The 55,617-nt window shown below is 39.3% G+C and carries 46 protein-coding genes, 4 pseudogenes and 1 other annotated feature (1 of these 51 cut by a window edge); of the genes and pseudogenes, 20 read left to right on the top strand and 30 right to left on the bottom strand.

The features are described from left to right. The 6 genes from QM374_RS01630 to QM374_RS01655 all read right to left on the bottom strand — a co-directional run. Positions 1-4,061: the 5' portion of an SIALI-17 repeat-containing surface protein gene (locus tag QM374_RS01630; protein ID WP_060955823.1), read on the bottom strand. Its footprint begins 1,954 nt before the window's first position; only the first 4,061 of its 6,015 coding nucleotides appear in the window; the start codon lies at positions 4,059-4,061; its stop codon lies off the left edge, out of view. A gap of 41 nt (positions 4,062-4,102) precedes the next feature. Further along, positions 4,103-9,910: a ZmpA/ZmpB/ZmpC family metallo-endopeptidase gene (locus QM374_RS01635; protein WP_060955824.1), complete on the bottom strand. Its 5,808-nt coding sequence runs from the start codon at positions 9,908-9,910 to the stop codon at positions 4,103-4,105. A 256-nt stretch (positions 9,911-10,166) separates the two neighbouring features. Further along, positions 10,167-10,460 carry a 50S ribosomal protein L27 gene (gene rpmA, locus QM374_RS01640; protein WP_000916509.1) on the bottom strand — a complete coding sequence of 98 codons (294 nt, stop codon included), beginning with the start codon at positions 10,458-10,460 and terminating at the stop codon, positions 10,167-10,169. 16 nt (positions 10,461-10,476) lie between these two features. Then, positions 10,477-10,821, bottom strand: coding sequence for a ribosomal-processing cysteine protease Prp (locus QM374_RS01645; protein WP_000613695.1), 345 nt, complete (start codon positions 10,819-10,821; stop codon positions 10,477-10,479). Between the two features lie 15 nt (positions 10,822-10,836). Continuing rightward, the gene (gene rplU, locus QM374_RS01650) at positions 10,837-11,151 is read right to left on the bottom strand and encodes a 50S ribosomal protein L21 (RefSeq protein WP_000109137.1); all 315 of its coding nucleotides are present in this window, start codon (positions 11,149-11,151) and stop codon (positions 10,837-10,839) included. A 36-nt stretch (positions 11,152-11,187) separates the two neighbouring features. Continuing rightward, positions 11,188-11,367 (bottom strand) — a sequence feature (ribosomal protein L21 leader region). 64 nt (positions 11,368-11,431) lie between these two features. After that, positions 11,432-12,118, bottom strand: a complete 687-nt coding sequence (locus tag QM374_RS01655) for a YoaK family protein (protein WP_045763442.1) — start codon at positions 12,116-12,118, stop codon at positions 11,432-11,434. A gap of 145 nt (positions 12,119-12,263) precedes the next feature. Here QM374_RS01655 and QM374_RS01660 point away from each other — a divergent pair, with 145 nt between their 5' ends. Together QM374_RS01660 and QM374_RS01665 are read left to right on the top strand one after the other, a co-directional pair. Further along, positions 12,264-13,241, top strand: a complete 978-nt coding sequence (locus QM374_RS01660) for a Gfo/Idh/MocA family protein (protein ID WP_045763443.1) — start codon at positions 12,264-12,266, stop codon at positions 13,239-13,241. Further along, entirely contained in the window at positions 13,238-14,320 is a 1,083-nt protein-coding gene (locus QM374_RS01665; protein WP_060955825.1) for a DEAD/DEAH box helicase, read from the top strand. The genes QM374_RS01660 and QM374_RS01665 overlap by 4 nt, the downstream gene beginning before the upstream one ends. Positions 14,321-14,431: 111 nt before the next feature. Here the strand turns inward: QM374_RS01665 and QM374_RS01670 are convergent, their stop codons facing one another. After that, positions 14,432-14,809 (bottom strand): DUF1934 domain-containing protein, encoded by a 378-nt coding sequence (locus QM374_RS01670; RefSeq protein ID WP_148130305.1) that lies wholly within the window; start codon positions 14,807-14,809, stop codon positions 14,432-14,434. A gap of 71 nt (positions 14,810-14,880) precedes the next feature. On the opposite strand from QM374_RS01670, the gene QM374_RS01675 reads away from it, so the two are divergent. The 3 genes from QM374_RS01675 (at position 14,881) to QM374_RS01685 (ending at position 18,451) form a co-directional block, all read left to right on the top strand. Next, positions 14,881-16,185 carry an HD domain-containing protein gene (locus QM374_RS01675; RefSeq protein ID WP_060955826.1) on the top strand — a complete coding sequence of 435 codons (1,305 nt, stop codon included), beginning with the start codon at positions 14,881-14,883 and terminating at the stop codon, positions 16,183-16,185. A gap of 12 nt (positions 16,186-16,197) precedes the next feature. Beyond that, positions 16,198-17,004, top strand: a complete 807-nt coding sequence (yidA, locus tag QM374_RS01680; RefSeq protein ID WP_060955827.1) for a sugar-phosphatase — start codon at positions 16,198-16,200, stop codon at positions 17,002-17,004. A 128-nt stretch (positions 17,005-17,132) separates the two neighbouring features. After that, positions 17,133-18,451, top strand: a protein-coding gene (locus tag QM374_RS01685; protein WP_414310690.1) for an IS3 family transposase whose coding sequence is annotated in 2 segments (ribosomal slippage) — positions 17,133-17,544 and positions 17,544-18,451 — 1,320 coding nt in all. Because the reading frame shifts where the segments join, the coding sequence is not laid out codon by codon here. A gap of 46 nt (positions 18,452-18,497) precedes the next feature. Here the strand turns inward: QM374_RS01685 and QM374_RS01690 are convergent. The 5 genes from QM374_RS01690 to QM374_RS01710 all read right to left on the bottom strand — a co-directional run bounded on the left by QM374_RS01690 (position 18,498) and on the right by QM374_RS01710 (position 23,120). After that, the gene (locus QM374_RS01690) at positions 18,498-19,334 is read right to left on the bottom strand and encodes an NAD(P)H-hydrate dehydratase (RefSeq protein ID WP_414310669.1); all 837 of its coding nucleotides are present in this window, start codon (positions 19,332-19,334) and stop codon (positions 18,498-18,500) included. A 3-nt stretch (positions 19,335-19,337) separates the two neighbouring features. Beyond that, the gene (locus QM374_RS01695; protein WP_414310670.1) at positions 19,338-20,162 is read right to left on the bottom strand and encodes a phosphate ABC transporter ATPase; all 825 of its coding nucleotides are present in this window, start codon (positions 20,160-20,162) and stop codon (positions 19,338-19,340) included. Between the two features lie 155 nt (positions 20,163-20,317). Further along, positions 20,318-21,175 (bottom strand): bifunctional methylenetetrahydrofolate dehydrogenase/methenyltetrahydrofolate cyclohydrolase, encoded by an 858-nt coding sequence (locus tag QM374_RS01700; protein ID WP_414310671.1) that lies wholly within the window; start codon positions 21,173-21,175, stop codon positions 20,318-20,320. 527 nt (positions 21,176-21,702) lie between these two features. Continuing rightward, a complete protein-coding gene (locus QM374_RS01705) occupies positions 21,703-22,437 on the bottom strand; it encodes an amino acid ABC transporter ATP-binding protein (RefSeq protein ID WP_414289323.1) in 735 nt (244 codons plus the stop codon). Next, positions 22,437-23,120: an amino acid ABC transporter permease gene (locus QM374_RS01710; RefSeq protein ID WP_001011628.1), complete on the bottom strand. Its 684-nt coding sequence runs from the start codon at positions 23,118-23,120 to the stop codon at positions 22,437-22,439. Before QM374_RS01710 ends, QM374_RS01705 begins: the two co-directional genes overlap by 1 nt. 196 nt (positions 23,121-23,316) lie before the next feature. Here QM374_RS01710 and QM374_RS01715 point away from each other — a divergent pair, with 196 nt between their 5' ends. Together QM374_RS01715 and QM374_RS01720 are read left to right on the top strand one after the other, a co-directional pair. Next, complete coding sequence (locus tag QM374_RS01715) at positions 23,317-23,547, top strand: DUF1797 family protein (RefSeq protein WP_000443576.1); 231 nt, start codon at positions 23,317-23,319, stop codon at positions 23,545-23,547. Between the two features lie 396 nt (positions 23,548-23,943). Further along, the gene (locus tag QM374_RS01720; RefSeq protein WP_414310672.1) at positions 23,944-26,202 is read left to right on the top strand and encodes an AAA family ATPase; all 2,259 of its coding nucleotides are present in this window, start codon (positions 23,944-23,946) and stop codon (positions 26,200-26,202) included. 41 nt (positions 26,203-26,243) lie between these two features. On the opposite strand, the gene QM374_RS01725 is transcribed toward QM374_RS01720, so the two are convergent. Then, on the bottom strand, positions 26,244-26,858 hold the full coding sequence (locus QM374_RS01725; protein WP_414310673.1) for a GyrI-like domain-containing protein: 615 nt from the start codon (positions 26,856-26,858) through the stop codon (positions 26,244-26,246). 54 nt (positions 26,859-26,912) lie between these two features. Next, on the bottom strand, positions 26,913-27,815 hold the full coding sequence (locus QM374_RS01730) for a helix-turn-helix transcriptional regulator (RefSeq protein ID WP_414310674.1): 903 nt from the start codon (positions 27,813-27,815) through the stop codon (positions 26,913-26,915). Between the two features lie 112 nt (positions 27,816-27,927). Here QM374_RS01730 and QM374_RS01735 point away from each other — a divergent pair. From QM374_RS01735 to QM374_RS01750, 4 genes and pseudogenes are all read left to right on the top strand, one after another. Then, positions 27,928-28,092: pseudogene (locus QM374_RS01735) on the top strand (hypothetical protein); the annotation flags it as partial. Positions 28,093-28,180: 88 nt separating this feature from the next. After that, the gene (locus tag QM374_RS01740) at positions 28,181-28,630 is read left to right on the top strand and encodes an NUDIX hydrolase (protein WP_045762885.1); all 450 of its coding nucleotides are present in this window, start codon (positions 28,181-28,183) and stop codon (positions 28,628-28,630) included. A gap of 63 nt (positions 28,631-28,693) precedes the next feature. Next, the gene (locus QM374_RS01745; protein WP_049549688.1) at positions 28,694-28,993 is read left to right on the top strand and encodes a DUF1827 family protein; all 300 of its coding nucleotides are present in this window, start codon (positions 28,694-28,696) and stop codon (positions 28,991-28,993) included. A 198-nt stretch (positions 28,994-29,191) separates the two neighbouring features. Continuing rightward, complete coding sequence (locus QM374_RS01750) at positions 29,192-29,824, top strand: GNAT family N-acetyltransferase (protein WP_414310675.1); 633 nt, start codon at positions 29,192-29,194, stop codon at positions 29,822-29,824. Between the two features lie 34 nt (positions 29,825-29,858). Here the strand turns inward: QM374_RS01750 and metK are convergent, their stop codons facing one another. Next, on the bottom strand, positions 29,859-31,049 hold the full coding sequence (gene metK, locus QM374_RS01755) for a methionine adenosyltransferase (RefSeq protein ID WP_414310676.1): 1,191 nt from the start codon (positions 31,047-31,049) through the stop codon (positions 29,859-29,861). Positions 31,050-31,287: 238 nt separating this feature from the next. Beyond that, complete coding sequence (locus tag QM374_RS01760) at positions 31,288-31,986, bottom strand: GntR family transcriptional regulator (protein ID WP_414274079.1); 699 nt, start codon at positions 31,984-31,986, stop codon at positions 31,288-31,290. Positions 31,987-32,126: 140 nt separating this feature from the next. Here QM374_RS01760 and guaA point away from each other — a divergent pair, with 140 nt between their 5' ends. The 5 genes from guaA to QM374_RS01785 all read left to right on the top strand — a co-directional run bounded on the left by guaA (position 32,127) and on the right by QM374_RS01785 (position 38,459). After that, positions 32,127-33,689, top strand: a complete 1,563-nt coding sequence (guaA, locus tag QM374_RS01765; RefSeq protein ID WP_004253965.1) for a glutamine-hydrolyzing GMP synthase — start codon at positions 32,127-32,129, stop codon at positions 33,687-33,689. 245 nt (positions 33,690-33,934) lie between these two features. After that, positions 33,935-34,708, top strand: a complete 774-nt coding sequence (locus QM374_RS01770; protein WP_004251193.1) for an ABC transporter ATP-binding protein — start codon at positions 33,935-33,937, stop codon at positions 34,706-34,708. Then, on the top strand, positions 34,698-36,752 hold the full coding sequence (locus QM374_RS01775) for an FtsX-like permease family protein (protein WP_414310677.1): 2,055 nt from the start codon (positions 34,698-34,700) through the stop codon (positions 36,750-36,752). The genes QM374_RS01770 and QM374_RS01775 overlap by 11 nt, the downstream gene beginning before the upstream one ends. A gap of 32 nt (positions 36,753-36,784) precedes the next feature. Continuing rightward, the gene (locus tag QM374_RS01780) at positions 36,785-37,468 is read left to right on the top strand and encodes a response regulator transcription factor (RefSeq protein ID WP_414310678.1); all 684 of its coding nucleotides are present in this window, start codon (positions 36,785-36,787) and stop codon (positions 37,466-37,468) included. Continuing rightward, on the top strand, positions 37,458-38,459 hold the full coding sequence (locus tag QM374_RS01785) for a sensor histidine kinase (protein WP_414310679.1): 1,002 nt from the start codon (positions 37,458-37,460) through the stop codon (positions 38,457-38,459). The genes QM374_RS01780 and QM374_RS01785 overlap by 11 nt, the downstream gene beginning before the upstream one ends. A 92-nt stretch (positions 38,460-38,551) precedes the next feature. On the opposite strand, the pseudogene QM374_RS01790 reads toward QM374_RS01785, so the two are convergent. The 9 genes and pseudogenes from QM374_RS01790 to rpsO form a co-directional block, all read right to left on the bottom strand. Then, positions 38,552-38,620: pseudogene (locus QM374_RS01790) on the bottom strand (IS3 family transposase); the annotation flags it as partial. A 22-nt stretch (positions 38,621-38,642) separates the two neighbouring features. Next, positions 38,643-38,810: pseudogene (locus tag QM374_RS01795) on the bottom strand (helix-turn-helix domain-containing protein); the annotation flags it as partial. Further along, on the bottom strand, positions 38,788-38,970 hold the full coding sequence (locus QM374_RS01800) for a hypothetical protein (RefSeq protein WP_414310680.1): 183 nt from the start codon (positions 38,968-38,970) through the stop codon (positions 38,788-38,790). The pseudogene QM374_RS01795 and the gene QM374_RS01800, both read right to left, overlap by 23 nt. Positions 38,971-39,144: 174 nt before the next feature. Beyond that, positions 39,145-40,488 carry a DEAD/DEAH box helicase gene (locus QM374_RS01805; RefSeq protein ID WP_414310681.1) on the bottom strand — a complete coding sequence of 448 codons (1,344 nt, stop codon included), beginning with the start codon at positions 40,486-40,488 and terminating at the stop codon, positions 39,145-39,147. Positions 40,489-40,644: 156 nt separating this feature from the next. Continuing rightward, positions 40,645-41,340: an alpha/beta hydrolase-fold protein gene (locus QM374_RS01810; RefSeq protein WP_414310682.1), complete on the bottom strand. Its 696-nt coding sequence runs from the start codon at positions 41,338-41,340 to the stop codon at positions 40,645-40,647. Beyond that, the gene (locus tag QM374_RS01815) at positions 41,321-42,331 is read right to left on the bottom strand and encodes an ABC transporter substrate-binding protein (RefSeq protein ID WP_414310683.1); all 1,011 of its coding nucleotides are present in this window, start codon (positions 42,329-42,331) and stop codon (positions 41,321-41,323) included. Before QM374_RS01815 ends, QM374_RS01810 begins: the two co-directional genes overlap by 20 nt. 22 nt (positions 42,332-42,353) lie before the next feature. Next, positions 42,354-43,109 carry an ABC transporter ATP-binding protein gene (locus tag QM374_RS01820; RefSeq protein ID WP_414310684.1) on the bottom strand — a complete coding sequence of 252 codons (756 nt, stop codon included), beginning with the start codon at positions 43,107-43,109 and terminating at the stop codon, positions 42,354-42,356. Position 43,110: 1 nt separating this feature from the next. Then, positions 43,111-44,157 (bottom strand): FecCD family ABC transporter permease, encoded by a 1,047-nt coding sequence (locus QM374_RS01825; RefSeq protein ID WP_414310685.1) that lies wholly within the window; start codon positions 44,155-44,157, stop codon positions 43,111-43,113. A 593-nt stretch (positions 44,158-44,750) separates the two neighbouring features. Further along, the gene (rpsO, locus tag QM374_RS01830) at positions 44,751-45,020 is read right to left on the bottom strand and encodes a 30S ribosomal protein S15 (protein ID WP_001018251.1); all 270 of its coding nucleotides are present in this window, start codon (positions 45,018-45,020) and stop codon (positions 44,751-44,753) included. A 205-nt stretch (positions 45,021-45,225) separates the two neighbouring features. On the opposite strand from rpsO, the gene QM374_RS01835 reads away from it, so the two are divergent. The 3 genes and pseudogenes from QM374_RS01835 (at position 45,226) to thrS (ending at position 47,866) form a co-directional block, all read left to right on the top strand. Further along, positions 45,226-45,600 (top strand): hypothetical protein, encoded by a 375-nt coding sequence (locus tag QM374_RS01835; protein WP_315639390.1) that lies wholly within the window; start codon positions 45,226-45,228, stop codon positions 45,598-45,600. 121 nt (positions 45,601-45,721) lie between these two features. Then, positions 45,722-45,849: pseudogene (locus tag QM374_RS01840) on the top strand (AAA family ATPase); the annotation flags it as partial. A gap of 73 nt (positions 45,850-45,922) precedes the next feature. Further along, positions 45,923-47,866 (top strand): threonine--tRNA ligase, encoded by a 1,944-nt coding sequence (thrS, locus tag QM374_RS01845; protein WP_315639391.1) that lies wholly within the window; start codon positions 45,923-45,925, stop codon positions 47,864-47,866. Between the two features lie 206 nt (positions 47,867-48,072). Here the strand turns inward: thrS and QM374_RS01850 are convergent, their stop codons facing one another. The 5 genes from QM374_RS01850 to QM374_RS01870 form a co-directional block, all read right to left on the bottom strand. After that, a complete protein-coding gene (locus tag QM374_RS01850; protein ID WP_315639392.1) occupies positions 48,073-49,122 on the bottom strand; it encodes a DUF389 domain-containing protein in 1,050 nt (349 codons plus the stop codon). 450 nt (positions 49,123-49,572) lie between these two features. Then, on the bottom strand, positions 49,573-51,564 hold the full coding sequence (locus QM374_RS01855; RefSeq protein WP_414310686.1) for an ABC transporter permease: 1,992 nt from the start codon (positions 51,562-51,564) through the stop codon (positions 49,573-49,575). A gap of 1 nt (position 51,565) precedes the next feature. After that, positions 51,566-52,324 (bottom strand): ABC transporter ATP-binding protein, encoded by a 759-nt coding sequence (locus QM374_RS01860; RefSeq protein ID WP_070459777.1) that lies wholly within the window; start codon positions 52,322-52,324, stop codon positions 51,566-51,568. Between the two features lie 326 nt (positions 52,325-52,650). Next, entirely contained in the window at positions 52,651-53,625 is a 975-nt protein-coding gene (locus tag QM374_RS01865; RefSeq protein ID WP_414310687.1) for an ATP-binding protein, read from the bottom strand. Beyond that, the gene (locus tag QM374_RS01870; RefSeq protein ID WP_153225433.1) at positions 53,618-54,295 is read right to left on the bottom strand and encodes a response regulator transcription factor; all 678 of its coding nucleotides are present in this window, start codon (positions 54,293-54,295) and stop codon (positions 53,618-53,620) included. Before QM374_RS01870 ends, QM374_RS01865 begins: the two co-directional genes overlap by 8 nt. A gap of 95 nt (positions 54,296-54,390) precedes the next feature. Between QM374_RS01870 and QM374_RS01875 the strand changes: the two genes are divergently transcribed. Beyond that, entirely contained in the window at positions 54,391-55,467 is a 1,077-nt protein-coding gene (locus QM374_RS01875) for a DUF2974 domain-containing protein (protein WP_414310688.1), read from the top strand. The last annotated feature ends 150 nt before the right edge of the window (positions 55,468-55,617 follow it).

Consider the following 55,617-nt stretch of genomic DNA (forward strand, 5'->3'; position numbering starts at 1 on the left):
TGATGGTCTTCATTTTCTAACAAGGACTTCACTAACTTATCTAACGTCTCTCTAACCTCAGCGAAGCTTTCTTCTAGGTATAGAGATGAAGGGTTATTTGTAATAGCTTTAACCTCAGCAGAGTCTAAAGCAACAGAACTCAACTTCTCTTTAACTTTCGTAATCAAGGAATCTCTGTTCTTATAAACCATATTAGGAGTGTAAACTACACCTAAACCATCTACATTATATTCTTTGACTTGTTTTACCTTAGAGTCCGAAACCGCAGATACCCCAAATTCTTCTTTGGTTCCATCGGCATAGTGAATCATGATTTTATCCACACTTGATAAATCAGTGACAAATTGCCCTGCTTTCATACCTGTTACAGACAGAACAGTTTTCTTAACAAGATTGGAATCATCTGTTAACTTATTCCCTTGGTTTATAATCCACTCTTTGTTATAAAATGGTTGCAGTTTTTCCAAGTTTCGATAAGCTAGGTTTCTTGTTTCTTGGTAGTCCTGAATCGCTTTATATTCAGAATCTCTATCAACAATACGATTTAACTTGTTTACAACTGGATCTTGAATAGCGAAGGTATTCGCAGTAATCCCCATATTAGCGATTTTGGCGTCTGCTTCGGCTTGAGAGATACCAGTAATACGATTTGAATGCTTGTAGGAAGATAAACCACTTGCAACACCATTTACATAATTTACACGTTTGATATTATCTAATCCAAAATATTGGTCATTATCATTCAAGGCTGATGAACCATAGACAATTTCACCATTATTTACTTTAAGCATTGTTACGACGTCTTCAATAACCCCCCAGTTAAAGTTGTTATGAATTACAGCTCCACTTTCGCCATGCTGAATCAAATTCATAGTACCTTTTATTACAGCATTTCGGAGAAATCCTTTTTTACCTACTGTCATCGAGTCAATACCATGATCTAGTTTACCAATTAAACCACCATATTTAGATTTATTGGCACTAATCTTAGCATCAACGTAAGCTTTATCAACGTTACTTATCCAACTTTCGCTGACAAGTCCACCAGACCACCAGCCTTTATCTCCAAGACTGTTAATCTTGCCAATAAAAGCTACATTGCGCATATTAGCTTCATCTAACTTATTAACAGCACCGGTTACATCGTTATTTCCTGTTACTGAACCTACTACTTTGATATTCTCAAGTGTAGACTTCTTAAACATATTACCAATAGGTGCAACTTTATCAGCCCAAGGCATATTGATATTTACATTACCTAAGTTAAAGTTTTTGAGTGTAGCACCTTCAGCCTCATTAAACAAAGGTCTTTCTAAGTTATGAATCGTGTACTGATGATTCTCTACACTTGATAAAGTACCTCTAAACTTAGCCATAACATAAGCTTTACCTGCTGGCTTAACGTTAACTGCATTCAAATCTGCACCAAGTTTAAACTCACCGGTAGGATTTGCTTGCATGTCTTTTGCTAAATCATGGAAGTTGTAATAAACCTTATCCTCGGTAGCCCTCGGTTTTTCAAGATAATAAGTGTAAGTATCTCTTAACTTACCGTCTTTATCACGTTGAACTAAGTCAGGTGCTTTTGCCGTTATCTTGTAAAGCTGCTTACCTTCCTCAATGACCTCTTCAATCTTATCAATTGCTAAACGAGTCACTTTGTTTTCTCTGGAGGTTACTTTTAAGTAATAGTTGTTAAAATCACTTGGAAGAGAAGTTAAATAACTACTATCGCTTTCGATACCGCTCTTATCTACTTGTATTAGACTTGTGTTTGCAATATCTTTCAACTCAACTTTCTTTAAATCTAAGCGTAAAGGTTTATCTTCCAAAGTCGATACTTCTGCACCCTTACCTACATCATAAGTCATAGTGGTTGAAATCGTATAATCTTTGTAATAGTCTAAGTTCTCTAATACTTGAGATAAGTTATCGGTTTTTAAATCAAGCGTTTTTACAATTTTTCCACCTTCTTTGATAGTCGCTACAATGCGTGTAATTGTAGCATTGTCTTGATTTTCTAGATTGTAGTTAATTGTAGCAGACTTAGCTAAAACATCCTTAGATACAGTGGTCAGAGTCAAAACAGGAGCCGTTTTTTCTTTGAGCTTTTCTTTGGTACCTTTTACAAGAATTTCAGGCTTCATTTCTTTCAAAATAGTTACTGTTTCAACTGGGTCACTGATTTTTTTGCCATGTAACTCTTCATAGCTAGTAACAATTTGACGTTCGCCATCCTCACCAACTTGTTTAATAGAATCATCACCTATAAATTTGCTAGAATCAGATTCTTCTGTGATAGTTTTAGGAATAGTCTCTGTACGAATATCAGTATGTAAAGCAGGAAGCTCTTCTCTCTCTGGAGCAACGTCAGGAACTGTAGCTAGTGGATCGGTATACTCTGAGATTTCAATAACCGGCGGATCAATTAAGTTTCCTGTTTCATCTACTCCTGTTGTACCTACAGATTCCGTGTATTCTGACTTCTCGGACTTGGGTGCTTCGTCTGGAACTGTGCCTACCGGTTCAGTGTATGCTGGTTTTTCATGAACTTCTGGCTCACCTTTTTCAGTCACAACAGCTTCGGGTAATGCCGGTTGAACTTCCGGTTCGCCTTTGTCAGTCACAACAGCTTCGGGTAATGCCGGTTGAACTTCTGGTTTTCCTTTATCAGTCACAACAGCTTCTGGTAATGCTGGTTGAACTTCCGGTTCGCCTTTGTCAGTTACAACAGCTTCTGGTAATGCTGGTTGAACTTCCGGTTCGCCTTTGTCAGTTACAACAGCTTCTGGTAATGCTGGTTGAACTTCCGGTTCGCCTTTGTCAGTCACAACAGCTTCGGGTAATGCCGGTTGAACTTCCGGTTCCACTTTATCAGTTACAACAGCTTCGGGTAACGCTGGTTGAACTTCCGGTTCACCTTTATCAGTTACAACAGCTTCGGGTAACGCTGGTTGAACTTCCGGTTCACCTTTATCAGTTACAACAGCTTCGGGTAATGCCGGTTGAACTTCCGGTTCGCCTTTGTCAATCACAACAGCTTCGGGTAACGCTGGTTGAACTTCCGGTTCGCCTTTGTCAGTCACAACAGCTTCGGGTAATGCCGGTTGAACTTCCGGCTCGCCTTTGTCAGTCACAATAGCTTCCGGCAACGCTGGTTGAACTTCAGGTTCTACAAGGTTTGTACCTATTGGTTGCGTATAGTCAGGCTTCTCATACTTAGGAGCATCGTCTGGGACTGTGCCTACTGGTGCAGTGTACTCTGGTTTCTCTGATTTAGGTGCTTCGTCAGGCACTGTACCCACTGGTTTAGTGTATTCTGGTTTCTCAGCTTTAGGTGCTTCGTCAGGCACTGTGCCAACTGGTTTAGTATATTCTGGTTTGTCTGCTTTAGGTGCTTCGTCAGGAACCATCCCCACAGGTTGAGTGTATCCTGGTTTTTCATGAACTTCGGGCTCAACCAGATTACCACCAACTGGTGCTGTATGTTCTGGTTTTTCTGCTTTAGGCGCTTCATTAGGGATACTTTGAATTTCAGATACTGGAACATTTTTTGTCCCCTCAGCTTTATGTTGAATTTCTGAGATTGCATCATCATCAAGAGGTAAGTATCCAATATAACGATATCCAGCAATTTGAACTACTCCTTCATTACTTGGAGCTTTCAAAGGATTGCTTATATCGAGAGCTTGCATACTAGAAAGACTAATCAGTCCGATAGTAGTAACTAAGAACAAACTACTAACTTTTTTCTTTTTATGAACCAAAAGGACTAAACTACCAACAGCTAATAGCCCTAAAGCTGTAAGCACAGAAGTCGATGAACCTGTTGCAGGAAGAGCTTCCTGCTGATAAATAAGAGCATAAGTTACCTCATTATCAGTAGGAATTCCTGCTTGAATCTTTCTTTGTTCTTCCTTTGTAAGAGCGCTTTTTTCAATGTAATGATAGGTAGAAGCATGAATGACTGACGGTGCAACTAAGATACTTCCGAGTAAAACTGAACCAACAATCCCACAGATTTTTCGGATTGAAAACCGTTCTTTTTTAAATAATGACAAGCGTAATCACCTTCTTTAATTTTATTTCCTAATAGTAAACACTATTTTTTATTTTCAAAAATTGAACTTCTAAAATCATCAGTTTGATTTAGATAGGCCTTAAACACTGCTCTCTTTAACTTATGAACTGCACTATCATATTCTGGATTATAGTTGTCCCAAGAATAACGATTCTCATCTGCATCCTTACGGACAGCTTCGTCCATTAATCGCTGCAGTTCTTCTACACTATGAATCGTCTTTCTTGCAAAACTTGCCCAAGATTTAGTTGGATCGTTGAAGGTCACCTTTTTCAAGTTTCCAAACTGACCCACCCGTTCTTGGTACATAGCTGTCTTAAATTCTGCCCAAGTTTTATACTTACCTTCAAATACCTTTTCCAAAACAAGATCATCTGTCACCAATCCTCGTTCTTTACCATAAAGATTGATAGTTTTCCCTTGTTGTTTAGCAACTTCCTCGTATTGGTTTGAGATATAAGGTACCATTCCATCCTTAAAACCTTTGGCAGCCAAAAGTTCATAAGCTATCCTACGTCCCATCAAATCACCCGGAGTTCCCTTACTGCTCAGAGCCGAATAGATTGGGGCGAAGAGTTTAATCGTATAGTAACCGTTTCTTTCATATTCCCCAGACTTATATTCACGAGCTGACAAGATATTATTTTTAATTAAACTATCAAAGGTAGTCAATTTTTTGGCATCTTCTTCTGTCAGATTTTGTACAACGTTAGTAGCGTAAACCTCATTTCCATCTGCAGGATCTTTCACGTATTTATTCTCGATTTTTCTCAGAGCCGTCATTTTCTGATAAGCATCTAACTGTTTCACAATAGATTGCCCTTCGAGATATTCCAACATGTAAACGACATCAAACATATTGTGGACGTAGTTCTGAAGATCTGCTGCGTCATTAAATCTTGTAGTTGGATCAAGTACTTGCAATCGCTGGCCTTCTGTACTATCTGATGTTTTATGTTTCAAGATAGAGTTGATGGTAATGGTTGCATCACTTGGTTGATCAGGAGCTTGCAATAAGCCTTTTGCGAAGAACTCCGGTCCTAAGCCACTTCTTCGACCATAGCCACCAAGGTAAATATCCTGATCTGAATCATGTGTCATCTCATGGGTATAGGTGATAGCTCCATCCTTATCTAACATACGATAGGACATATAGTAAACGCCATCTCCAGTTGCATAAGCACCATGGTGATTGTGAACTACTTTATTCCCCACTGGACCAAAGAAATTCTTCATCGCCGGATTGGTACTATCAAACTGAGCCTCAACTGTAGCTTTTCCAGATGTTGTATCATCTCCAAACTTATAGGCATCATAAAGTAAAATTGTACGATAGAGCTTTTCACGTCCTTCTTTATCTAAAATACGATACCAATAATCATAGTGATCTCGCTGACGTTTGGCTGTTTCACGCGCATTATCTTCAACAAACTTATTGAGTTCATCTCCAGCCTTATAATCGCTGTTGCGGTAGCGATCGTAAGCGCCAAATCCTAGGCTAGACAAGGTTGAGATGACAAATACAGATCTTTCTGGCAAGGTAAGGAGAGGCAAGACCATATTGCGATATTTCCAAGTACTACTAGTAATTCTGTCATAAACACCGATAGAATACTTAGTCCCTGCTTGCTCTTGCTTGGCTTTGACCTCTGCAATAGTGGATTTTTCTTCGACAATGAAAGCTTTGGTCTGTTTTTTAAACCAGTCATTATTGCTAGTGTTTGGTAAAAAGACTTTTCGGTAATTTTCTAGCGTGCTAAACAAATCTGTCGTTCCATGATGGCTGGCAAGACTGATAGCATAAGTATCGACATTGTTTTTAGCAAGAAGATTGTTAAAGCCAGATTTACCTAACTCAATCAGAGTATCTAATGGTGAAGTATTTCCTTTACCAAAGAAGTCTGGACGATACATCACCAGGTCTTTGACATTCACTTGACCATAGCTAAAGTTATACCAACGTTCTAAATAAGTTAAACCGAGTAGCAAGGCTTCCTTATTGTTCTTGATTTTATCTACAAGATAGCCTCTGGTAACTGGGTTGTCACCAGCAAGTCCAGCATCTGCTGACAAGAGTTTTTTCAAACTGTTTGCCAAATTTTGTTTTGTTTTGACGAACTGGTCTTCCAGATAGAGCTCAGTTTGCTTGACATCTGGAGAAATTCCGAGTGTCTTTCTGATGGCATCCGACTTATAGTCAACCTTTTGTAAGTCAGGTAAGACTTGCTTAATGATAGAGTCTTGGTCATACAAGAATTGATTTGGAGTGTAGAGGAGTCCTGTATCCCCTAAACTATATTCTGCTAGCTTGGCAAAATCAGTCTGGTACTTGAGATCGAGCTTCTCAGATGAATGGTCCTGATAGTGAAGCAAGAGTTTATTTGCAGTCTGTTTGTTAGAAACAATATCTGTGATTACTTGGTCATCCTTCATCATAACTGCGGACAAGAGTTCTTTTTGATATAAGAGACTGTTCTCCTTAACCAGGTTTCCGTATTTCACGATGGTCGCCTTGTTATAGAAAGGTAACAATTTTTCAATGTTCTTATAAACCAAAGCACGGTTAGCTTGATAATGGGCTACCTTAGAAAAATCACTTTCTTTACTACCACTTGTTGAAAGGGGCTCCATTGTTGGAGGAGTGAGAGGATTGATTTCTGCTTTTTTATTAGTCACTTCAGAAGCATCTAACATTGTTCCTCTTTCTTCAAAGGATTCTTTGCTGACGACTTCATCCCTAACCAAGGTGACATTGTATACTCTGTTCGCCTTGCTGCTGAATGTGTCCTTCACCTTCATGTCATTATAGTGGTAACCGGTAATGGCATTTCCGTTGGTTACATTGACATCACTGAGAACATTGGTCAAGCTTCCAGCATGCCGTTCCTCACCAGAAGTTCGATCCCACAAATATCCAGCCACACCCGCAACTCTACCAAAGTGCTTGACATTGTTGATATCACCTTCAGCATAGCTATCCTGTATATGCGCATCTTGATCTACTAGACCTGCAAGCCCACCAACAGTCTGATCTGAACTATTGGTGTTGGATGAAATGGCTACTGTCGCTTTTGATTTAGCAATAGACGCATTTTTTCCTGTTAAATGACCGGCCAGACCGCCAATATTGTAGGCATCAGTTGTTTCATAGGTATTGACAATTCTTCCCTTGAAACTACTCTCTGTGATGCTTGATTGGTCTGCCTTAGCCAACAAACCACCGATACCACGTTCTCCAGCCAGAACACCATCGACATGAACTTGCTTAATTTTTGTGTTATTCTGAGCTTCATTTGCCAGTGAACCGATATCATCTTTCCCTGAAATAGTAACATTTTTTAGACTCAGTTTTTCTACTGTAGCACCACTCAAGTTTTCAAACAGAGGTTTTTTCAAGTTATAAATACCATACTTCTTACCATCTTTTTCTCCAATCAACTGACCAGTAAAGGTTCCCTTGATATAGGATTTATCATCAGGACTAAGCTCCACTTCGTTAGCATTCAGGCTAGCTGCTAAATGATAGGTTCCAGAGAGATTTTGGTTTATAGCTTTGACCAGATTACTAAAGGAAGTAAAGTTTGTCTTTTCCTCTGTAGCCTTCTTGGAAAGATAGAAGCTGAAATTGTCGACATATTTATTGTTCTGCTCTTGCTGGAGTTTCTCAGCCTTAGCTGTAATTTTATAAACTGACTGACCATTTCTTTCCTCTTGAGTTATTGAGGAGACTGGTAGATAGATATCTTTAAATGCCGAAGATTTTACCTTGACAAAGTAATTATCCGTATTCTTTGGAATTCCATCCAATGAGATATGTTGTTTATAAGTCCCATTCGTCTGGCTGTACAACTCAATATCCGAAACATTTCTTAATTCGAGTGTTTTTTCTGGATCCTGCTCTTTCGTTTTTTCAGTCGGAATATCTGGCTTTACTTGATCAATATCACCAGTGTATTCTGGAAGTGGGGCTACCTGTTCAGGCTCCCCTTTGCCACTTACAACAGCTTCTGGCAACGCTGATTGGACTGCAGGTTCGCCTTTATCAGTAACAACAGCTTCTGGTAATTCAGGCTGAACTTCAGGTTCACCTTTATCAGTAACAACTGCTTCTGGCAATTCAGGTTGAACTTCCGGTTCTCCTTTATCGCTTACAACTGCTTCTGGTAACTCTGGCTGGATCGCTGGATCGCCTTTGTCACTTACAACTGCTTCGGGTAATTCAGGTTGAACTTCTGGTTCGCCTTTGTCACTTACTAAAGCTTCTGGTAACTCTGGCTGAATTGCAGGCTCACCCTTATCAGTCACGACTGCTTCTGGTAACGCAGGTTGAACTTCCGGCTCACCTTTGTCAGTCACAACTGCTTCTGGTAAGGCGGGTTGGACTGCTGGTTCTCCTTTATCGCTTACAACTGCTTCTGGCAATTCAGGTTGAACTTCCGGTTTGTCTTTATCGGTTACAACTGCTTCTGGCAATTCAGGTTGAACTTCCGGTTCTCCTTTATCAGTAACAACTGCTTCTGGCAAGGCGGGTTGAACTTCCGGCTCACCTTTGTCAGTTACAACCGCTTCGGGTAACGCAGGTTGAACTTCAGGTACGCCTTTATCACTTACAACAGCCTCTGGCAAGGCGGGTTGGACTGCAGGCTCACCCTTGTCACTTACTACTGCTTCTGGTAACGTTGGTTGAACTTCAGATTCGCCTTTGTCACTTACAACTGCTTCGGGTAATTCTGGCTGGACCGCTGGTTCGCCCTGGTCAGTTACTACTGCTTCTGGTAACGTTGGTTGAACTTCAGATTCGCCTTTGTCACTTACAACTGCTTCTGGTAACGCAGGTTGAACTTCCGGTACGCCTTTATCACTTACCACAGCTTCTGGCAAGGCGGGTTGGACTGCAGCCTCCCCTTTATCAGATACAACTGCTTCTGGTAACTCTGGCTGGATCGCTGGCTCCCCCTTGTCGGTTACCAGAGTTCCAGCTTGTACATCCTTATGTTTGGCTAATTGTTCTTGAGAATCTGAAGATTGTTTCTCTTTTTTTGTTGGATTGGTTAATTCTGTAGAAAGAGGTTTTTCAACTACTTGAACTTCTGTCGGCTTAGTTGAAGAAACAGGTGTTTGTTCCTGAATAGCTTGTACTGTTGATGGATTCTCTACAAAATTCGGTGTAACATTATAATCCACCTTTTGTTGTTTTGTAGGAGTGGCTGCTGATTTTTCTTGATTATTTACTATAGACTCAGAAGTTATGTTTTCCTCTTTGATATATCCGATATATGTGTAACCAGAAATGTCTTTAGGAAGAGGTAATTTTTCTCCTGAGGTTAATTCATAGTCAGTATTGTAATTTAGCAAAAGATTATTTTCTAAAGCATGAGCTGAAACTAAGACACCATTTCCTATCCCTGCAACCAATACTAAATGTAATACTGTTTTATTCTTAACTTTTTTCTTAGAAACGGCAAAAATTAAAATCCCCAGAGCCGCTAAGCTAGCACCAGCAACTAGGGTTTGCATATCATTCTTACTTCCAGTATTTGGTAAGTCTCCCAGTTGATTTTGGGAATTTAATTTATAAACAAGATAATAAGTCTCATCATCATTCTCCATGTATGTCGGAATGTCATAGACAAGATGCTTCTTTTCTTCTGATGATAGCTCTGACTCTGTCACATATTTATAGTGAACACCTTTAGTCTCTTGAGCCTCTACAGATGAGCTAGCTAATACAGACATAAAAAATAAACTTGAAATCGTTGCAGATACAAGTCCTACTGATAATTTTCTAAATGAAAAACGCTGCTGTTTTTCACCAAAATACTTTTCCATTATTCCTCCTTGAAATAAAATTTTAAAAATATGCAAGCTAAACTTTATTATATTAGCTTGTTATCTTATAAAAAGGTAACACACTTTGATTATACTCTTAATTTACCAAAAAGTCTTAAAATTGAGATGCGCTTTCATACTTTGTTTTATATATAAAATACGAATGAACAGGGTTTTAATTTCTTATATTCTTTTTGGATAAAAAAATAGGCTCTCCGAAAACTCGGAAAGCCTTATTTAATGCTACTTAGAGCGATTATTTTGCGATTGGGTAAACAGAAACTTGTTTTTTATCGCGACCTTTACGTTCAAAGCGTACTACGCCTTCAACTTTAGCGAACAAAGTATCGTCTCCACCACGTCCAACGTTTACACCTGGATAGATGTGTGTACCACGTTGACGGTAAAGGATTGATCCACCTGTTACAGTTTGTCCGTCAGCTGCTTTAGCTCCAAGACGTTTTGCTTGTGAATCGCGTCCGTTTGATGTAGAACCTCCACCTTTTTTGTGGGCGAAAAGTTGCAAGTTGTTAAGAGTCATTTTTAACATAATGTTTTCCTCCGTGTTAGTTTTCTGTGATAACTCTGGTTTGGACGAACTCAGAAGAGTCCTCCGATAAGGTTGCCATACCTAAGAAAAATGATTCAAAAAATAACTGCGTCATTTCTCTCTGGTGTGAAGGAAGGTCTCTAGGAATTTCAACCATCAGATAGCCACCTTCATCTTCGTTTAATTCTAAGATTGGTTCATAGCCTGCAAATTTCTCAATCGAATTGATAAAGTTAATGGCAAGCGTAGAAACCGATGCACACACGACATCAAAGCCGTATTCGCCACTCTCGGCGTGTCCAGTAATTTCCGCACTCCTCAGCTCGCCATCTTCGGCTCTCTCAAAGACTGCTTGTATCATGTGTTCTCCTTAAAATTAAGCGTTGATTGCGTTGATGACAACTTTTGTATATGGTTGACGGTGACCTTGTTTACGGTGGCTACCTTTTTTAGGTTTGTACTTGTAAGTAACAACTTTCTTTTGTTTTCCTTGTTTTTCAACAGTTCCAACTACAGTAGCTCCAGCAACAAGTGGAGTTCCGACAACAGTGTTTTCACCACCAACAAGAACAACTTCGTTAAAAGTAACTTCTTGACCAGCTTCAACGTTCAATTTTTCAACGTAGATTGCTTGACCAACTTCAACTTTAACTTGTTTTCCGCCAGTTTTGATAATTGCGTATGTGCTCATTATGCACCTCCTATGATTTTTTGGGGTTTCCCCATATTTTTTGTGAAGACTCGCCTAGCATCGTGGGACGAACCACTTAAAAGAAGAGCTCTAAGTATAACAAAGAATAAACTAGGAATTGAGCCGAAGACATAACTTATGTTAGGCAAGGCGATAATGACGAAGTTTAAATTTGTTATACGACGAGCAACGATGTTCGTGCGGTTGCACAGGATCGTGCATAGTCAACTCTTCAAGTATAGCATGATTCCTAGTTCTTGACAAGTATTTATCATCGAATTTAAACTTTTTCTCTTATTTTTTTCCTCCAAGATGCAAAAAGCATACTTAAATAAAAAATACTCATCATGATTGGAATCCCTAAAATTGTTTTTTCTTCATAAAAAATACTCAGATAAGCTGATACAACAACCCCAAGTACAAAACTCGACAGCAAGCTAACAAAGATGAGACCTTCTCTTAAAAAAGGTGTATGTTTTGTGCGAACATATTCACCAAATGCTAACATGGTTCGTTTGATATTTCCAGTCATAAAAGCATTGTTGTATGCAATTCCTGAAACTTCACCGAATGCTGTTGTAACCAGACCCATACAAAATGCTAACGGTGGTACTATGTATATATTATCAACCGTCAAGGGAACAAATCCTATAATCAAAGATAAAATTGCTAGTGGAACAAGGGATAAAATTGGTTTTCTTACAATCCTCAACTTTTCTTTATAGACTGTCAAGAGGAAGACACCCACCATGAAGGAAATCAAGGTCATTACCTTGGCGCTGGCATCTGAAACATTGTCCTGAATGAGACCAACGGAAAGGAAAACGACATTCCCCGTTTGGCCTGCAACTAGAGTATTCCCACGTATGATAAAGGTATAGGCATCTACATAACCCGCACAAAAAGTCAAAAAAAGCGCCAATCTTTTTGAATGACGAGAAATTTTTCTCATAGGTAATAATCTCATACTACACTCCTATTTTTTCTGAATCTATTGTACCATTTTTTGAGGAAAATTCGAAGTGTCAAATAAAAGAATTGTCTCCCTTTGGCTAGTTTAGTCTATCTGTGATATAATGAAAGCAGTCATTACTTGTAGAAAAGGAGATTTCATGCTTAAACTTGGTATTATCGGCACTGGTGCAATCAGTCACCACTTTATAGAAGCTGCTCATGCTAGTCAGGAATTCCAGTTAGTGGCTGTTTATTCAAGAAAGCTCACGACTGCTCAGCAATTTGCTAGTTCCTATTCAGATGTTAGTCTATTTGATAATTTAGAGGATTTCTTCCAATCTGAATTTGATGTTATCTATATCGCAAGTCCAAATTCTCTGCACTTTACTCAAGCCAAGGCCGCTTTATCTGCTGGCAAACATGTTATCCTTGAAAAACCAGCGGTGACTCAACCCCAAGAATGGCAGGATTTAGTTGAAATAGCTCAGGAGAATCACCGTTTCATCTTTGAAGCAGCAAGAAACTATCATGAGGAAGCCTTCACCGTTATTAAAAACTTTTTAGCAGATAAGCAAGTTTTAGGTGCAGATTTTAACTATGCCAAGTATTCTTCTAAGATGTCTGACCTTCTTTCTGGAAACACTCCGAATGTATTTTCAGACCGTTTTGCTGGTGGGGCTCTCATGGACTTGGGAATTTATCCGATCTATGCTGCGGTTCGCTTGTTTGGAAAGGCACTTAATGCGACCTATCAAACTCAGCAACTTGACAACACCATTGATTTAAATGGAGATGGTATCTTATCTTATCCCGGTTATCAAGTCCATATCAAGGCTGGTAAAAACATTACTTCTAATCTGCCTTGTGAAATATATACAACAGATGGAACCTTGACACTCAACACTATTGAACATGTTCGATCAGCTATTTTTACAGATCATCAAGGTAATGAAACATATCTACCTATTCAGCAGGCACCTCATACCATGACTGAGGAGGTCGCTGCTTTTGCTAACATGATCAAGCAGCCAAACCTAGAACTTTACCAAGCTTGGTTAGAGGATGCGTCACACGTCCATAACCTAATATACACTATGCGCCAGACTGCTGGCATTAGATTTGAGGCAGAAAAATGAAAACCAAACTACCTACAGAATGGCTAGAGCTAACCGAAAAACTCGGCTTTCAAGAATTCACACCCATTCAAACTCAGCTTTTTGATCCAATTTTAGACGGTCAAACCCTTCTTGGAGTTAGTCCAACTGGTACAGGTAAGACTTTAGCTTATCTCCTACCAAGTCTTCTTCGTCTCCAAAAGAAAAAAGCGCAGCAACTATTGATTTTAGCACCAAATACTGAACTGGCTGGTCAGATTTTTGAGGTAACTAAAACTTGGGGTGAAGCTATCGGCTTGACTGCTCAGCTCTTCCTGTCAGGTTCGAGTCAGAAACGTCAAATCGAACGACTGAAAAAAGGCCCAGAAATTCTGATTGGAACTCCTGGGCGTATCTTTGAACTGATCAAATTGAAAAAAATCAAGATGATGAATGTGGAGACTATTATACTTGATGAGTTTGACCAGTTGCTAGATGATTCTCAAATCCACTTTGTAGAAAAGATTACCCACTACGCACCTCGTGACCATCAACTTATTTACATGAGTGCCACTACCAAATTTGACCAAGATAAGATTGCACCTAACACTCGCACCATCGACCTCTCTGATCAAAAGTTGGACAACATTCAACACTTCTACATGCAAGTAGACCAACGTCATCGAGTAGATATGCTTAGAAAACTGGCACATGTCGAGGATTTCCGTGGCCTAGTCTTCTTTAATAGTTTATCAGACCTCGGAAGCGCTGAGGAAAAATTGCAGTATCGCGATGTTTTAGCTGTTTCACTAGCTAGCGATGTCAACGTTAAATTCAGAAAAGTTATTCTAGAAAAATTCAAAGACAAGCAACTAACACTGCTTCTTGCAACAGACCTTCTAGCTCGTGGTATCGACATTGATAGCTTGGAATGCGTGGTTAACTTTGACGTTCCTAGAGATATGGAAACCTACACTCACCGCGCTGGCCGTACTGGACGTATGGGCAAAGAGGGTTATGTAATCACGCTTGTAACACATCCCGAAGACATCAAAAAGCTGAAGAAATTTGCAAGTGTACGTGAAATTGTCTTGAAAAATCAAGAACTGTATATCAAATAGAGGCTGGGACAAAAATCCCAACCTCATTTTTTATTAGCAAAAAACTTTGACCTGCTAGTTGATTTGGAACTTCGAAATCGAAACTTTGACTTCCGATTTCTCCTCCACTTTTTACCCCCAGGTAATTTCTAAGCGATAGTTCGCAAATGGAGTTCCTTCTTTGTTTTGTAGTTGATAGGCTAGTTCAATCTTTTGCTGATCAACTTGATAATGGCTTGTTTGGATGATAAACTCCTGTATCCCCATTGGTGTAGGAACATAGGCTAAACTATCAGCTTCCTTCAGAAAACGCATGATGGTCTTAGGGTTGGAAAATCGAGACATCACCAACTCTGTATCATTAAACTTGAGTACCACTTTTTCCTTCTCTTCATTGTAAAAAAGGAGATAGGAAAAATCACCTTTCTCACGTAACTCAACGTCATAAAGTTGGTCGATCACTTCCAATTGTTCATCAAATTGGATGGTATTTCTCATTCGAATCTTCACTTCAAGTCCTCTTTCTACACTCTTATCCTACTATTTTACCAAAAACTGTAGCTTTTTGCTATAATGGTTTTATGAATGAAAAAGTATTTCGTGACCCTGTTCACAATTATATCCATGTTGATAATCAGATTATCTATGACTTAATCAATACCAAAGAATTTCAACGGCTTCGTCGAATCAAGCAGTTGGGTACATCCAGTTATACCTTTCATGGTGGAGAGCATAGTCGCTTTTCTCACTGTCTAGGTGTTTACGAGATTGCACGCCGTATCACAGAGATTTTTGAGGAAAAGTATCCTAAAGAATGGGATCCTTCCGAGTCCCTCTTAACCATGACTGCAGCCCTACTTCATGACCTAGGACATGGTGCCTACTCGCATACCTTTGAAAATCTCTTTGATACAGACCATGAAGCCATTACTCAAGAGATTATCCAAAGCCCTGAGACAGAGATTCACCAAGTCCTACTACAAGTCGCGCCAGACTTTCCAGAAAAAGTTGCCAGTGTCATCGACCACACCTATTCTAACAAGCAGGTCGTGCAACTCATTTCTAGTCAGATTGATGCAGACCGCATGGACTATCTCTTGCGTGACTCCTATTTTACTGGAGCATCCTATGGAGAATTTGACCTGACTCGAATCCTCCGAGTCATTCGCCCTGTCGAAAATGGTATCGCCTTTCAGCGCAATGGCATGCACGCCATCGAAGACTACGTCCTCAGTCGCTACCAGATGTACATGCAGGTTTATTTCCACCCAGCAACACGGGCCATGGAAGTTCTCCTAAAAAATCTTCTCAAACGCGCTAAGGAACTCTATCCTGAAGACAAGGACTTCTTTGCACGAACTTCTCCACATCTCCTGCCTTTCTTTGAAAAAAATGTGACCTTGTCTGATTATCTGGCTCTGGATGATGGTGTGATGAATACCTACTTCCAGATCTGGATGACCAGTCCTGACAAGATTCTCGCAGACTTGTCGCAACGCTTTGTCAATCGCAAGGTTTTTAAATCTATCACCTTTTCACAAGAAGATCAAGAACAGCTTGCATCTATGAGAAAACTTGTAGAAGATATCGGCTTTGATCCTGACTATTACACAGCTATTCATAAGAACTTTGACCTTCCTTATGATATCTATCGCCCTGAATCAGAAAACCCACGGACACAGATTGAGATTATCCAAAAAAATGGAGAACTAGCAGAACTCTCTAGCCTGTCTCCTATCGTCCAATCCCTTGCTGGCAGTCGCCACGGAGATAATCGTTTCTATTTTCCAAAAGAAATGTTAGACCAAAACAGCATCTTTGCAAGCATCACCCAGCAATTTTTACACTTAATTGAGAACGATCATTTTACACCAAATAAAAACTAAAAGAGGAACTATATGAGTATTAAACTAATCGCTGTCGATATCGACGGAACCCTTGTCAACAGCAAAAAGGAAATCACTCCTGAAGTATTTGCCGCTATTCAAGATGCCAAAAAAGCTGGTGTCAAAGTTATGATTGCAACTGGACGTCCTATCGCTGGCGTTGCCAAACTTCTAGATGACTTGAAATTAAGAGATGAAGGTGACTATGTAGTGACCTTCAACGGTGCCCTTGTCCAAGAAACAGCTACAGGGCATGAGATTATCAGCGAATCCTTGACTTTTGAGGATTATCTAGATATGGAATTCCTCAGCCGCAAACTTGGCGTCCATATGCACGCTATTACCAAGGACGGCATCTATACTGCCAATCGCAATATCGGAAAATATACCGTTCACGAATCAACCCTCGTCAGCATGCCGATTTTTTACCGTACACCTGAAGAAATGGCTGACAAGGAAATCGTCAAATGTATGTTTATCGATGAGCCTGAAATTCTGGATGCCGCTATTGAAAAGATTCCTGCAGAATTTTATGAGCGCTACTCCATCAACAAATCTGCTCCTTTCTACCTTGAGCTCCTTAAAAAGAATGTAGACAAAGGCTCAGCTATCACTCACCTAGCTGAGAAACTTGGACTAAGCAAGGATGAAACCATGGCTATCGGAGACGAAGAAAATGACCGTGCTATGCTCGAAGTCGTAGGTAACCCGGTTGTTATGGAAAACGGAAACCCAGAACTCAAAAAAATTGCCAAATACATCACTAAATCAAATGATGAATCTGGCGTAGCCCATGCTATCCGTACATGGGTACTGTAAAATAATTTGAATGTAGAAAAAGCACTCTAGAAGTTAGAGATAATGTACTGACCCCAAAAGTTAGACAGAAAAAATCTAACTTTTGGGGTATTTTTATTATGAAATTAACTTATGATTCCTAAGTTCAGATCTATGAACTTAGGAATCAAGGTCATAGCTTCAAAGAGCTTTCAAAAAGATTTGATGTAGATGTTTCTGGGCTAAGATACATGATGAGATTGATTGAACTTTACGGTATAAAAATAGTCAAGAAAGGTAAGAATTGTTATTATTCTCCAGAACTAAAACAAGAAATGATTGATAAAGTCTTACTGGAAGGTCGTTCACGTAGAAGTGTCAGCCTTGATTATGCTCTCCCAAATCAAGGAATGCTTTCAAATTGGCTGGCACAATACAAGAAAAACGGGTATACTATTGTTGAGAAAACAAGAGGGAGACCACCTAAAATGGGACGTAAGCCAAAAAAGAGACCTGAAGAGATGACAGAATTAGAACGTCTTCAAGCCGAAAATGAGTACCTGAGAGCGGAGAATGCCATTCTAAAAAAGTTGAGAGAACTCCGATTGAAGGAGGAAAAAGAGAAAGAAGAAAGACAGAAATTGTTCAAGAATTAATCACTGAGTTTTCGTTAGATATTCTTCTAAAAGCCATTAAACTAGCTCGTTCGACCTACTATTATCACTTGAAACAGCTAAACAAACCAGATAAGGACCAAGAGCTTAAAGCTGAAATTCAATCCATTTTTACCGAACACAAGGGAAATTATGGTTATCGTCGGATTCATTTAGAACTAAGAAATTGTGGTTATCTGGTCAATCATAAAAGAGTTCAACGCTTGATGAAAGTACTCAATTTACAAGCTAAAATGCGACAGAAACGCAAGTATTCTTCTCATAAAGGAGACGTTGGCAAGAAAGCAGATAACCTCATTCAACGTCAATTTGAAGGCTCTAAACCAATGGAAAAGTGCTACACAGATGTGACAGAGTTTGCCATTCCATCAAGCAGTCAAAAGCTCTATTTATCGCCAGTTTTGGATGGCTTTAATAGCGAAATTATCGCCTATAATCTTTCTAGGTCACCGAACTTAGCACAAGTAAAGACGATGTTAGAACAAGCCTTCTCAGAGGAATACTACGAGAATACTATTCTCCATAGTGACCAGGGCTGGCAATACCAACACAATTCTTATCATCAGTTCTTAGAGAGTAGGGGGATTCAGCCATCCATGTCACGTAAGGGTAACAGCACAGACAATGGCATGATGGAATCTTTCTTTGGCATTTTGAAATCCGAAATGTTTTATGGCTATGAGAAGACCTTCCAATCACTTAACCAATTGGAACAGGCTATTGTAGACTATATTGATTATTACAACAACAAACGAATTAAGGTAAAACTAAAAGGACTTAGTCCTGTGCAGTACAGAACTAAATCCTTTCAATAATTATTTGTCTAACTTTTTGGGGTCAGTACAAAACTCAGGTGTCTTTTTATATTTTCTTCATAAAAGCTGGGATATGTTGACTGATCGTGGTTGGCAGAACTACAAAATTGTCCTCAGCCAGTTCTTGGGCAATTGCTGAATGTAAATAGGTCGCTACCGTCACTCTTTCATAGAGGCTAACTTGAGGAAACTGACCTGCAAAGCCAGCGATCATCCCAGCTAAGGTATCTCCCATTCCCCCAGTCGCCTGATAGGGACCTCCAACTCCCAGCTGATAAAAATCAGCTTGACCAGCTTGCCAGATTCGAGTAGCTGGACCTTTTTGAACTAGAATCGTCCCTGAAGGAAAACTCAACAAAGCCTCTCTTGTTTCCTCGGTTCCATGGGAATCCAAATCTAAGCCTGACAAGACTTGCCATTCCCTTTGATGAGGCGTTAAAACAAGCTGAGCTTTAGGAAATTTCATTCCCGTCTTCGCTAAAATGGATAAAGCACCACCATCCAGTATGAGAGTCTGGTCTTGACTTAAATGATGAAAGACTGTTTGGAGAAGCTGTTCTCCACGCTCATCATCCACTAGTCCAGATCCAACCAAGACAATGTTAGCCTTCTGCAACTGTTGCTCAAGCAATTGCTTATCATCAAGAGTAAAAGCCATAGCCTCCGGAAGATGGCTATGCAGAGCTGTAATATTCTCCTGGTCCGTTGCTACTGTCACCAAGCCTGCGCCGCTTCTAACAGCTCCTAAGGCAGCCATAATAATCGCTCCCCCATAGGGATAAGTCCCTCCAATCAAGAGAAGACGACCGTAGTCTCCCTTATGACTAGAACGAGGACGCTCAATGATAACTTTTTTCAGTAGAGCTTGATCAATCTCTTTCATACACTACTCCTTCAACTTATCCTTACCATGCAGTACTTGATTAACCTTAGTATTCCAAGCCTGTAACCCTTCTCCTTCATAGTCTAGGTAAATCACTCTATCTTGTAATTGACAAGGAATCAAACCTTCAAAACAAGACCTATCTTTTGAAGGAATAACACACAAATGAAGAAAGGTATCCAAATCTAAACTATCTCTTACCTTCGCAACATGATAGCCATCAAACATATAGTCTGGTGCTTGGATTAATTCTTCATACAGAAAATGAAAACTAACGCCAGGAATGAACTTTTCTTGTAATTCCTCCTCAGACGGTGCCCGTCCTAACAAACGCTCCATAGCGAGTCGGTAACCCGAAGTCGTATTAGACCATCCGAACATAATATAGTCAAAATAGTCTGCTGGATCAGAAGCTGCATTACGACTATCTGTAACTAGCTCAGCCCCACTTTTACCAAATACTTTTACCGCCGACATGAGTTTTCCAATCTTAAAAATAGCCTGAGCCACCTCAACTGTACAAGTATGACTACAATAATTTGAAGTAACCAACTTTCTCTGGATATCATAGGTAGAAGCTACAAGGCGATGACTTGGTCTGTAGGGAGGAAAATAGCTATGCTCTTGCAAGTAATCATGAATTCGTATATTTAATTCATGATTCTCACATTCCACAATGGTCTGACGATGATGGTCCTGTTCGTAAGCAATAAACTTTGCTAGCTTCTCCAATTCCCATTCTTTAATCTGTGGATAGTTTTCAAGAGCAAATTGATACATCCCATCCCACTGGAGACTAAAATCTGCATTACAAACTTTTACAATCATCTAATCACCTCTACTTCATTATACTACAAAGTAGATAAAAAGAAGCTTTAATTGACAGAACCGTCTTTACAATAGACAAAAAAAGGTAGAAATATTGCTATTCAACCTTTTGGTTTAACTGCCACTCTGATGATTCATTTTAGCAACCTATAAACCTAGTTTTTTTCCAAGCTACGCAATGCAGCCTGATAAGTCTGCTCCATCAGCATGGTAATCGTCATAGGTCCTACTCCACCAGGTACGGGGGTGATATGACTAGCAATTGGTGCAACAGCATCATAGTCAACATCTCCACAGAGCTTGCCATTTTCATCTCGGTTCATCCCCACATCAATGACAACTGCTCCAGGTTTGACAAAGTCAGCAGTCACAAACTTAGCACGACCGATTGCTACGACAAGAATATCCGCCTTAGAAGCTACCTTGGCAAGATTATGTGTTCGTGAGTGGGTCAAGGTTACAGTTGCATTCTTAGCTAATAACAACTGGGCCATTGGTTTACCGACAATATTAGAACGACCAATAACAACCGCATTCTTACCTTCTAGTTCAATCCCATACTCATGAAACATTTCCATAATACCAGCTGGAGTTGAAGGGATCATAACTGGATGACCAGACCAAAGGCGCCCCATGTTGAGCGGATGAAAACCATCCACGTCCTTTTCTGGATCAATAGCCAATAAAACAGCTTCTTCATCGATGTGTTTTGGTAAGGGTAACTGCACCAAAATACCATGCCAAGCTGGATCGTGATTGTATTTGGCAATCAAAGCCAACAATTCCTCTTGAGTAATGGTCTCAGGAACTCGCACGACTTCACTTTGGAATCCTGCGGCTATCGCTGAACGTTCCTTGTTACGAACGTAAACCTGACTGGCTGGATTTTCTCCCACTAAAATAACTACCAAACCAGGAACCAAACCTGTCTCTTCCTTTAATTTAGCTGTTTTTTCAGCCAATTGTCCTTGTAGCTTGGCTGCTAAAGCCTTGCCATCAATAATCTGTGTCATGTGTTTTCTCTTTTCTAACAAATATCTTCTATTATATCAAAAAAATACTTGTCCCTCTAACACTTCTTACCTAAGAGACCTTATAGTCTGAAACTATAAGAAAAAGCTCAGTTGGAGGACTAGTCATTCTCTTACTGGAGGATAAAAGAACTCCACAGAATAAAGATATTATTTTTTGATTCTGCATCAAAAATAATGTATAGTATAAGTAAAGGAAGTCTTACAAAAAAGGAGGATAATCATGTCAATCTTTCATAAATGTATACTATTTTTTATATTTCTTATACTAGCACTATACTCTGATAAGCTTTTCAAAAAGAACCACCAAGTTTGGAAAATTATTTTCGCAGTATTAGGCATACTTACAAGCATTAGCTTCTTATTTTAACTATAAAAAGTAGGAGTCAGTATTTTATGATTCCTACTTTTTATTTATAACTTTAATCTAAACTGAGTAAAGAAGTTTTGCTATACTTGTCGAACTATCCACCTAAGAAAAAGTCGAAATGGATATAAATTTACAACTCTTACAAAACCTTACTCAAGAAATCCTTGGTTCTTTGTTCTTGGGTTTGTTCAAAGACTTGCTCTGGAGTTCCGTCTTCGACAACAACACCGTCAGCCATAAAGATGACACGGTCTGCCACTTCACGCGCAAAGCCCATCTCATGCGTCACGATGACCATAGTCATTCCTGACTTAGCAAGTTCTTGCATAACCGCTAGTACTTCCCCTACCATTTCTGGGTCTAGGGCAGAAGTCGGTTCATCAAAAAGTAGGACATCTGGTTCCATGGCAAGACCACGAGCAATAGCGATACGTTGTTGCTGCCCACCAGACAAACTTTGTGGAAAAGCATCTGCCTTATCTGGTAAACCAACCTTTTCCAAGAGCTCATGCGCTCTCTTCTCAGCAACTTCCTTACTTTCCCCTTTGGTCTTGATAGGAGAAAGCGTGATGTTATCCTTCACTGTCATATTGGGGAAGAGATTGAACTGTTGGAAAACCATTCCCATCTTTTCACGCATGGCAAAGAGGTCGTTTTTCTTATCTGTAATGTCTACTCCTTCAAAGATAACCTTTCCTTTTGTCGCTTCTTCGAGGAGATTCATAGAGCGAAGGAGGGTTGACTTACCGCTACCAGATGGTCCGATAATCACCACAACTTCCCCTTTTTTGATTTCAAGATCAATTCCTTTTAAAACTTCATTCTTCCCAAAGTTTTTATGAAGGTTTTCAATTTTAATAAGCGTTTCAGTCATTATTTTTTCTCTCCTTGTCCCATACGATTTTCAAAAGCTTTCAAGGCTAGTGTCAAGATAGAGGTCATAATCAAGTAGTAAAAGGCTGCAAATAAGAGTGGAGTTAAAGGCAAGTAGGTGGTTGTTGACACCGTAGTAGCTCCATTCCACAATTCCATAACACCGATTGCTGACAAGAGTGAACTATCCTTGATAATGGTAATAAACTCATTCCCCAAGGCTGGCAAGATATTCTTGATGGCCTGTGGCAAGATGACATAGCGCATGGCATTTTTAGGACGAATCCCTAGAGAGTAAGCCGCCTCTAATTGACCTTTAGGTACTGCATTGATACCAGCACGAACTGTTTCTGATACATAGGCACCACTATTCATAGAAATAATGATAATCCCTGGAATCAAACGTGAAAAATCAACTCCCAAAACTCCAATCTGAATTGTCGGAGCATTGATATGCATAAGAGCAAAAGCAATCATGATCTGTACCATCATAGGTGTTCCACGGAAAATCCAAATATAAACATTGGCAAGCCAAGCTATGGGCTTTATTTTAGAACGTTGAGCAAAAGCCAAGACTACCCCTAAAATTGTCCCCAAAAAGACAACCAAAACAGAGATCAAGACTGTTACGAGAGCACCATAGTTAAAATATGGCAGATATTTAGGTAAAAAAGAAAAATTCATAAATCCACTACTTTCTAATTTCTAACTTAAAACTTGTATGAGTATAACATATTTTGAATAAAAATGCAATCTTTTTCCTTTTATTTTCAATAAAATTTCAAAGAAAACAGAAATAGCGAGAAATCTTAGTTTTTTCTAGTCAAGTGGATACTCTTTATGGTAAAATAGTAACGATAAGAAATGGAGGAGAATCAAAATGGAATCACATTTGGTTAGAATCATCAACCGCCTAGAAGCAATGACAAAAGATGGTGGTAACTTAAAACGTAACTTTGAGCGCGAGGGAGTTGTTGTAGCTGAAGTTGCTTTTAACCATGATGAAGAAAATGGCCCAATCTTTACACTTCGTGATGTTGAAGCTCGTGAAACATATACTTTTGACAGCATCGACTTGATTGCGATGGAAATTTACGAACTTCTATACTAATAATAGATATACAGAGGTTGGGACAAAAGATCCCGACCTCACTTTTTATTAGCAATCAAACTTTGACGCGGTAGCTGATTGGACTTTTCGTTCGTCTTTTAGACTCCCAAAACTCCTAATCATCTTCGCGGGGCTGGGACTACGAAATCGAGACTTTGTCTATCGATTTCTGTCCCACCGCCTTTCACCAACGAGAATCCTTTTTGTATGACAAATAGGATTTTTTTCTTGCTATCAAAATCTTCTCCAGATTAGCGCTCTACTATTTATAGTGCTAGTATCCAATCTTTTTGCTTGAATTGCCCAATAATCATGATATAATTAAATTATATACTTGTTTGACTATTTTTGACCTTTTAGATTTAGTCAAGACTAAGAAAGAAATGAGGTGGCGGTATGCTCTGTCAAAACTGTAAAATCAATGACTCAACGATTCATCTTTATACCAATCTCAATGGACAACAAAAGCAAATCGACCTTTGTCAAAATTGCTACAAAATTATCAAAACAGATCCTAACAATAGCTTATTCAAGGGCATTACAGATTTAAACAACCGTGATTTTGATCCCTTTGGAGACTTCTTTAACGATCTCAACAACTTTAGACCTTCTTCTAATAACAACAATATCCCCCCAACTCAGTCAGGGGGTGGATACGGTGGAAATGGTGGCTATGGTGCCCAAAATCGTGGTCCTGCTCAAACACCACCACCAATCCAGGAAAAAGGACTCTTGGATGAATATGGTATCAATGTCACTGAGATTGCCCGTCGTGGAAATATTGACCCTGTAATTGGCCGTGACGAAGAAATCATCCGAGTTATTGAAATTCTCAACCGTAGAACCAAAAACAACCCTGTCCTCATCGGTGAGCCCGGTGTTGGTAAGACAGCTGTTGTCGAAGGTTTAGCTCAGAAAATTGTTGACGGTGATGTTCCGCATAAGCTTCAAGGTAAAGAAGTCATCCGCTTAGACGTCGTGAGTCTTGTCCAAGGAACAGGTATCCGAGGTCAGTTTGAAGAGCGCATGCAAAAACTCATGGAAGAAATTCGTGAGCGCGAGGATGTTATTCTCTTCATTGACGAAATTCATGAAATTGTCGGTGCTGGTTCAGCAGGAGAAGGGAATATGGATGCAGGAAATATCCTAAAACCAGCTCTTGCTCGTGGCGAACTCCAGTTAGTAGGTGCTACTACTCTCAATGAATACCGTATCATTGAAAAAGACGCTGCCCTTGAGCGCCGTATGCAGCCTGTTAAGGTAGATGAACCAACTGTTGAAGAAACCATTATTATTCTTAAGGGTATTCAAAAGAAATACGAAGATTACCATCATGTTCACTATACTGATGGGGCTATCGAAGCGGCCGCTACCCTTTCTAACCGCTACATCCAAGACCGTTTCTTGCCAGACAAGGCTATTGACCTTCTAGATGAAGCTGGTTCAAAAATGAACTTAACCTTGAATTTTGTAGATCCTAAGGTCATCGACCAACGCTTAATCGAAGCAGAAAATCTCAAGGCACAAGCAACCCGCGATGAAGATTTTGAAAAAGCAGCCTACTTCCGTGACCAGATTGCCAAATATAAGGAAATGCAAAAGACCAAGGTAACGGATCAGGATACCCCAATCATCAGTGAAAAAACAATCGAACACATCATCGAACAAAAGACCAATATCCCAGTTGGTGATCTTAAGGAAAAAGAACAGTCTCAACTTATCAACCTAGCAGATGACCTTAAGGCTCATGTTATTGGTCAAGATGATGCAGTTGATAAGATCGCTAAGGCTATCCGTCGTAACCGTGTTGGTTTAGGTACTCCCAACCGTCCAATTGGTAGCTTCCTCTTTGTTGGTCCTACCGGTGTCGGTAAAACAGAACTTTCTAAACAGCTGGCCATCGAACTCTTTGGTTCTGCTGATAGCATGATTCGCTTTGATATGAGTGAATACATGGAAAAACACAGCGTTGCTAAACTCGTTGGTGCCCCTCCAGGATACGTAGGATATGATGAAGCTGGACAATTGACTGAAAAAGTTCGTCGTAATCCTTATTCTCTCATTCTTTTAGACGAGGTAGAAAAAGCCCATCCAGACGTTATGCATATGTTTCTTCAAGTCTTGGATGATGGTCGCTTGACAGATGGTCAAGGTCGTACCGTTAGCTTCAAGGATGCCATCATTATCATGACCTCAAATGCAGGTACAGGTAAGGCAGAAGCAAGCGTTGGATTTGGCGCTGCTAGAGAAGGCCGTACCAACTCTGTTCTTGGGGAATTAGGCAATTTCTTTAGCCCAGAATTCATGAACCGTTTTGATGGGATTATCGAATTCAAGGCTCTCAGCAAGGAAAATCTCCTTCAAATCGTTGACCTCATGCTAGATGATGTGAATAAACGACTCTCAAGCAATAATATCCATCTTGATGTCACAGAAAAGGTCAAAGAAAAACTTGTAGACCTTGGTTACGATCCAAAAATGGGAGCTCGTCCATTACGTCGTACCATTCAAGACTACATCGAAGATGCCATTACGGACTATTACCTTGAAAATCCAAGCGAGAAAAACCTCAAAGCCGTCATGACTAGCAAGGGTACGATTCAAATCAAATCTGCCAAAAAAACTGAAAAGATTGCTTCTGAAAAAGAAGAATAAATCTCATAAAAAGAACAGGAAACAAGATTTCCTGTTCTTTTTTAATTTTCCTCTTGAACTTGATAGCGAAGAATTGTTTTCAATTTGCTTGAATCTGTTCGATGAAGATTATTTAGATAAATTTCTCGGTGAACCTCCGTAGTTCTTTTGAGTTTATGGAGTTGACAAAAACACTCCATCTCTGCAAAAGTTTCATTTTCTGAATCAAAAGATCCTACATGAAGCATAGCAAGCCTTTGGCCTTCTTCTATTTTTTCAAAACGAATAGCCTCATAGAGAGGATTTGGCTTCTTGATTTTAGCCTCGTTCAGAGCTTCCTCAAACAGTTCTCGCGTAATAAAATCAGGTTGCCCAATCATAATGCTATAAAAAAGCTCACTTTTTACCAATTCTCCTTCCTTCTCCTTTTTCCATAAACCTTCTAAAGGAAAGACTGTAAAATCAGTGTAGACTTGATCCCGAGGAGCCTTTTTATACTTCATCTTTATCGCATAAGCTAAGGCATATAAAGCTCCTACGCGTTCTGAAAAATCTTCTTGATTTGGATCGCCCTTACCATCAATCACGATATAGGATTGACCTGGTATCTGTAAAATAGTGGGCCTAGCCTTAACTTGATAAAGAGCTTTCGCTTCTTTTCTCCATTCGTATTTCATTTGATTTTTCTCCTTTCTATCTCTAGTATAGCACTAAAACCATGACATCTTTTGTCATGGTTTGTAAAGTTTTTGGATTTTTTCTAATCTAGAAAGCAATTCCTTCTTCAGATAATCAGGTTCGAGTATTTCCACTTCATCTAAATAAGACAGAAGATAAATATACAGACTTTTATGCTCTGGAAAAATCGTTTTGACATAGTAAGATCCATCCTCCCCCAAGTTAATCTCATCTTCTGAAAAATCTTCATAAACCCGGAAAGCAAGCTTGGGACTAAACTTCAAGGAAACTTCGATTTGATTTGCCACTTGATCTGAACTATCAACGGAATCCATCACGTTTTTCTGCTTCACTATTTCATTTGTTAGGCGACAATTCCTAATTCTAGATAACTTGAAAAAACGCCAATCTTCTTTCAAATAACAGTAGGCGTGAAGGTACCAATCTCTCTTTTTAAATACGAGTTTAAAAGGTTCAACTGTACGAATCGTTTTCTGACCACTCCCACCTAGATAAGTGATCACCAGTCTCCTCTTTTCTAGAATAGCATGTTTAATGTTATCAAATAATTCTTTTTGACCTTCTCGCTTTCTCCAGTCAGTCAAGTCTACTTCTATCCAAGGGCTGGTAGAAACTTGAAAAATAGATTCTAATTTTTCAAGTAATATGTCTTGCCTGTCATCCGTCAGAACTCGAATCCCTTGCAAAGCAGACATAAGCTCTATTTTTTCATCCTCTGATACAAGAGTGCGATCCAGGACAAAGCCCTTCATTAAAAAGATCCCACCTGCCTTTCCAGGAACTGAATAAAGGGGAATCCCCGCCATACTCAACCGCTCAATATCACGATAAATCGTTCGTACAGATACTTCAAATAATCGGGATAATTCGGGAGCCGTTGTACTGCCTTTTTCTAAAAGTAGATATAAGATACGAAATAATCTTGATTCTGCCATAAAATCACCTCCCTTCTATTATACCAGTTAAAATAGTAGGGCTGAAAAGTTTATCCCAAAAAAATATTTATCAAGATAAAGTAGATTTCTCGTCATAAATTTATTCTTAACAGCTCGCCCACTACGTCGTACGATTCAGGATTATATCGAAGATGCGATTACAGACTACTACCTTGAAAATCCAAGCGAGAAAAACCTCAAGGCTGTCATGACTAGCAATGGTAAAATCATGATTAAATCAAAAAATAAATTGGAAACAGTTGACTCAAATGACTAATTCCACATACTAAAAGAATGTTCTTACTTGACAGTAAGAGCATTCTTTAATATGATAGAAAGAAAGCGCACACATAAAGGAGAAATTTATGACAAATCCAACCTTTGGAGAAAAAAAAGAGGGTGTAACCTACAAAACTAGATATGGTGTTTATGCAGTCATCCCTGACTCAGCACATGAAAAGATTATCCTCGTTCAAGCTCCAAATGGTGCATGGTTCTTGCCTGGTGGCGAGATTGAAGCAGGCGAAGATCATTTTGAAGCTCTCAAACGAGAACTGATTGAAGAATTAGGTTTTACAGCTGAGATTGGCACTTATTATGGACAAGCAGATGAGTATTTCTATTCCAGCCATCGTGATACTTACTACTACAATCCAGCCTATCTCTACGAAGCTACTTCTTATCAAGAAATCCAAAAACCTTTGGAGGACTTCAATCACCTAGCTTGGTTCCCAATCGATGAAGCCATTGCTAACTTAAAACGTGGCAGTCATAAATGGGCAATTGAAGCTTGGAAAAAACAGCATCAAGTTTAAATTAACTTTTCCAATTTTTCCAAAAAGTGCTATAATAGAAATAGAAACACAGGAGGAAAGCCTATGAAGCTCATCAACACTACTAATTCTCACTCAAACCTTGTTAAAAGCCAACTGGAGAGTACCGACGCTACACTCGTAGAAGTCTACTCTGCAGGCAACACTGATGTTATCTTTACTCAGGCACCGCTTCATTATGAAATCCTCATTTCCAATAAACATCGTGCTATCCGCGAACAAGAAATTGAAAAAATCCAAGAATTTTTCTTGAATCGTAAGATCGACAAGCAAAATATCGATGAAGCTAATATCAAGACCCTCTACTCTGAAAAATTGATTGAAATCTCAATCCCAACAAAATAAAACTTAGCAATAATTGGACTACACTCTAAAAATTCTAACTTTTTAGAGTGTTCTTTGTCTGTCTGATCCGATATTCTAGAATCAGATTCAGTGTTACAGAGAGAGTTTTCTAACAATCTTTCAACTTACTAAGTTTGGCAATATTTTTGTAAAAACTCGGTTATTATAATTTACTAACAATAAAAAAGGAGCTCATAAATGGAGAACATAGTATACAGAAAAGCCAGGCTAGACGAATACCAAAAAATTGGAAAAGTAATAGCCGATAGCTTCTTTGACTATCCATTCTTAACTCTAATCATAGATGATCTCAAGAAACCTGAAAACTATCCTGCTTTTTTAGAACTCTTGGAAAGTCTCCTGACTCGCCTCTATATCAAAGAAGAGACCTGCTTAGTAGCTGAACAAGACGGAGAAATCCTAGCTGTCGCCTTATTACAACAAAATGATTTTTCCATCCTATCTTACTTGCTAAATGGTGTCATAAAACTATTTCGCTACATTAGCCCACGAAATTTTTTGAAGTATCTTGATCTAGTAGACCGTTCCGAAGAACATTTGAAAAAATCGAATAGCTTTGACTGGTATTTGATGCTCCTTGCAGTCAATTCATCCGTTAAAGGACAAGGTGTGGGCAGTGCTTTTCTTAGAGACGCAGTTGAGCCTTATGTCAAATCCAAGGGCTGCAAGCGCTTAGGGCTCATTACCAGTACAGAAAAAAATGTTCCATTCTATAAAAAGAATGATTATGTATTGCTAGATTTTATGGAGTTAGAGTATGGGGCTAAGTCCATTGGGAACTGGGCTTTTTTAAAGACTATCAATAAATAACTAAAAAAGGAGTTGAAATCAACTCCTTTTTACTTTATTTAACTGCTTCTTTCAAGGCTTCTACCTTATCCAAGCGTTCCCATGGAAGGTCAATATCTGTACGTCCCATGTGTCCATAAGCCGCTGTTTGACGGTAAATTGGGCGTTTAAGGTCTAGCATTTGGATGATTCCTGCTGGACGAAGGTCAAAGATTTGACGTGCTGCTTTTTCAAGCTTGCTTTCAGCTACTGTTCCAGTACCGAAGGTATCGATACGAACAGATACAGGTTGAGCTACACCAATGGCATAAGCCAATTGAACTTCTGCTTTCTTAGCAAGACCTGCAGCAACGATGTTTTTGGCAATGTAGCGAGCTGCATAAGAAGCTGAACGGTCAACCTTAGTTGCATCTTTACCAGAGAAGGCACCACCACCGTGACGTGAGTAACCACCATAAGTATCCACGATGATCTTACGACCAGTCAAACCTGAGTCTCCTTGAGGTCCTCCGATAACGAAACGACCTGTTGGGTTGATGAAGAATTTTGTCTCATCATCGAGATAAGATGCTGGAATCACTTCCTTGATAACCTTGTTGATCACATCCTTATGGATTTGGTCGTTGCTCACTTCTGGATCGTGTTGAGTTGAAATAACGACAGTATCCACGCGCACTGGCTGGTCATTTTCATCATACTCGACCGTAACTTGAGATTTAGCATCTGGACGAAGATAGCTAATTTCACCAGACTTACGAAGCTCTGCCAAACGACGAACCAACTTGTGGCTGAGTGAGATTGGCAATGGCATGAGTTCTTCAGTTTCATTAACCGCAAAACCAAACATGAGACCTTGGTCTCCAGCTCCAATCAAATCAAGTGGATCTTGATCCGCATTTCCACGAACTTCCAAGGCTTCATTAACCCCTTGGGCGATATCAGGAGATTGCTCTACCAATGATGGATGAACTCCTACTGTTTCAGCTGAGAATCCATACTCAGTGTTGGTATAGCCAATCTCTGCAATCGTATCACGTACCACACGGTTAATATCTACATAGGCATTGGTTGAAATTTCACCAAAAACATGAACTGAACCAGTATAAACAGCTGTTTCAGCAGCAACGTGGGCTTCTGGATCTTGCTCTAAAATAGCATCCAAGATAGCATCTGAAATTTGGTCTGCAATCTTATCTGGATGCCCCTCAGATACAGATTCAGACGTGAATAATTTACGTTCTGACATAAAAATGTCCCCCCTTAAAAAATATTCGTTATAGAGTTACAAAGTACTGGTAGAGAATCGATAAACGACGTTCACTACCACCTTATCGGGACCATATAACCTAACTATTATAACACGAATCTTAAAAAAATACTCGTATGATTACTATTTTTCTTAATCGGAAACTGTTTTCTAATCTTAACCAAATAAAAACTCTTAAAGTGGATAGGATTTCCAACTTCAAGAGATTTCTTAAAAACTAATTATTTTCTAGATAAAACTCAAAACGTTCTCCGACGTATTGGCTCTTTACATACTCGAAAGCCGTACCATCATCAAAGTAAGAAACCTGAGTCAGTCCTAAAATAGCATGCCCCTTTTCCACTTCCAGATAATGAGCAATTTTTTCCTTGGCTAAGCGAGCATATATAGTCTGGTGAGACTTACCAATCCGATAACCATGTTTCTGCAAGGTTTGAAAGAAGTGCTTGGTTACTTCTTCTTTCTTAAAATTTTTGATAAATTTCTCAGGAATCGACGCCACTTCATAGACAACAGGGACTTTGTCAGCATAGCGAACACGTTCCATCCGGATAATATTTTCAGTGGCCTTAATCCCTAATTTTTCAACTTCTTGCTCATTAGGGATCGTTCGACGATAGGAAATCAGATGACTCGATGGTGTTTTACCCTGAGCTTTTACAATTTCCGTAAAACTAGTTGTCCCACGCATTTTTTCCTGAACACGAGTACTAGAAACAAAGGTCCCACTACCCACACGACGCTCCAAAACCCCCTCCTCGACCAAAAGGGAGATGGCTTGACGCAGAGTCATACGGCTAACTTCAAATTCCTCAGCTAAATCTCGCTCACTTGGAAGTCTTTCCCCAATTTTCCAACTTCCCTCATCAATGTCTTTCTTGATTTGGTCGTGGATTTTCATATAAGCTGGTAACATGCTTGCTCACTTCTTTTCTTTATTTTTTCCATTGTACCCTATCTCATAGGGAAAAGTCAAACCGCACTTGTTTGGTTGGTAATTCTAACCCTTTTATGATAGAATATTCAAGAAGATATTTCTTTTAAGAAAGGGAAAAGATGAGCAACATTTCAACTGATTTGCAAGATGTCGAAAAGATCATCGTACTGGACTATGGTAGCCAGTACAACCAACTCATCTCACGTCGTATCCGTGAGATTGGTGTCTTTTCAGAACTAAAAAGTCACAAGATTTCGGCTGACGAAGTCCGTGCTATCAATCCTATCGGGATTGTACTTTCAGGTGGTCCAAACTCTGTTTACGAAGAAGGATCGTTTGATATTGATCCAGAGATTTTTGAACTTGGAATTCCGATTTTGGGAATCTGCTATGGTATGCAGCTATTGACTCACAAGCTTGGTGGTAAGGTTGTTCCTGCAGGCGATGCTGGTAACCGTGAATACGGTCAATCAACATTGACTCACACAGAATCAGCTCTTTTTGCGGGTACTCCAGATGAGCAACTTGTCTTGATGAGCCATGGGGATGCTGTTACAGAAATTCCTGCTGATTTTGTCCGTACTGGAACTTCTGCTGACTGTCCTTACGCATCTATTGAAAATCCAGACAAGAAAATCTATGGTATCCAATTCCACCCTGAAGTTCGCCACTCAGTACACGGTTATGATATCCTCCGTAACTTTGCCTTGAACATCTGTGGTGCCAAAGGCGACTGGACTATGGATAACTTCATCGAGATGCAAATCAAACAAATCCGTGAGAAAGTTGGAGACAAACGTGTTCTCCTCGGACTTTCTGGTGGTGTTGACTCTTCTGTTGTTGGGGTTCTTCTCCAAAAAGCCATCGGGGATCAATTGATCTGTATCTTTGTAGACCACGGTCTTCTCCGTAAAGGTGAAGCTGACCAAGTTATGGATATGCTTGGTGGTAAGTTTGGTTTGAACATTGTCAAAGCAGATGCTGCTAAACGTTTCCTTGATAAATTGGCTGGTGTATCTGATCCTGAACAAAAACGGAAGATTATCGGTAACGAGTTTGTTTATGTCTTTGATGACGAAGCAAGCAAACTAACAGATGTGAAATTCCTTGCTCAAGGAACTCTTTATACTGACGTGATTGAGTCTGGTACGGATACTGCTCAAACTATCAAGTCTCATCACAACGTGGGTGGACTTCCTGAAGATATGCAGTTTGAACTGATCGAGCCACTCAATACTCTTTACAAGGATGAAGTTCGTGCCCTTGGTACTGAACTTGGCATGCCAGACCACATCGTATGGCGCCAACCATTCCCAGGTCCAGGACTTGCTATCCGTGTTATGGGGGAAATCACTGAAGAGAAACTTGAAACAGTTCGCGAATCAGACGCTATCCTTCGTGAAGAAATTGCCAAAGCAGGTCTTGACCGCGATATCTGGCAATATTTCACTGTTAACACTGGCGTTCGTTCAGTAGGTGTTATGGGGGACGGTCGTACTTATGACTATACAATTGCTATCCGTGCCATCACTTCTATCGATGGAATGACAGCTGACTTCGCTAAGATCCCTTGGGAAGTCCTCCAAAAAATCTCTGTGCGCATCGTGAACGAAGTTGACCACGTTAACCGTATCGTCTACGATATCACAAGTAAACCACCTGCAACTGTTGAGTGGGAATAGAGTTTCCTATAAAATAATAAATAATACTGCTGGAGCATGGACTACAGTGGTATTATTTTTTTAATTTCAATATTAGGAAAATTTCTCGACTCTCAACTCCTCTTTTTTAATCCTTGAAACCATGCTATAATATAGTAAGTATAGCTCCAATAACCTAATGATAAAGATTTCTTACATCATCCGTAAGTGTTATTCTACTCTGATTCATATTATAATGAAAGTAACAAAAGATGGAGGTGTTTCACATGGAAACAATTTTACGAGTAGAATCATTAAAAAAGCATTATGGAAAAGAGCCGAATATCACCAAAGCCTTGAACGGTATATCTTTTCAAGTTGTCAAAGGTGAGTTCTTAGGGATTATGGGGAGCAGTGGTTCTGGGAAAACAACCCTTCTTAACTGTCTCGCTACTATCATCAAACCAACTGACGGCTCCATTCAAATGCAAGAAAAAGATTTAGGTCAGTTAAAAGGTAGTCAGTTAGCTGATTATCGTGGCAAGGAAATTGGTTACCTCTTTCAAAATTTTGAGCTTTTGGACAATCTGACAGCCAAAGAAAATATTTTACTCCCCTTGTCTTTGCACAAGGTCGATGCCAACGAAAGCAAGGTTCGGTTAGAATTGCTTTCCCAATATCTAGATATTTCTGAACTTCTGGATAAGTTCCCATCTCAATTATCAGGTGGTCAACGGCAAAGGGTAGCTGCTGCGCGTGCCTTGATTTTAGACCCTAAGATTGTATTTGCAGATGAGCCCACAGGAGCTTTGGATTCAAAAAATGCGACCATTTTGATGCAAAAATTATCCGAAATGAATCAAGTGGAAGAAACCACCATTCTCATGGTGACCCACGATTCAGTCGCTGCCAGCTTTTGCAACCGCATCTTGTTTATCCAAGACGGAAAACTATTCCATGAAATTCGACGCGATTATCCAAGAGAAAGTCAAGAAGATTTTTACCACAGAATACTAAAGGTCATGTCTGCACTGGCTGGAGGTGATGGCAATGTTTTCTAAATTAGTCTCAAGAAATAGCAAGAGGGATCGAAAGAATAATGGCTTGTATTTCAGTTCCATGGTTCTTTCTATTATCTCCTTTTACATCATCCTTTCTTTGTCCCATCAAGATGTGATGATCTTTCTCAAACAAATAGAGAGTGACGCTGTAAATAAACTCTTTAGCATGATTCCCATTCTTTATGTAGCAACCCTCTTTATTCTCTTTTTTCTAGTCTACTTCGCAAGCAGTATGCAGATGGAAAGGAGAAAACATGAATTTGGTGTCTATCTAACGCTAGGGATGCGAAGAAGCAAACTGTTCTTGCTGCTCCTACTCGAGGATTTGAGAAACAGTATCCTTGCTCTTGGAATAGGTCTTCCAATTTCAATCTTGATTTCAGAACTGATTAGCCTAATAACCGCTAAAATTGTTGGGTTAGGGATTATTGAACATCAATTTTCTCTATCTACTACAGCTCTATTCTATACAATCATCGGTTTCCTAGCCGTAAAATTAGCTGTCTTTATTCTTTTAAGTGCAAAAACAGCCAATAAGGAAATCGGAGATCTACTATCCTATTCTCCTTCTGGCATGAAGAAACTACTCCCCAAGGGTGTGTACCTTCTTGCTTCTGTCCTCGGAATTTTGCTTCTAGGAACAGCCTATTACTTGGGGATGAGTGGACGAGCTTGGGAAAATGTCATAACAATGGGCATCACTGTTCTCTTGGGGACTCTAGGAACTATACTACTCTTCTTTGGTATGCGTTTGTTTATAGACTTTTTAGTCAAGCTTGGAAGCAATCGAAAACTCCACACCTATAATTTTAGACAGATTCAGGAATTAGTTATCCAACGCTCAACTATACTGGCTATCTGCTCCCTCTTAATCTTCTCTGCCTTGTGCCTCTTTGGAGCAGGTGTTGCCATTGCAAGTGGCAATTCAGGCAATCAAACCCACGTTTTGGATTATACATTTAGAGATAGCAAGCAGGAAACAGATGAAAATCTTGATATGAATACAGTTAAAAAAGAGCTTGAAGCTGCTGGACTGGCATCACAGTTTTCAAAGATTCTACAAATCAAAGTGGGCAAACCGAAAGAACACGAGTCCGTGTCCTTCGAAGAGATCATCAATGAGTTGAAAAAGCAAAAAGGCAGCAAGAACAAGGAAATTTTGCTCCAAAGATTTAAACAGTCTACTACTTCCCACCTCATACCAGTTTCCGAATACAATGAGCTTAGAAAGGCTGCCAGTCTCCCTCCTCTAGAATTAACAAACAAGGAAGCCTACTTGTATATGGGAAAAGATTTTCTCCAGGATGAGAATCTAGTTAACTCTGTTCTGAAAACAAATCCTCAAATCAAAGTCATGGGAAATGATGTAAAAATGATTGGAGAGGTTCAGTCTTTACCGATTGTTACGGATCGTGAAATAAACATTTCTGTAGCCCTCATAGTCCCAGATGAGACCTTTATGAGCTATACAGATGGTCGGTATTCAAATTATGTTAGTGGTATCTTGGCTCCTGAGCTGGTCAAGGAAAAAGGCCTGATGAAAGCTATCTCAGATACCAATAAAAAGCTGAATCAAAGCCCTCTTGGCTATGAAAGTTATATACAAAATATGGGAAGACAATTATTTTACATTATCTCTGCCAGCTATATCACCATCTATCTGGCTATCATCTTCCTTGTTGTCGCAAATACAATTATCGGCGTTCAGTTTTTGATGGGACAAAGACAATCCTACAGACGATACCAAACCTTAATCCATCTTGGAGCTAATTACGAAACTCTTTGTAAATCGTCAGAAAAGCAAGTCAACTGGTATTTCGGTCTGCCAATAGCCCTTGCACTTCTCAGTAGTAGCTTCGGAGTGAGCTCCCTCCTCACAGGAATAGTACCAGCCAGTGCAAGAATGGCCATGGGGCAGAAATTTATCATAGCCATGCTGATAATACTGCTGTTAGCTGGATTTGAAGTCATCTATATAAGAATTGTAAAGAAAAATAGCAACAAGTACTTGTTGTCATTAATGGAACCCAAAAGAGATGAATAAGGTAGAATAAAATAGGAAAAGGAGGAGCCGATATGAAGCATATTCTGGTTATTGAAGATGAAGCCTTGATTCGAGATGAAATTGTCATTTTGTTAGAGAAAGCGGGTTATCAAGTTGATAAGTTGACTGACTTCAAAGATACAAGTCAGCAAGTATTGCAATACGATACGGATTTAATCATACTAGATTTGAATTTGCCAGGAGAAACAGGTTTCCACATTTGTAAGAATCTCAAGTCCAAACGCTCTGTGCCCATATTGATTCTCACCTCCCGTGAACAACTAAAAGATGAGATTTACGCCCTAAAATTAGGGGCTGACGAGTACTTAACAAAACCTTTCAAGAAAGAAAGATTCTTGGCTCGTATAGAAAACATCTTGAAACGCTATGAAGGTAGACAAAATTTGCTTGAAAAAGATAATTTCCTGCTGGATAGAAATACCTATACTCTTTATATCAACGGACATTCGATTTTACTCCCTAAAAATCAAGGGAAATTGTTAGAAAGCTTATTAGTGGCAACTGATTCAGTCGTCACAAAAGAAGAACTAAGCATGAAACTGTGGAATACAACTGAGTTCATCGATGAAAATGCCCTACAAGTAAACATTGCAAGGCTGAAAAAGATGATGAAACAGGCTGGCATTGCGCTTAAAGTCAAGTCCATCAGAGGTATTGGTTACAAGCTAGAAGAGGTAAGTCCAGATGAAACATAATCTAAAATATCTAGCTAGTTATCTGCCTTGGTTACTTGTTCTCTTAGCATTTGATCTATTTACAGCTATCCTGCTTTGGCTTTCAGATGTGAGAATGTTTCAAGCTCTCGTCCTTCTCTATATTTTAGCCACCGTCCTGCTTTTTTTCATCCTATCATTCTTACTTATAAGAAAAGAAAGAAAAAAATCTGCTGCTTATAAATCCTTCATAGCCAATCCTAAAATCGATACTGAGCTTGAATTATTGAATTTATCAAGTGCCTCAGAGAAAGAAAGCATTGAAAAAATAGCAGATACACTTTATCAAAAGCAGGCTCAAATAGGAAAACTCAACTCATTACTAGCCGAGTACGAGGACTATGTTGAAAAATGGGCGCATGAGATTAAACTTCCTTTATCGCTTCTTTCCCTCCTTTTAGACAATCAAAGTGACCAACTACCTGAGGATACTGCTTTTAAATTGGACTATGTGAAAAATCAAATCCAAGGAAATGTATCACAGATCCTATTCTACTACAGGGTGAAAAGTGAGAAAAATGATTTTCTATTTGAAGACCTTGATCTAGAAGAGTGTATCCAAGATCTTTTAGAGAACTTTGACCCCTTGCTCAAAGAAAAGAATTTTACGATTAAGTTAGAGAACATACAAGGAATCTGCTACACCGATCAACGCAGTTTTGGATTTATCCTGTCTCAAATACTAGCCAACGCCCTTAAATATAGCTCTGACAAACCAGAACTCAAGATTTCTATGTCAAGTGACAAGGGGCGCAAAACCCTGATTATTAGGGATAATGGGTGTGGAGTTAAAGCTTGCGACCTCCCTCATATCTTTGAAAAAGGATTTACAGGTGATTCAGGAGAGACAAGGAAAAAATCAACAGGCATGGGGCTCTATCTTGTCAAACAATTAGCAGATGCTTTAAAAATCGACATCGTAGTAAAATCCGAATGGATGCATGGATTTGAAATCTCTCTTTCTATTTCGTAATTTTTCGATTAAGAAAATTGCCTAGTCATAGAAAGCACATATTTGAGACCAAAAAGGAAAGCTGTACTGACCCCAAAAAGTTGGACAAATAATTATTGAAAGGATTTAGTTCTGCATTGCACAGGGCTAAGTCCTTTTAGTTTGACTTTAATTCGTTTGTTTTTTTAGTTCTGGAGAATACTAACGATTCATCCCTTTCTTGACGATATCTATGCCATAACGGTCAATTAATTTCATCATGTACTTTAGACCAGAAACATCCACACCAAATCTTTTCGAAAGCTGTTTGAAGCTTTGTCCTTGCTTTCTTAGTTCATAAATCTGAACTTTATCCCCATAAGTTAATTTCATAACAAAACACCCCAAAAGTTAGATTTTTCTGTCTAACTTTTGGGGTGCAGTTCATATGAGAGAGAGGAACAAAACTGATACAACTATATAACATATATATCAAATAAGCAAAAACATTTATTTCACCACTCCCAGCAATAAAATCTTTAAAATCTTTCATTTAAGTTCTCCTACAATCTACTTTTAATTTAAGTATATTATAAACTTCAGAAAACTAAAAGAATGTTCAGATTAAATTATCATTTTCCTAATATCATCTACTTATGAATTCCGTCAATCCCTATGTAGAACTATAAAAAACAGTAAAACCAACTTGGTTCTACTGTCCTCATTTTTAAAACGTCTGGCGCTTAGCTTTTCGCTCTGCACGTCCACGAGCACGACCTTCTGCTCGCTTGGCTTTACGACGTTTTTCATCGACAGCCCACTGGATTTTTTTCTTATAACCTGGTTTGACTTTTTTCTTTTTCTTTTTAACCAAGCCAATCATTTCGATGTCCAATTTTTCTTGTTTCTTCTCACGATTGGCACGACGATCGCGGTCATAGGTATCTTGGAATTCTCCGTCTTTAACCATCTTAGGCACAAACTTGATCCCTAATTTCTCTAACTCACGAATATCAGAGTCATCACTAGGCTGGTAAAGGGTAATAGCTGTACCTGGCAAACCATTACGTCCAGTTCGTCCAACACGGTGAATAAAGAAGGACAAGTCTTGTGGAATAGCATCATTGATAACATGGCTGACACCTTCAATATCAATCCCACGCGCAGCCAAGTCAGTCGCAACAATATACTCAAAATCAAGGTTCTTCACCTGATTCATGATACGTTTACGTTCACGAGGTGCAATATCTCCATGAATCTTAGCAACCTTCAAGCCTTGGGCTGTTAAATAGGTATGCAATTCATCTGCACGAGTCTTAGTATTAACAAAAATCATGGCCAAGTATGGTTGCATGACTTGAGTCAATTCATAAATCTGGGCATTCTTGTCACGACCTTTAGTCGAAATCAACCAGTTATCAATGGTATCAGAGATAACAGTCTTGGTCTTGATTTTCTCCATAACTGGATTAGACAAGTATTTTTTCAAGAATGGTTGCAATTTTTGTGGGATAGTCGCTGAAAAGACCATGAACTGCAAGTCTTTCGGAAGACTTCCTGCAATCTTATCAACCGTCTCCAAGAATCCCATATCTAGAGTCATATCAGCTTCATCGACTACAAAGGTCTTAGCCTTGTGAATAGCCAAATCGCCTGATTTTACCAAATCATAGATACGACCTGGTGTTCCAATGACGATATGGGGCTGGTTGCTTGCTAATTTATCAATCTGACGAGCCTTGTCCGTACCACCAACATAGTTAACAACACGAATTTCAACTTCTGAATGTGCTGCAATCTGGCGAGCCGCTTGGTAAATCTGAGTCGCTAATTCACGACTTGGAGCTGTGATAACTGCCTGCACGCTATCGCTTTCTTCATCCAACTGTTGGAAAATTGGAAGCAGGAAAGTATGGGTTTTCCCTGAACCTGTTTTTGATTCACCAACCAAGTCTCGACCAGCCAAGACAATAGGAATCAACTTATCCTGCACCTCGGTAGGAGTCGTAAACTTCAACTCCTCCAAAGCTTCTTCTATATATTTTTTAAATTTAAATTTCGTAAATGACATAATATCCTCGATTCTATCTATCTACTCATTATACCACATTTTGATGCATTTCAGTTAAACTTTCGGTTTGGATAATCACTCCGAAATGTAAAAACATACCCGATTAAAGGCAAGAAAAATACTCTCTGTCCATCCTAAACAAAGAGTATTAGATTTTTACGTAAGCTTCCACTCTTCTCTCAGCCAATCACAAAACTGTTGATAGCGTTGGTCGAGAGCTTCATGATGCCCATATGCATCAAAGGTGGAATATGTTGAGGGAACTGCTTCTGAAATCAGATCATGAAGTTCCCTTGCAAAAACAGGAGCCTTAGACAGACGATTGGAATGATTGGCACCTTCTGTCTGACCATTTTGCAGATAAATCAGGCTTTGGCTCTGTATCAAGTCATGTTCCCTGCAAAAGTCTATAAAGTTTGGATACCAGAAGGAACCACAGATAGAAAAGACACAGGTCGCAGGAAGATGGCTACTATAGAGACTATAAACAGCAGCAAGACCGCCCAGTGAATAGCCACCATAAGCAATCCTACTTTCATCAATCAAGTAATCCTTTTTCAAAGTTGTTAGAATCCCTTGAAAGATCTTTTGATGGTATTGGTCTACCTTCCCACCAAAATCTGAAGCCCCTTCTTTCAAAGAACTAGCTTTCCAAGGTGTAAAGTCATCCAGACGGTTTTCTGGAACCAAACCCACTAAAATCACAGATTGAGACAGGTATGATAAATAATCCAGTTCCCCATCGTTTAAGAGCACAACTGGGTAGGCTTGTTTAGAGTCATAGTTTGAAGGAAGACTGACTCTAACACGAATCCCTTCCCAGTTAAACTCCTTATTTCTTGATAAAGTCATTGATTTTTTCAAGTGAATCAATCACTGCTGGACCGTAGTCCATCAACTCATCATAAGAGATGGTCATGATTTTTTGATTCTTGATTGCTGGGACATTTTCCAAAACAGCATTTGCCTTCATCAAATCCACTGCTTTTTCATCCAATTTTTGATTGCGGTCGCTGGTTACATAGATAATCAACTCTGGATCCATTGATACTAGATTTTCTAAAGTCAAACCAGATGTTCCTGTTGCGACATTTGTGTAACCAAGTTGGTTGAGCAAACTTTCTTGAAGGGCTGACTTGTAGGCACCAAAGGTTTCGTCGTTATAAGCAACCATAATCAAAGCTTTTTTCTTTTCACCCTGTGTTTCTGGATTGGCTTTTTTAACCGCATCGATTTTAGCTTGCAATTGCTCTGCGTATTGGTTTGCCTTGTCTTGGACATTGAAAATGGTACCAAGATTCTTCACATCTTCTACGATATTTCCCAAATCCTGTTGGATATTTGAAAGTGAGGCTTTTTGCGTATAAACAGGGATTTTATTTTCATTCCAAGCACTGATAGTTCCCATTGACTTTTCAGAGAACATCATGTTTCGTCCCATCAAGGCATCTGGTTCATAAGAAAGAACCGTTTCTTGTGAGACTGATTTCTTATCACCAATATGAGGGATGGCTTCAATGGCATCCTTGTATTTACCAGTTACGGCATTATCAGGATTGAGCATGCCGGCAATTTTATCCTTCAAACCAAGTTCAAGTAGGATTTCAGTTGTTGAAAGATTGTTGGTGATGACCTTTTCAGGTGCCTTTTCAAAGACTTGTTCGACTTCATTTCCTTTAGCATCATAAGTTTTGATGGTTACAGGATAGCTGGTTTCTGTACTAGCCTTTTGACTTGTCTCTGTGCTTGATTGTGTGGTAGCTTTTTCTGTTGCACTATTTCCACAAGCTGCTAAAGTTAAGGTAGCTACTGTTAGGAGCAAAATACTAAGTGATTTTTTCATGTTTTGTTTTCCTTTTCATTTTTTATAAATAGTGAATCATGGCTTGCTGGTCTTCCGTCCAAGTAACCTTACTTTGGACACCATAGACAGCCTGCAAAGACTCAGGAGTGATGGTCTCTTTTGGTGTACCTTGGTAAACTATCTCCCCTTCTTTCATCAGATAGAGATAGTCTGAATAGCGACAAGCTAGCTGAATATCATGTAAGACGGCTAACACATTAATCTGGAGATTTTTGACAATGGTTAACAAGTCCAGTTGGTATTTGATATCTAGATGATTGGTCGGTTCGTCTAAGAGCAAGAGTGAAGGTTCTTGAGCTAAGGCGCGTGCTAACAAAACTCGCTGTCTCTCTCCTCCTGATAGAGAAGAGTAAAGGCGATTTCTCTTTTCGAGCATATCTACCTTGGCTAGAGCATCCTCAACCAAGGCAAAGTCTTTTTCTTTTTCCTTTTGTAAGAAAGAGATATGGGGTGTTCTGCCCAGCATAACGATTTCTTCAACCGTACAATCAAATTGGAGTTGATTGAACTGGGTGATGACTGCCATCTGTTTTGCCGTTTCCTTAACGCTCATTTGTTCTATCGGTTTCCCATCAAGGGAAATCAAACCCTGATCAGGCTTTTCTTGTCGATAGAGGAGTTTCAGCAAGCTAGTCTTCCCACTTCCATTGGGTCCCAAAATAGTATGAAATTGCTTGCCCTCCAGTTTGAGCGACACTCCTTTGAGAATTTTTTTATCTCCGATTCCAAAGTGAATATCCTGGCACATTAAGTCCATATCAAACCTTCACCTCCCCTCGTCTACTTCCAACCATGTAGATAAAGAAAGGGGCACCTACTAGGGCCGTGAAAATCCCAATCGGCAGCTCAGCATTTTGAATCAAGACACGAGCAAGAACATCTGCCCAAACAACAAAAAGCGCGCCGAGCAAAGTAGCTATCGGAAAAAGTCTTCTGTAATTTGTCCCCACCAAGCTTCGTGCCAAATGAGGTGTGATGAGACCAACAAAACCAATAATCCCACAAGTCGATACCAAGATTGCTGTCATTATAGCCACAATCGTCACGTAGAGATACCAGTAAAAACGTAGGGGAATCCCTAAGGTCAAAGCCGCCTCATCACCCATCATCATGGCATTAAAAACACGATATTGGGTAGAGAAAAATAAAAAAGCAATTCCCACGATTATAGTTGGCAAGGTTAAGTGAGCCCAGGAAGTCCCCGCTAAAGAACCCATGGTCCAAAACTTGATGGTCATGACACTATCAGCATTAGCGCCAATTGAAATAATAAAGTTTGAAAAAGCCAAAAATAGTGCATTCACAACTGTCCCTGATAAAATCAGGCTTGAAGTTGTCATCCTGCCTTGCATGGAAGCAATCAGAAGGACTGCAACTGTTGCCACAAGCGCTCCAAGGAAAGAGCCGAGACCAATCATGACCTTAAATCCGAGGATGATGCTCAAAGTCGCACCAAAGGTTGCCCCAGCTGAAATTCCTAACACATAGGGTTCTGCGATTGGATTATTGACTGTTGACTGCATAACGCTACCACACATGGAAAGGCCAGCACCAACTATCAAACCAAGAAAAACCCGTGGTAATCTCATATTCCAAACAATCGCAAGTGTAGACTTCGAAAGGTCTCCTATATCCAGAGGGGCTCCCATCTTACTCAAAATAATCCGATAGGTATCACTCAAGCTAATTTGAACTGAACCCATAGAAACAGCCAAAAATAGAGAAACTCCCAAAGCTCCGACCAACAGAGCTAGGAGAAAAACATATCGCAGGTTTTGATGGCTTCCAGAAGATTTGGAAATCATGAAACCCTCCCTTAATAAAATTAAAAATTTAGACAATTTTCATAAATAGTATACCACATTTCCAAATCTGGAACAAGGCTAGAAAGATACAGATAAAAAGACTGTTAAAACTAGGGAGCTGATTGAGCTCAGGCTAAAATCCTAGTGAACCAAAAATCTCCCCCAAGGGAGACATATCTGGTTTGTTTTACCTTATAGTGCTAGGAAACGTAACCGAAGATCATACTTGAGTATATCGATGTAAGGTGAGAAAAATAAAAAAAGCTCTCTGAAGTCAGAGAACTCATTTGAGCTCGGGCTAAAATCCTAGGGAAAAAGATGAAACTCCTTGTGTTCATCGAACACTGTGTCCTTTCCCTATTTTCATACGGATTTTTAACGCCCTTAGCATCATGATTCTTGCTGGATAAAACGTTTATAGACTAGGCGGCAAGCCGAAGATTGTACAAAAATTTTAGTGAAACAAAAAAATCTCCCCGAAGGGAGAAGATCTGGTTTATTTTACCTTACAGTGCTAGGAACCGTAACCGAAGATTATACTTGAGTATATCGAGGTAAGGTGACAACGCAATGTAAGTGGAAAATAAAGCAGATTAACGACGAAGTCCAAGAGAGTTGATCAACTCACGGTAACGGTTAACGTCGTTTTTACGCAAGTATGCAAGCAAGTTACGACGGCGACCGATTTTCTTCATCAATCCACGGTAAGTAGCGTGGTCTTTTTTGTGTTGTTTGATGTGTTCGTTAAGGTGGTTGATTTCCCAAGTAAGGACAGCAACTTGAACCTCTACTGAACCTGTATCACCTTCGTGACGTGCATATTGTGCGATGATTTCATTTTTTTTCTCTTTTGAGATTGCCATGATGTTTCTCCTTTTTATTTGGCTTCATCCGAGTGACAGGTTGGCATGCCTGTAACCAAGAAGAAGTTATTTGTCTTTACGACAATCTCTATTCTACCAATAACTAACTTCTTTGTCAACTGATTTACTATTCTTACCGCAAAAGTGCTATAATAGTTATAGGAAGGATATCTAAGTAGACATCTTGAAAAGAGAGGTGATTACCATGCGTAAATTCCCGCAATATCTCCCCTACTATCTGGTCGTATTTTTCTTTTATTGGCCACTTTATGAGCTGTTATTACGGACTATTACTGAAAACTATATCTTGAAGGAACTCACCATCGGCAACGTTATTATCTTCTCTCCACTGGTGACTTTCATAGCATCACTATTCTACTCTTATCATTTCAAGTTCTCAGTTTGGTGGTTAATTGGAGTTGGCTTGCTCTTTTGCTTTACCATCATTACCTTCGGAGAATTTATCCTTCTCTACTTCCTAGCCTATGAAATCTTTGCCCTCGCAGGTATGGCTATCGGTGCCGCTATTAAGAATCTAGTGCAAAAACTGAAAAGGAAAAAACTTTCACAAAAACCTTGAAAAATCTCACAATCATGCTATAATAATGCATAGAGACAAGTCACTTAGAATCTTTCTTTTAGAGAGTGCGTGGTTGCTGAGAACGCATAGGGAGTCTAAACTGATACTACTCTACTAACTTTTATGCAAACATAAAACGGTGGCCACGTTAGAGCCAATCAGAGGTGTCAACAGTTTTTGTTGTACATAAATGAAGGTGGAACCACGTTGCGACGTCCTTTCGAGGATGTCGCTTTTTGTTTTTCTTGATTTAAGTCTGTAAAAATAGGGAAACACTTCTGCTATAAAAATAATTGATAACTAATAATATAAGGAGAAAACCATGATTAAAATTACTTTCCCAGATGGCGCTGTTCGTGAATTCGAATCTGGCGTTACAACTTTTGAAATTGCTCAATCCATCAGCAATTCTTTGGCTAAAAAAGCCCTTGCTGGTAAATTCAACGGCAAACTCATTGACACAACTCGTGCTATCACCGAAGATGGAAGCATTGAAATCGTGACACCTGATCACGAAGATGCCCTTCCAATCTTGCGTCACTCTGCAGCACACTTATTTGCCCAAGCTGCTCGTCGCCTTTTCCCAGATATTCACTTGGGTGTTGGTCCAGCTATCGAAGATGGTTTCTACTACGATACAGACAACCAAGCAGGTCAAATCTCTAACGAAGACCTTCCTCGTATCGAAGAAGAAATGAAGAAAATCGTGAAAGAAAACTTCCCATCTATTCGTGAGGAAGTGACTAAAGATGAAGCGCGTGAAATTTTCAAAAACGATCCATACAAGTTGGAATTGATTGAAGAACACTCTGAAGATGAAGGTGGTTTGACTATCTACCGTCAAGGTGAATATGTAGACCTTTGCCGTGGCCCACACGTCCCATCAACAGATCGCATCCAAATCTTCCACCTTCTTAACGTAGCTGGTGCTTACTGGCGTGGAAATAGCGACAACGCTATGATGCAACGTATCTACGGTACAGCTTGGTTTGACAAGAAAGACTTGAAGAACTACCTTCAAATGCGTGAAGAAGCTAAAGAACGTGACCACCGTAAACTTGGTAAAGAATTGGATCTCTTTATGATTTCTCAAGAAGTTGGTCAAGGTCTTCCATTCTGGTTGCCAAATGGAGCGACTATTCGTCGTGAATTGGAACGCTACATCGTCGATAAGGAAATCGCTGCTGGTTACCAACACGTCTACACTCCACCAATTGCCTCAGTAGAACTTTACAAGACTTCTGGTCACTGGGATCACTACCGTGAAGATATGTTCCCAACCATGGATATGGGTGATGGTGAAGAATTCGTTCTTCGTCCAATGAACTGTCCTCACCATATCGAGGTCTTTAAACACCATGTTCACTCTTACCGTGAATTGCCAATCCGTATTGCTGAAATCGGTATGATGCACCGTTATGAAAAATCTGGTGCTCTCACAGGGCTTCAACGTGTAAGAGAAATGTCACTTAATGACGGTCACACTTTCGTAACACCTGAACAAATTAAAGATGAATTCCAACGTACACTTCAATTGATTATCGACGTTTACGAAGATTTCAACTTGACTGACTATCGTTTCCGTTTATCATATCGTGACCCTCAAGATACTCACAAGTACTTTGATAATGATGAGATGTGGGAAAATGCTCAACGCATGTTGAAATCAGCTATGGATGACATGGGACTTGACTACTTTGAAGCTGAAGGGGAAGCAGCCTTCTACGGACCAAAATTGGATATCCAAGTTAAGACTGCCCTTGGAAAAGAAGAAACCCTTTCTACTATCCAGCTTGACTTCTTGCTTCCAGAGCGCTTCGACCTTAAATACATCGGAGCTGATGGTGAAGAACACCGTCCAGTTATGATCCACCGTGGTGTTATCTCAACTATGGAACGCTTCACAGCTATCTTGATTGAAAACTACAAGGGTGCCTTCCCTACATGGCTTGCACCTCACCAAGTAACTCTTATCCCAGTTTCTAACGAAAAACACGTGGACTACGCTTGGGAAGTAGCTAAGAAACTTCGTGACCGTGGTGTCCGTGCCGATGTGGATGAACGTAATGAAAAAATGCAGTTCAAGATCCGTGCTTCTCAAACTCAAAAGATTCCTTACCAATTGATCGTTGGTGACAAGGAAATGGAAGAGAAGGCTGTAAACGTTCGCCGTTATGGTCAAAAAGAAACAGAAACCATGCCGGTAGATGCATTTGTAGAATTGATTCTTGCAGATATTGCCAACAAATCACGAGTTGAAAAATAAACGATAAAATCTGGGATAATATTTCCAGCTAGCTAAAAAAGCAACAACTGTTTCAGCTGTTGCTTTTTTATTTAGCCTAAGCTAGTAGTGATTTGTAAAACCACCACAAATGGTATCCTCATCAACGATCCTTTCTATCCACTAACTTTGGGATATAGGATATCCTCCTAAGATTTGCTTCCTCGAGTTAGAAAAGGTCAATATCCTCAATCCTTGTCTGCTTCATTTTCTTTTACGAGATCTTTTTGTGAATCTTTTTCAGAGAGTTTTTGATCGATATACTTATTAATGGTTTCATAAAATTCCTTGGTCATCTCACTATCTAATTTTGTCGAATTATGGACTTGATTGACTTTCAATTGAACAGATTGAATACCGTAAGAGGCTTGTTTTTGGCGGATCGTTTCTAATTCTTCTTCTGAAATCGGCTCTCCAACAACCGTCAAGACTAATTCATTGCTACTTGACTTGTAGACTTGATTAATGACCGTATGATTAGCGAACTCTTTTCCTACAAACTGTTTAATCCCTTCTTTTCGTGCTTGATCTATCGTCAGAGTGACTGCTGAATAGCTGGCTGGAAGAACCAATAATACAATTAAGGATATCAACCCAATTCTCATTTTAATGTTTAGCTCTTTAAATGAACTTAAAGGAGATTTTCTCATCAAAATTCTTGTTCCAACAATGTTGATTAGCATGATAAAGACACAGTTGATCAAGAAAAGATAGAGAGCTCCGAATAAAAATCGTACATTTCCATTAGCTAAACCATAACCTGCAGTACAGATAGGTGGCATCAGAGCTGTTGCAATGGCTACTCCAGGCACGATATTATTTGCTTCTTTTTTCCTTGAACCAATTACACCTGCAATCCCACCAGCAATAGCAATGAGAACATCCCAAATGGTTGGAGATGTTCGTGCAATCAACTCGCTACTTGTATAAGATAAGGGAGAAATCCAGAAATACAGAGTCGAGACAAGCAAACTGACTAATACTTGAGTAAATAAAACCTCTAGAGATTGCTTGATTAAACGCGTATCAAAAATAGCTAAACCGAATCCCAGTCCAACAATCGGTGTCATAAGAGGGGAAATCAGCATGGCTCCAATAATGACAGCTGTTGAATTCATATTTAGACCTATAGAGGCAATAAAAATCGCACACATTAAAATTGCTGTATCTCTTAATCGAACATGAAGATCATCATATAATTTTTCACGGTATTCACGTGTTGAATAGTTTCCGGTCATTGGTTACTCCTTTTATTTCATATAATCTTGTTTCTGCAAAGACGATGGCAGAGAGACTTCTGTCCAATCTTACATATTTTTAATTCTCACCTGTCATTCTTTTGAAAATTATCCTTTAAATATCCATCAGTCCATCCTTAACATTATATCAAAAATTTTACAGCCTTTCTCTGAAGAAATCAAGCAATTTAAGAGATAGAGAAAGGTAGAAATTTTTATTTCCTTATCCGCAGAAGAAAAAACGTTATCTCCTCTGAAAGAAGATAACGTTTTAATGTTTAAACATGATGAGTGTGTTTGGTTTTCCAATTTTGTATCATGCAAATCTCCCAAGGTGTTGTGTTCCCCAAGGTAAACTCGCAAATTATGGCTACTAAGATAGAGTATCCAATATAATCTAGGATTCCTCCGTCAAAATAACGTTCTGACTTTACATTATATCCTTTATTTTTATATTTGAACAATCTTACGATAGCTTCTTGAAGTAATCACAAAGATTAGGACATAAACTAAAGCAAAGATACCACAAATAGAAAGTGTTACACTTAACATCATGGCTGAATCAACAACACCAACGACCTTGAGAATCAGGCTCAACATGTGATAAGCAAAAGCCAGATGAAGAAAGGCAAAGGCCAGAGGTAAGAAGAAAACAGTCAAGACCTGCTTGTTAATGGTTTGCTTGATTTGTTTTTGATCCAAACCAACCTTTTGCAGAATGACAAAGCGTTCACGGTCTTCATAACCTTCTGAAATTTGTTTATAGTAGATAACGAGTACAGTACCTACCATAAAGATGATAGAGAGAAAAATACCGATAAAGAGGACTCCACCAAAGAGAGCGTTCATTTCGACAGTTGACTCACTCGCAATGTTTGCACCGTAAACCATACCATTCTCGTTCTTGAGATTGTGACTGAAATTATTCACATACGCATCGAAATCATCAGATAGCTTTAACTGTTCCTCTTTACTTGCTGTCACATCCATTCCACCATATAGCTGAGTGTATATAGCAGAATCCTGGTATTTATCTAAAAAGTCCTGCAAATTTGAGACAACAAGGTAGTTATAATCTGAGATCAAAAGTACATACTGGTTAGCAACATGGTCTCTGAGGAAATCTTGCTGGATTTCTTGCTTGATAGTATAGTTCTGATTGTTAAGACTGAATGCTTTTTGACCTTTAAGGCCATCGTTCTTAGCGAATAGTCCCACCTCATTATTCGTAAGGTTCAGCTTTTGTCCAGTCATTTTTTCATAATCCTTTTGATCAAAGACTAGGAAAACTGTCTTGGGCATAACACTATTTTGACCTTTTGCAAAGGTGGTTAATTTGGTACCATCTTGACTAGAAAGGCCGAAACTTGCATAGCTAAGAACATCCTTAGTGCTGATTGTTAGGTTCTTTTCCTTGGCATACTGAGTTAAAAGTTGGTCTAAATCCTCAACTTCTACATTTTGTCCTGAAATTGACATATCGTGAGGATACAGGAGTTTTTTAATATTTTCAGAACCATTGTAGATACTGGTTGCTGCCGACATGGTGACCAAAACCATGGTGGAAAGGATGGCAATAGTCGCTAAACCAACCGCATTTTTCTTCATACGAAAGATAAGGTTAGAAACAGAGATGAGATTATTTGGTTGGTAGTAATATCTCTTGTTTTTCTTGAGCATTTTCAAGAAAACTGTAATCCCAGCATTGAACAAGAGATAGGTTCCTAAAATGACCAGTATTACAGCTAAAAAGAAGGTAGAAATAGCTAATAGAGCATTTGTTACGCTTTGAGCTAGATAATAGCCACTACCTAAAGAGAGTAGTCCCAAGATTGTCTGAAACACTAGGAAACGGCCCTTCTTCTCACCTTTTGCTTTCTCACGAGATAGTTGGAGAGCATCCATACGGATAATGCGGATAGCATTTAGGAAGACAATGACTAAAAAGATAAAACCAAATACCAAAAGGATGGAAAGGACTACGGACCATTGGAAGGTTGCGACTAACTCCACCTTCATCTTTGAAAGTTTGAGCAATAAAGCGAAAATCAGATTGTCAAAGAGGGCACCAATCCCAATCCCAGCAGTGACTGTTACTAGACCAAAAATCAGGAGTTCCTTGAAGGTCATACCAATCAAATGTCGCTTTTCTAGTCCCAACATGCCATATATACCCAGTTCTTTGGAACGATTTTTCATGACAAAACTGTTGGCATAAAGGACGATAATAGCAGATGCAAGTGTTACTACGATGAGACCTAGTTGTAGGGTAAATTGAATAGAAGATCCACCCCGCATTTCTACCATTTTAGGATTAAAAGTTAATGAATAAAATAGGTAGCTGATAGTAACTGCAAGGAGAACTGCTAGTGCAAAAGGATAATAGAGTTTGCGGTTTTTGATTAAGTTGGAGATGGCCAACTTATTGGTTAATCGAAACATACTAGTTCACCTCACTTGCCATAACAGTCAAGGTGTCAGAGATTTCTTGGAACATCTGACGATCAGTTTTTTCACCACGGTAGATTTGATTGTAAAGAATGCCGTCCTTGATAAAAAGGACACGTTTCGCACGGCTGGCTGCAGCTGTTGAGTGAGTTACCATGAGAATGGTCTGTCCTTGTTCATTGATCTGATCAAAAATATCAAGGAGGGCTGCAGATGACTTAGAATCTAGAGCTCCTGTTGGCTCATCAGCAAGGAGAATTTCTGGTTCTGTAATGATAGCGCGTGCAACTGCTACCCGTTGTTTTTGTCCCCCAGAGATTTCATAAGGGTACTTCTCTTGCAATTGGTTGATGCCAAGATTTTCAGCCGTCACTACCAATTTTTTCATCATTTCTGTAATAGGCTTTCTAGACAATACCAAAGGGAGTAAGATATTGTCTTTAACAGAAAGCGTATCTAACAAATTGAAGTCTTGGAAGACAAAGCCTAACTTTTCACGACGGAAGCTTGATGCTTCAGTATTTTTAATGGTTGCTGTGTCTGTTCCGTTTAGGAAGACCTGACCACGAGTTGGTTTGTCAAGCATGGCGAGAATATTGAGTAGGGTTGATTTCCCAGAACCAGATTCACCCATAATGGCAACGTAATCGCCCTTTTCTACGGTAAAGTGAATATCTTTTAGAGCTTCTACTTGGTTGCCTTGGAAACGAGTTTTATAAATTTTTTGTACGTGTTTTACATCTAATAGTGTCATGATAATCTCCTTTTTAATATCCCATTAATTGAAACTGAGCCTGCATAATAGCGCAACCGAGCTGAACCCGCTCGATCTCTTTTGGACTTGGTTTACTTGTATGTTTCTTTTGTAAGATTGTTTTCATGGTTTCTCTCCTTTTTCTTTATGCTATAAGTTTACTCCAAATAAAGAGGTCTTGCCATAACATAACCTTACAAAAGAGGTCTGTAATCTTACATTTTTGTAAGATTACAATTTTTTATCTGATTGAAACTTGCTTTCTTACCATAAAAAGGTCTAAAGAAGAGCCTGAAAGGTTTCTTCCAAGCTCTTAGCAATTCTTTTCATTCGATCAGTAGGTTTACTACTGAAAACTTGATACGCACAATCGTACCTTGACCAATTTCAGATTCAATACGGATTTGATGTCCTAATTCTTGGGTGATTTTTTGGGTCAAGTAAAGTCCAAGTCCAGATGACTGCTGGGTCATACGCCCATTATACCCTGAAAATCCACGTTCAAAGACTCGCAATTGATCACTGTTTTTAATGCCAATCCCAGTATCTTTGATGCAAAGTTCTTGATCTTCCATATAGATCTCAATTCCACCTTCAATTGTGTATTTGAGGCTATTTGAAAGGATTTGTTCAATAACTACTAACAGCCATTTTTTATCAGTCACAATGCTTCTATCCAAGTCATGCAGATTAACACTTAAACCTTTCTGGATAAAGAAAATCGCATATTTGCGAATGACTTCCTTGACCAAATCCTCCACATTTTCTTTCTTCAAAACCAGATCATCATGGAAGCTCTCTAAGCGTAGGTATTGGAGAACGAGATTGGTGTAGGAATCAATCTTAAAAATTTCCTGTTCTAGCTGTTGCTTCAATTGGCGATCTTCCACCTCACTCACTAGAAGTTTACTAGCTGAAATGGGTGTTTTTATCTGATGCACCCAGAGAGTATAGTAGTCCACCAAGTCATTATAGCGATTTTCCGCATCTGATTTCTTTTGATAGAGTTCTTCTTCACTTTTCTCTAGTTTTTCAGTTAGTAGTGCCTCCATTGGGGACTTGGCTTCTCTTTTTCCGTAAAACAATTCCTTACGATAGCGTTGCAATTCTATCAAGAAATCATAGACCAAAAACAAAAGTGTCAAAAAGGTAGATAGAAAGAAGAAATAGTTAAAGTAGGGCACTTGGTTATCAAATAAGACCTCAAAGAGAAAAAGTAAACCTGTAAGTAAGAGAATAAACACGAAAAAACGGCTACGCGAACAGATATAAGCTAGAAAATAACTTTTAAAATCAAGCATGTTTCAATCCGTACCCTATTCCTTTCTTGGTTTCGATAAAACCAATCAAACCTTCTTCCTCCAATTTCTTACGTAAGCGGGCGACGTTTACGGACAAGGTATTATCATCGATAAAGAAGTCACTATTCCAGAGCTCCCGCATCAAATCGTCACGCGCTACGATATTTCCCGCATGCTCAAACAAAACACGTAAAATCTGAAATTCATTCTTGGTTAGGCTGATAGCTTTGCCATTGACATGCACATCCATAGACTTGGTATTGAGGATAACTCCAACATACTCTAAGAGACTTTCATCCCGTCCAAACTCATAGGAACGACGCAACAAGCCCTGTACCTTTGCTAAAAGGACCTGCTGGTCAAAAGGCTTGGTCACAAAATCGTCAGCTCCCATATTAATAGCCATCACGATGTCCATAGCCTGGTCTCTTGAAGACAGAAACATAATAGGAACTTTGGAAATCTTGCGAATTTCCTGGCACCAATGATAGCCATTAAAGAGAGGCAAGCCGATATCCATGAGAACCAGGTGAGGCTCAGACTGAACAAATAGAGTTAGAACTTCCATGAAGTCTTCTACCATGACTACCTCAAACCCCCATTCAGAGAGCATTTTCCCAACTTGCTGACGGATGACTGGATCATCTTCTACTAGTAAAATCTTATGCATCTGCTCCTCCTTTTTCTATATTATAGCAAAATTCTCCTCACTACTAGCGAAATTGATGTAAATCTGATAAGATAAAAGTTAAGAAAGGAGTTCCCATGACCAATATTTTCGACTACCTAACTGACGTTCAATACGATTCTTTTTACGATCTTCCCTTAAATGAACTGGATATACTTGCTTTTACAGAGCTGACTTATCTTCCTTTTGATAACTTATTGGAACAGCCTGTCAATCGTCTAAGCGATGTCGCAACCCGTGTTCCTCGTGAGACTAACATGTTGACCAATAAAGAACGTCTTCAACTCCTCGATCAGTTATCCCAGCACAAACGTTTTAAAAATAGCAAACTCTCTAACTTTATTAACGAGATTGATACGGAGCAACAGAAACAGTTCGCTGCTATGACCTATCGTCTGAACCTAGATACTTATCTGATTGTCTTTCGTGGCACAGACGATAGTATTATTGGCTGGAAGGAAGATTTTCATATGACCTATATGAAGGAAATCCCTGCCCAAAAGCATGCTCTTGAATACTTGGAAGATTTCTTTAAACAACATCCAAAACAAAAAGTGATTATAGCTGGGCATTCTAAAGGTGGGAATCTAGCCGTCTATGCTGCTAGTCAAATCCAACCTGAATTGCAGGAAAAAATCTCAGCAGTTTATACCTATGACGCTCCTGGTTTGCAGGCTCATCTGACTGAAACCACTGGTTATCAAGATGTTATTCCAAAAATTCGTCGCTATGTCCCACAGGGATCTGTCATTGGCATGATGCTAGAAGTCCCCGATACACCTATCGTCGTCAAGTCTACAGCTCTCGGAGGAATCGCTCAACACAGTACCTTTAGTTGGCTGACAGAGGGACACCACTTTGTCCAACTAGAGGCCATCAGTAGCGAAAGTCTCCAAATCAAAGACACTCTTAAAGAATGGGTGGACAGTGTGCCCGATGAAGAACTAGAACTCTACTTTGATCTCTTCTTTGGTACCATTCTAGAATCTGGAATCAGCTCCATTAATGAACTGTCTTCTAAAAATGCTATTGACCATGTTCGACAACTTGTTTCTCAAGCTCAGACTCTGGAGCCTGAGCAAGTCGAAATCTTAAAAAACCTGACACAACTCCTACTGGATGCACGCTTCCAAGCCTGGAAAAATCATTTTTAATAACAAGAAAGTCCCTTCCTTTAGAGCCCACTGAAAAAGTCATCCAATAGATGGCTTTTTTGTTATACTAGAGATGAGGTGAAATGATGCTTGATAATCAGTTAACTATGGATGTCAGTCCTTATTCTAGTTTGTATAATATCGTGGTTC

This window comes from Streptococcus infantis (assembly GCF_047465525.1).
Lineage (GTDB): Bacteria > Bacillota > Bacilli > Lactobacillales > Streptococcaceae > Streptococcus > Streptococcus infantis_R.

Bases quoted from the DNA above. Each gene is read 5' to 3' on its own strand.
- QM374_RS01635 (WP_060955824.1), bottom strand. From the start codon at position 9,910: ATGGAAAAGTATTTTGGTGAAAAACAGCAGCGTTTTTCATTTAGAAAA.
- rpmA (WP_000916509.1), bottom strand. From the start codon at position 10,460: ATGTTAAAAATGACTCTTAACAACTTGCAACTTTTCGCCCACAAAAAA.
- QM374_RS01645 (WP_000613695.1), bottom strand. From the start codon at position 10,821: ATGATACAAGCAGTCTTTGAGAGAGCCGAAGATGGCGAGCTGAGGAGT.
- rplU (WP_000109137.1), bottom strand. From the start codon at position 11,151: ATGAGCACATACGCAATTATCAAAACTGGCGGAAAACAAGTTAAAGTT.
- QM374_RS01655 (WP_045763442.1), bottom strand. From the start codon at position 12,118: ATGAGATTATTACCTATGAGAAAAATTTCTCGTCATTCAAAAAGATTG.
- QM374_RS01660 (WP_045763443.1), top strand. From the start codon at position 12,264: ATGCTTAAACTTGGTATTATCGGCACTGGTGCAATCAGTCACCACTTT.
- QM374_RS01665 (WP_060955825.1), top strand. From the start codon at position 13,238: ATGAAAACCAAACTACCTACAGAATGGCTAGAGCTAACCGAAAAACTC.
- QM374_RS01675 (WP_060955826.1), top strand. From the start codon at position 14,881: ATGAATGAAAAAGTATTTCGTGACCCTGTTCACAATTATATCCATGTT.
- yidA (WP_060955827.1), top strand. From the start codon at position 16,198: ATGAGTATTAAACTAATCGCTGTCGATATCGACGGAACCCTTGTCAAC.
- QM374_RS01690 (WP_414310669.1), bottom strand. From the start codon at position 19,334: ATGAAAGAGATTGATCAAGCTCTACTGAAAAAAGTTATCATTGAGCGT.
- QM374_RS01695 (WP_414310670.1), bottom strand. From the start codon at position 20,162: ATGATTGTAAAAGTTTGTAATGCAGATTTTAGTCTCCAGTGGGATGGG.
- QM374_RS01700 (WP_414310671.1), bottom strand. From the start codon at position 21,175: ATGACACAGATTATTGATGGCAAGGCTTTAGCAGCCAAGCTACAAGGA.
- QM374_RS01705 (WP_414289323.1), bottom strand. From the start codon at position 22,437: ATGACTGAAACGCTTATTAAAATTGAAAACCTTCATAAAAACTTTGGG.
- QM374_RS01710 (WP_001011628.1), bottom strand. From the start codon at position 23,120: ATGAATTTTTCTTTTTTACCTAAATATCTGCCATATTTTAACTATGGT.
- QM374_RS01715 (WP_000443576.1), top strand. From the start codon at position 23,317: ATGGAATCACATTTGGTTAGAATCATCAACCGCCTAGAAGCAATGACA.
- QM374_RS01720 (WP_414310672.1), top strand. From the start codon at position 23,944: ATGCTCTGTCAAAACTGTAAAATCAATGACTCAACGATTCATCTTTAT.
- QM374_RS01725 (WP_414310673.1), bottom strand. From the start codon at position 26,858: ATGAAATACGAATGGAGAAAAGAAGCGAAAGCTCTTTATCAAGTTAAG.
- QM374_RS01730 (WP_414310674.1), bottom strand. From the start codon at position 27,815: ATGGCAGAATCAAGATTATTTCGTATCTTATATCTACTTTTAGAAAAA.
- QM374_RS01740 (WP_045762885.1), top strand. From the start codon at position 28,181: ATGACAAATCCAACCTTTGGAGAAAAAAAAGAGGGTGTAACCTACAAA.
- QM374_RS01745 (WP_049549688.1), top strand. From the start codon at position 28,694: ATGAAGCTCATCAACACTACTAATTCTCACTCAAACCTTGTTAAAAGC.
- QM374_RS01750 (WP_414310675.1), top strand. From the start codon at position 29,192: ATGGAGAACATAGTATACAGAAAAGCCAGGCTAGACGAATACCAAAAA.
- metK (WP_414310676.1), bottom strand. From the start codon at position 31,049: ATGTCAGAACGTAAATTATTCACGTCTGAATCTGTATCTGAGGGGCAT.
- QM374_RS01760 (WP_414274079.1), bottom strand. From the start codon at position 31,986: ATGTTACCAGCTTATATGAAAATCCACGACCAAATCAAGAAAGACATT.
- guaA (WP_004253965.1), top strand. From the start codon at position 32,127: ATGAGCAACATTTCAACTGATTTGCAAGATGTCGAAAAGATCATCGTA.
- QM374_RS01770 (WP_004251193.1), top strand. From the start codon at position 33,935: ATGGAAACAATTTTACGAGTAGAATCATTAAAAAAGCATTATGGAAAA.
- QM374_RS01775 (WP_414310677.1), top strand. From the start codon at position 34,698: ATGTTTTCTAAATTAGTCTCAAGAAATAGCAAGAGGGATCGAAAGAAT.
- QM374_RS01780 (WP_414310678.1), top strand. From the start codon at position 36,785: ATGAAGCATATTCTGGTTATTGAAGATGAAGCCTTGATTCGAGATGAA.
- QM374_RS01785 (WP_414310679.1), top strand. From the start codon at position 37,458: ATGAAACATAATCTAAAATATCTAGCTAGTTATCTGCCTTGGTTACTT.
- QM374_RS01800 (WP_414310680.1), bottom strand. From the start codon at position 38,970: ATGAAAGATTTTAAAGATTTTATTGCTGGGAGTGGTGAAATAAATGTT.
- QM374_RS01805 (WP_414310681.1), bottom strand. From the start codon at position 40,488: ATGTCATTTACGAAATTTAAATTTAAAAAATATATAGAAGAAGCTTTG.
- QM374_RS01810 (WP_414310682.1), bottom strand. From the start codon at position 41,340: ATGACTTTATCAAGAAATAAGGAGTTTAACTGGGAAGGGATTCGTGTT.
- QM374_RS01815 (WP_414310683.1), bottom strand. From the start codon at position 42,331: ATGAAAAAATCACTTAGTATTTTGCTCCTAACAGTAGCTACCTTAACT.
- QM374_RS01820 (WP_414310684.1), bottom strand. From the start codon at position 43,109: ATGGACTTAATGTGCCAGGATATTCACTTTGGAATCGGAGATAAAAAA.
- QM374_RS01825 (WP_414310685.1), bottom strand. From the start codon at position 44,157: ATGATTTCCAAATCTTCTGGAAGCCATCAAAACCTGCGATATGTTTTT.
- rpsO (WP_001018251.1), bottom strand. From the start codon at position 45,020: ATGGCAATCTCAAAAGAGAAAAAAAATGAAATCATCGCACAATATGCA.
- QM374_RS01835 (WP_315639390.1), top strand. From the start codon at position 45,226: ATGCGTAAATTCCCGCAATATCTCCCCTACTATCTGGTCGTATTTTTC.
- thrS (WP_315639391.1), top strand. From the start codon at position 45,923: ATGATTAAAATTACTTTCCCAGATGGCGCTGTTCGTGAATTCGAATCT.
- QM374_RS01850 (WP_315639392.1), bottom strand. From the start codon at position 49,122: ATGACCGGAAACTATTCAACACGTGAATACCGTGAAAAATTATATGAT.
- QM374_RS01855 (WP_414310686.1), bottom strand. From the start codon at position 51,564: ATGTTTCGATTAACCAATAAGTTGGCCATCTCCAACTTAATCAAAAAC.
- QM374_RS01860 (WP_070459777.1), bottom strand. From the start codon at position 52,324: ATGACACTATTAGATGTAAAACACGTACAAAAAATTTATAAAACTCGT.
- QM374_RS01865 (WP_414310687.1), bottom strand. From the start codon at position 53,625: ATGCTTGATTTTAAAAGTTATTTTCTAGCTTATATCTGTTCGCGTAGC.
- QM374_RS01870 (WP_153225433.1), bottom strand. From the start codon at position 54,295: ATGCATAAGATTTTACTAGTAGAAGATGATCCAGTCATCCGTCAGCAA.
- QM374_RS01875 (WP_414310688.1), top strand. From the start codon at position 54,391: ATGACCAATATTTTCGACTACCTAACTGACGTTCAATACGATTCTTTT.